We start from the raw sequence: 56,079 nt of genomic DNA, 5'->3' as shown, positions 1-56,079 counted from the left end.
AGCTCATAAGGTGTACTTACTGAGCTAGGCAATGTCGGACCTACTCATCTTCCTCATCTTCCTCATCTTCGTCATTGGAGCCTGAGGAGGGTGCCTCGTTATCTTCAACGTACTCTTCGCAGCCTGCATTGAAGGATGACGAAGGGGTGCTGCAGCTTGATGTGTCGTCGATTTCATTGTCTTCAGCCCATTGATACCCGGCATCATGGCCTTCCCCGGCTTGTGCTGTGTGCGGAAAAATGCTCAACAGCAGAGTTATTACAATTAGTTTTAGATTCATGCTAAGAGTCTCGGGGATACTCGTTGGTGATAAAGCTGTCAGTGGTTGAAATGTCAGGTTCTTTTAGGGGGGGAGGGGGGGATTTATGCATACGCTACACACTAAATGACATACAGATTTTTCCGGTAAAAATAGCTGTCGCGATAGTGTTTGGGAGCTTTAGCTATTTCCAATATTTAAAATTGCGCCCGCATTCACATTGGAAATGTATGAGGGCACAAATTTTATCTTAGTTCTTCAAGCTTTACAGTGTGCTGGGAGAGAAACTGTTCGGGGGAGATTTTGAACTCGTTCATTGTGATTGTCACGTTTTCTGGTGTGACAAAAACCGGACCTTGCTGGGAAAGTTTTACGCACGCTAAATGGAGGCCGTGAGCTAGTGCTATACAACCTGCCTCAAGCAACACTCGGGTCCCCTGTGGGTAGTGTGCGTCTCGGTCAGAAATGAAAACTTTTGCTGCTGTTATCGGAACTATTCTGTCTGCGTATATTGGGAAGCTTTCCTTTGCCCATTGGATGCTGTCGTGAAGTTGTCCACTATCCGATTTGTGCAAGGTTTTTTGATTCTCGTTTTTTACTTCGATAACGAAAAGATAATTTCCCCAAAACCATATGACGTCGGGGCCTATAGAGAAGTCTATTTCTGGCCTGGACGAGTCTGCACCTAATGCCTGTCCAAGTTCCATTATTGATTTCTCAACTGCGCGGAACTTCTGATTGAAACCTAGTGAACCCTCTATTTTGGATGCCTGTATTACAGCTGCATTGGCAGGCGAGAACTCTCTAAACCATGCGCAGAGTTTTTCTGCTGCGGTCTTCGCGCCTGGGGATATGGGTTTTTTAGGCGCGAGTGGCGGGAGCGCTACGGACCTGCAGTAACTACGAGCTGCTTGCTGAATCTGCATCGACTCAGAGGGGTCTATGTAATAGGTGATTCGCGATAGTCTTTGGAGATATATTCCAAGTTCCTCGCCTTCAACTTTTGCAAGGTTCAATGCTGCCCGAAAGTTTGGTATCGCTTCAGCGGCTCTGTTGGCAGCCGCCTGTAAATGAGCTTCACGCTCACTAGTTGCTAACTGTATTTTCTTGCTAGATGGGGTGTGTGGGTTTTTAGGAGCGCTACGTATGCGAGAATTGTAGAATTTCTTCCACCCGGGATCACGTGTCAAACACTGATTTATAACCTGCTCAAAAGAAGATTTGTAATCCGCCGTCGAAGATTTAACCAGCTCGGCCAGTTCTACAGATAGCTCTAGTTGTGCGCGAGTCTCGTCAGTCAGAGCTCCAAGTACTTCAGTGCGCCCGATATATGTGGCTAGGTCTTGTCCCACCAATAGCACCAATGCGTAGTCTGCATGCGATCTTACTGCTCTACCCATACCTTGCTCAATACGGTAGACAGTTTTATTGCGTATGCCTCCAGGACTGAAAACCATTTGCGCATCGTTTTTATCTATTAGGTTTTCCCCGTATGGAACGCTGTCAATCACTAGGACTCTACACGCGTCATCAGCTAGATCAACTCCGTCATATCTCTGTGCGAAGACAGCGAAACTTAAACCAGAGGTGGGGTCTTTAAGGTTTTTAACTGCGTCGGTAAAGTCGTCCCCTGAAAAAAATTTAGCTCCTACTTTTTGCCACTCTCTACCTACTGGCTCACTTGAGGTGAGAATAACTACATTATGTTTTTTTGAAAGGGCTCGACAGAGCTCCATTAAATAATCTCTGTCTAGGTCAGGACTTATAAGTGCTGGCGCTAAAATCATTCGCTCGCCCAGACCCTGGTCTGATGGCGGGCAAATTGGAGTTAGCGCTGCAGATTGTTCGACCCCAAGTTCCCTTACGAGCAGAGAGTCATCAGCGAGTGTTGCGGACATAAATAACTTATGGTCTGCGCCATGGTAGGGTCTCAGTAAGTGTGCAGGAATGATCTCTGGAGAGATTTCAGCATGAGTTCCAGATAGTACGCAGCGGCAAAGCTTCAAGTTGTCCTCAAGGAAAGGCCAGACAAATATAAAGTTTTTATCCTCGGAGTAGACGTGTAGGTTGGTTCGTATTTCCTCCGAAAGATCAGACCAAATCCAATGAGGGACTTCGAAGATGGCCAGAGGGTCGTTTGTTTCGACGTCTGTCCACTTTGTTGAGTGATGTGCTCTGCAGCGGGACTCTAGAAGTCTTTTTAGCGACTCAAATGCATCCCCATGTACTTGAAGGGTGAACTGCTTTCTGACGATTTCAGAGCCGGCATGTGCGTCGTCTAAGACTATGGCTGTTGGTAATAGATTAACGTCCTGACGCAAGAAAGTAGACTTGGAGTTGAAAAGTTTTTCGTATGTGCAAACTAATATGGCATCTCCCCGAACGCAGGCGGCATGAGGGTACTTTTCTCCTGAGGGATAGTGGTGGGCCTGAATGCCAAGCTTAGATGCCTCTTGAAGTACTTGTTCAACTAGCTGAATTGTAGGGCAGAGATAAACTCCAGGTCTCTTTTCTTTTCTCATGTGGCCGAGCAAATAAAGAAGCCCTACGCCGGTTTTTCCCGCCCCTGTGCTTATTTTTAAAACTGTGTCTTTTTCCTCGTGACGAGATGTAAGCTCTTGCATTGCTTCTCGTTGAGACGTGCGGGGCTCAGTGTGAGTGCTTTTCACGTCTAGAGATGAATACAGCTTCAGGAGATCGTAATCAGTTGTCTCCTTTGCTTTTCCAGCCAAACTGCCAAAGTCAATCATAGAATCCATTCCTCATATCAGTTAGCTCATATACAGACGCCTTCATGCTGGATACAGGCGTTTGCATGGATAAAGCTAAACTAGCTGAGGGTCGCTTTCAGCACAATGTCAAAATGACATACGTGGTACAAAAGGGAGTCAAACCGGTGGTACAAATCGCTTGCCATGCCTCCCCACCTTCACCATACAATGCCGCCAAATTCACATCCGCCAGCGTGACGTGAAGAACCGAATTTGAGAGTCCTTTTGATTTGAATGGCGCGGCTTGCCGAGAGGCAGGCGTCGTTATGGTGACCCCATCGGTCCCCCCGCAACGATTACCCGTGAACCTGGTCAGAGCCGGAAGGCAGCAGCCACAGCGGGAACATTGTGTGCCGGGGTGTGGCTGGTGGGGTTGCCTCCATAACGCTCTTCCTGCAACACCCACCAAAATCCCATTTCTTAAAGATGCTTTGCCGGCAATCATTGCCTGCGAATCGATTATTGCTGTGCGCTTAACGGTATTACGGCCGGTAGAGCGGAAAAGCTTCGATCAGTGGCGGTATCTCCTGGCCTATCTCTATGGCGGCGTCAGCGGGGTTTTTCGGTTTTGGAATATTCCTGGCGAAGTGAAAGATGATGGTCTGGCCAGTGGCGCCGTCCTTGTAATACTTGAAATAGCTGATCTCCGAGAATTGCCCGTCTGTGCGCAGTGAGTTGGGATAAAACATCATCGCGTAATCGACCCCGGTCTTGTTGTCTGTCAGTAACATCGCCGGCAGGTTCGGGTTTTCCTTCTGATGAAGCGCGATCGCGCGTTTGCCGATGTCGAGGGGCTTGAGATGGTTCATTTCGCGCGGGACGACGGTGAAGTCGACCATTTCAGTCCAGGCATCAACGCTTTCTTCGGCGGGGAAGTACTCCCAGAGGCCCGGTTTCTGGAATTTCAGGACGTAGGTCTTGCCGCCGAAGTCCACCGATTTGGTCTCGGCAATCGAAGGGCTTGACGGGGTGGAGACGTTGGCAAGCTGCGTGGCGCAGCCGCAGAGAAGGAACAGGGCAGACAAAACGAGCAGTGGGGCTTTCATTTCAATCCTTGAAAGTGGGGGACCGGGAAAATTGCGCGACTGACAGTAGCGCAACGCGTCCTCCAATACTGCGTTTAAATCAAAATGCTGGCTTTTTCGAAGAGGTGCGTGAGGGTTCTTTCACAACTTTCAACCTCGCCACTTTACAAGAAAAAACCACCTTGTTAGTTTGCGCCCGCCACTTGTTTCTGAATGTGACGGTGGCGCAGGATTGATATTGAAGTGCTATCACTTCTTTAACTAACAAGGATGTCTGTGATGAAAAGCCTGCAAGGGTTGCCCAGTCTTATCCGCGCTTCGGTAGGCGCTCCCGGTAAAGCCCGTAACTTGCCTGCCGATGTTCAGTGCATCCAGTATTTGTTCAACCTGATCATTCCCAAGCTGGGTTTTCCACTGGTCGAAAACGGCAAGTGCGACGGCCAGTTGGTGCAGTGCATCAGCCAATACCAGTTCCGCCATCTCAAGTACGCACACCCCGATGGCGTGATCGACCCCACCGGTCGCACCTTCAACAGCCTGATCGAAGAGGCGGTGAAAGTGCCGGTGAAGGCCTTTCCGGGCATGCGTATTCCCAGTTTTCTGAATGTGTTCGCGACCCACCAGGGTGATGCGGTGCAGGCCACGGTCAATGTGTATCTGGACCGCATGCGCGCGATGATCGAGGCCGAGCGGCGTAACCGGCAGTTGATGTTGCAGCCCATGTGTGACGGCGGCACGAGCCTCAGTGAGACCGACTTCCAGAGCGCCGCCACGCAGTTGGGCAGTGGTATTTCGGTGAATATCATCAAGGCCTTCGCCACCGTGGAATCCGGCGGGCGTTCGGGGTTCGGGCCGGCCAAGTTGCCGGTGATCGCGTTTGAAGGGCACTTGTTCCGCAAGTACACCAAACACATTTACGACCAGGCACACCCGCTGCTGTCGTACCCCTACAAGAAAAAGGCCGGGCCGCAGTGGCAAACCAATAACAAGGACCAGACCAAGGCTTGGGAAACCATGGCAACCGCATTTGCCCTGGACCAGGAAGCGGCATTGAAGTCGGCGTCCTGGGGCATGTTCCAGATCATGGGCTTTAACTTTGCGTCCTGTGGTTACAAGACCGTCTTTGAGTTCTCGGCGGCGTTAAAAGTGAATGCGGGCAACCAACTAAAGGCGTTTCTCGGCTTTTGCAGCAAGAGCCCCGCGTTGATGAAAGCCATGAAGGCTAAAGACTTTACCGGCATGGCCCGTAACTATAACGGCGAGGACTACGGCAACTACGACGTCCTTATGCAAAAAGCCTACGAAAAACTGGAAGGGAAAAAATAAGATGATGCGTTTTCTAGCAGTGGGTGTGTTGTCGTTGTGTGCCGCTGTACCGGCGATGGCGGGTTCGACCGCGTTGCATTCGGGCAAGTACGAGGGGCTGATGCTGGCCGTCACGCCGGACCGTCAGGTGGAGGGTTTCTACTCGGAAGAAATGGGCGAGGGCGTCACCCGCAGTTGCGCGTTCTACCTGCAAGGCAAACCGGGCGCGCTGACCACTTGGCTCGATGACGCCTACCCTGGCAGCGTGACGCCTTCCTCTGACGGCGTGACCCTGACCGTGGCGCAAGGCCGCCAGCATCCCGGCTGCATCAACGTATTGATGCCGGAGATCGCGACGGGCATGGACCTCAGCCAGACCGCCAACACGAAATGGATCGGCCTGGTCACGGTGTCCGCCGACAAGGCTTACCTGCTGAAAAAACCTGGCGTCAAAGCCACCAAGCGCCCGTATATCGTCAAGGATGATGTGGTCGGCGTGCTGGCCTTCAAGGATGGCTGGGCCCAGGTCGAGTTCATCAATGCCGACGAGCGTTCGTTCACCGGCTGGATCAGCCAGGATCAGTTCCGCCGGTTGGTTGCACCTAAAAGCTGATTCCTATGGCATTGGGTCAGCCGAAGGTTTCGCGCAGTAACCCCGCAAACGCGTCCCGCGCCAGATGCCGTTGGGTGTCCTTGTTCCAGAACAGCAGGTTGTCCACGGCCTGCAACTCTTCGAACCGGTACGACGCCAACTGGTTGGCCTGTTCATAACGCGCCAGGATGCCCTCCGGCGCCAATGCCACGCCGATGCCCGCGCTCACGCAGCCGATGATCGTGCCCCAACTGGCATAGCTGGCGATGCTGGGTTTGAAATCGTGGGGCTTGACCCAGTTTTCCAGCGCCGCCCGGTACGGGCAGCCCGGCGGCCATACCAACAGCGTGCGGCCGGCCAGGTCGGCGGCGTTGTGGATCGGTTCGCTGGACGCGCTGGCGATCAGCACCAGGCGTTCGCGGTAGACCACGCTGTGTTCGAGCTTGGCGCGTTTGCCGCCGGACGCCACCAGCGCCACATCCAGGCGGTGGTGTTGCAGGTCATCGAGCAATTGGCTCCAGGCGCCGGTCACCAACTCCAGGGATACGTCCGGGTAGCGCCGGTGATATTCCGCCAACAGCGGCGGCAGACGGCCGCTGGCGCTGGACTCCACCGCGCCGATGCGCAGGGTGCCACGGGGAATGGCGGTGGCGTCCACGGCGCGCTTGGACTCGTCCACCAGCGCCAGGATGCGCTCGCAATACTCCAGAAAGATCTCCCCGGCGGCACTGATGGCCAGCCCACGCCCGGCGCGGATAAACAGCGGCGTGCCCAATTCGCTTTCCAGTTGCTTGATGCGCGTGGTGATGTTGGACGGTACGCAATGCAGCTGCACGGCGGCCTGGGCCACGCTGCCGGTTTGCGCCACGGCTCGCACCATTTTCAGTTGGGCCAGTTCCATTGCTCAGTTCCAATGATTTCAGAAGTCAGAAACGGTTAATTGTCCTACGCCTTGCCCGGCCCAAGACTGACGGCATTCCTTCTCTGTTTCTGGATACCGTCAATGAATACCCCGTCACCCGTGAAGCTTACGCTAGTCACCGCCAGCGTGATCCTCTGCTGGGCTTATTCGCCGATTGGCGTGCATATGGGCCTGCATAGCTACAGTCCCGGCCAGTTGGCGCTGCTGCGGTTTCTGATTGCATCGGTGTTTATGGGCGGCGTGGCGTGGGTGATGGGCATAGGGCGACCGCGCTTGCGGGATTTGCTGTGGTTGCTGGTATTGGGTTTTTTCGGCGTGTTTCTGCACCACAGCAGCCTTAATTACGGGCAGCAATTCGTCACGGCGGCCGCGTCCAGCGTATTGGCGCAATCGGCGCCGTTGTTCAGTGTGTTGATCGCATTTTTTGCCTTGAAAGAACGGGTCAGCGCCTGGCGTTGGGGCTGTGTGCTGTTGGGGTTGCTGGGCGTATTGGTGGTGATCTGGGGCGATCAGGGCGTGGGTGATATCGACCCGCGCGGCCTGCTGATCCTGCTGGCGGCGGTATCGTGGAGCGTGTATTTCGCCCTCCAGAAACACTATGCCCATCGCTACAGCCCGCTGACCATGACGTGTTACATGGTGTGGGCCGGCACCTTGATGCTGCTGGTCAACCTGCCAGGCTTGTCCGCCGCCGTGATGCAGGCACCGTTGCCGGAGAACCTGGCGGTGTTGGTGCTGGGTATTTTCCCGAGTGCCTTGGCGTACCTGGCGTGGGGCTATGTGTTGAAGCATGTCGAGGTCAGTCGAGCAGCGGTGGCGATGTATGTGATCCCGCCAGTGGCGATGGTGATGGCGGCGACCTTGCTCGGCGAACATATCGCCTTGCAAGTGGTGATGGGCGCGATGATCGTGTTGGCCAGTGTGGCGGCGATCAGTCTGGAGGGGCGCTGGGGGCGGTCTCCCCGGTGTACAACCGGATAATGTCATCGATCTCGCCGGACATCTTCATGCGCAGCAGGGTACGCAAAATGCGCTGCACCGGCACATTCGGGTCGTTACGTACGGTGCAGCCCAGGCTTTGTTCCTCAATCACCGCGACTTTATGCAGGCGCCGACCGGTTGGCAGGCTTTGGTTGAAGCGGTCGAGAGTCCATTCGTTGGTGACCGCGTACTGGAAGCGCCCGGCGACCAGCTTGTGCAGCACTTGTTCTTCGCTGCGCGCGTCGTCGCGGATGAGCTGGCCTTTGGCAAACAGCGGGTCGAGGGTGGTGTAGCGGTAGTTGAGCACTGTGCCGATCAGCTGCGGCGCCAGCTTATCTACCTGCACCGTTTGCGCCGGGACATGGGCGGCGACCAGCAGGTTGCGCTGTACCAGCAGCGGTACGCTCCAGGTGTAGTCGCCGGACATGTTCTCAATCCACGACTGGGCCACATAACAACGCACATCAATGTCGCCGTGCTCCATGGCCGAAGAGATACGCGCTCGGGCCAGTACATGGAATTCGGCTGGGTGCCCGACCTGAGTGGCCAGGCTCGACATCAGGTCGTACAGGATGCCCTGGGTGGGCTGGCCGTTGTCCAACTGCACCATGGGCATCGCCCAGCTGTCGGAAACCGAGAAGCGCAGCGGTGCGGGGGCTGCGAGGCTCGCCGTGGTGATCATCCATAAAGCGCCCAGGACTACGCGCATACACTCTCCGGGTTCAGGCCTTTTCGGGGCCAGCCCACAGAGCTTAGTCAGATTAGGCGAGCGTGCCGGATGCAATTTCCCCCTTGCTCCGCTAGCATTACCGGCTTCTGTTTCCCAGTTGCGACGGTTTTCGATGAGTTATCAGGTTCTTGCACGTAAATGGCGTCCGCGCTCGTTCCGCGAAATGGTCGGCCAGACCCATGTGCTCAAGGCTCTGATCAATGCCTTGGACAGCCAGCGGCTGCACCACGCCTACCTGTTCACCGGCACCCGTGGGGTGGGCAAGACCACCATTGCGCGCATCATCGCCAAATGCCTGAACTGTGAAACCGGTATCACTTCCACGCCGTGCGGCACCTGTTCAGTGTGCAAGGAAATCGACGAAGGGCGCTTTGTCGACCTGATCGAGATCGACGCCGCGAGCCGTACCAAGGTCGAGGACACCCGTGAACTGCTCGACAACGTGCAGTACGCGCCCAGCCGTGGCCGCTTCAAGGTCTACCTGATCGACGAAGTGCACATGCTCTCCAGCCATTCCTTCAACGCCTTGTTGAAAACCCTGGAAGAGCCGCCGCCCTACGTGAAGTTCATCCTGGCCACCACCGACCCGCAGAAACTTCCTGCAACTATTCTGTCGCGGTGCCTGCAGTTCTCCCTGAAAAACATGACCCCTGAGCGGGTGGTCGAGCATTTGACCCACGTGCTCGGCGTCGAGAACGTACCCTTCGAAGACGACGCGCTGTGGCTGCTTGGCCGCGCCGCCGATGGTTCGATGCGCGATGCCATGAGCCTTACCGACCAGGCCATCGCCTTTGGTGAGGGCAAGGTCATGGCCGCCGACGTGCGCGCCATGCTCGGCACCCTCGACCATGGCCAGGTGTTTGACGTGTTGCACGCGCTGATCGAAGGCGATGCCAAGGCGTTGCTCGAAGCCGTGCGCCACCTCTCGGAGCAAGGTCCGGACTGGAACGGCGTACTGTCGGAAATCCTCAATGTGTTGCACCGCGTTGCCATCGCCCAGGCCCTGCCGGAAGGTGTCGACAACGGCCATGGCGACCGTGACCGCGTGCTGGCCCTGGCCCAGGCGCTGCCGGCCGAAGATGTGCAGTTTTACTACCAGATGGGCCTGATCGGTCGCCGGGACTTGCCCCTGGCGCCGGAGCCGCGCGGTGGCTTTGAAATGGTCATGCTGCGGATGCTGGCCTTCCGGCCCGCCGACTCGGCAGACGCGCCGAGACAGCCGCTAAAGCCAGTGGGGATCAGCCAGGCCACAGTTGATTCCGCCAAACCAGTGGCTGGCGCGGCGGTGGTTGCGCCAGTGGTTGCTGCGCCTGTGCCAGAGCCCGTGCCCGTTGTGGCGGCGCCTGTGGTTGAGCCGGAACCGGTTGTCGTGCCCGAGCCAGAACCCGTGGTCGATTTGCCCTGGAACGACCCGGTAGACGCCGAGGTCGAGCCTGAGGTCGAGCAACAGCCTGCGGTGGAGCCCGTGCTGGAGACCACCGGCGAGCAGCCCGAACTCACGCCGATGCCCACGCCGACCCCGGACAGCGTGGTGCCGGACGCGCCGGAGTGGGTGTCTGCGCCGGTGCCCGAGCCGACCGTTGCCCAAGTGGAGGCAGCGGTTCCCGGCATCGATGACGACGAGCCGCCGCTGGACGAAGACTACATCGAGCCGGACATGGATTCGGCCTACAGCTACCTGGACGACCTGGCCAGCGAACACACCGCCGAGCCGGCCCCGGAGCCTGAACCCGAGCCCGCTGCGGCGCCGGCCACCGGCCTGGCCCTGCAATGGCTGGAGCTGTTCCCGAAACTGCCGATCTCCGGCATGACCGGCAGCATCGCCGCCAACTGCACGCTGATCTCCATCGAAGGCGACCACTGGCTGTTGCACCTGGACCCGGCCCATAGCGCCCTGTTCAACGCCACCCAGCAACGTCGCCTCAACGATGCCCTGAACCAGTACCATGAGCGCACGCTGACCATCGCCATCGAGTTGATCAAGCCTGAGCAGGAAACCCCGGCCCAGGCCGCGACACGCCGACGTATCAACCGCCAGCGCGAAGCCGAAGACTCGATCCACGCTGATCCGCTCATCCAACAAATGATGCAACAGTTCGGTGCGGTGGTCCGCCACGATACTATTGAACCTGTCGAAGCCCCGGTGCCCCAGGCATCCTGACACCGGGCGACTAACTTGATCCACGTACTTTGAGGTGATTCCCATGATGAAAGGTGGCATGGCCGGCCTGATGAAGCAGGCGCAGCAGATGCAGGAAAAGATGGCCAAGATGCAGGAAGAACTGGCCAACGCCGAAGTCACCGGTAAAGCCGGTGGCGATATGGTCAGCGTGGTGATGACCGGTCGTCACGACATCAAGCGCGTCAGCATCGACCCAAGCGTATTGCCGGGTGTAGGCGAAGATGACCTGGAAATGCTCGAAGCGCTGTTTGCCGCGGCCGTCAACGACGCCGTGCGCAAGATCGAAGCCAACAGCCAGGAAAAAATGGGCGGCGTGACCGCTGGCATGCAACTGCCACCGGGCATGAAGCTGCCGTTCTGATCGGCGAGCGTTAGCTACAATCAAATGCCAGGCTCCGTGCCTGGCATTTTTGTTTGTGCCAATCTGATCGAACCCCGGCACCACAAGCACGGTCTGCACCCTATACCGATGGATTTGTAAAAGGAGCCCCTGATGCCTCAAGAACCGATTCTGAACCAGCGCATTGTCCTGGTCTCACGCCCACAGGGCGCGCCAACCCCGGAAAACTTCCGTCTGGAACGTGTAAACCTCCCAGAGTTGGCAGACGGTCAGGTACTGCTCAAAACCCTGTATCTGTCCCTCGATCCTTACATGCGTGGCCGCATGAGTGACGCGCCGTCCTACGCTGCACCAGTAGAAATCGACGAGGTCATGACCGGTGGCGCTGTCAGCCGTATCGAACAGTCACGTAATCCGAAGTTTGAGGTAGGCGACCTGGTGGTCGGCTCCACCGGCTGGCAAAGCCACAGCATTTCCGATGGCAGCAACCTGATCCCGGTGCCCAAGGGCCTGGCCAGCCCCTCCATGGCCTTGGGCGTGTTGGGCATGCCGGGCATGACCGCCTACATGGGCTTGATGGATATCGGCCAGCCGAAAGCCGGGGAAACCCTGGTGGTGGCGGCCGCATCCGGAGCAGTGGGCTCGGTGGTGGGGCAGGTGGCCAAGCTCAAGGGCTTGCGTGTGGTAGGTATCGCCGGCGGTGCGGACAAGTGCCGCTATGTGGTGGACGAACTGGGCTTTGATGCCTGCATCGACCACAAGAGCGCGACCTTCGCCAATGATCTGGCCCTGGCCTGCTTCAAGGGCGTGGACATCTATTTTGAAAACGTCGGCGGCAAGGTGTTTGACGCGGTGGTGCCGCTGCTCAACCCCAAGGCGCGCATTCCCCTGTGCGGCCTGATCGCAGGCTACAACGCCCATGAAGCGCCCAGCGGTCCCGATCGCTTGCCGGCGCTGCAACGCGTGCTGCTGACCAAGCGCGTGCGCATCCAGGGCTTTATCGTGTTTGACGACTACGGTGATCGTCAGCCGGAATTCATCAGCGCCATGGTGCCGTGGGTGCGCGACGGCAAGGTCAAATTCCGCGAAGACGTGGTGGAGGGCCTGGAGCAAGCCCCCGAAGCCTTTATCGGTTTGCTCGAAGGGCGCAACTTCGGCAAGTTGGTCGTACGCATTTGACGCTAATCCGGGGCGCGGGTATAAACCGCGTCTCGTTGTTTTGTCGGACCCTTCCCCCATGAGCTTCAGCCCCCTGATTCGCCAACTGATCGACGCCCTGCGCACGTTGCCGGGCGTCGGCCAGAAAACCGCCCAGCGCATGGCGCTGCAACTGCTGGAGCGTGACCGCAGCGGCGGCACCCGGTTGGCCCAGGCCCTGAGCCAGGCCATGGAGGGCGTAGGCCATTGCCGCCAGTGCCGCACCCTGACCGAAGAAGAACTGTGTCCGCAGTGCGCCGACCCGCGCCGCGATGACACGCTGCTGTGTGTCGTTGAGGGGCCGATGGATGTGTACGCCGTGGAGCAGACCGGTTATCGCGGGCGCTACTTCGTACTCAAGGGCCACTTGTCGCCGCTCGATGGCCTGGGGCCGGAAGCCATCGGCATTCCGCAACTGGTGGCGCGCATTGAAGAGCAGGGCACGTTCACCGAAGTGATCCTCGCCACCAACCCGACCGTGGAAGGTGAGGCGACGGCGCATTACATCGCCCAACTGCTGACCAACAAAGGCTTGATCACCTCGCGGATTGCCCACGGTGTGCCGTTGGGCGGCGAGCTGGAATTGGTGGATGGCGGCACCCTGGCGCATTCGTTTGCAGGTCGTAAACCCATCGCGCTCTAAAGCACACTGCAGGACAAAATGTGGGAGGGGGCTTGCCCCCGATGGCAGTGTGTCAGTCACAGCATTTGTAGCTGACCCACCGCTATCGGGGGCAAGCCCCCTCCCACATTAGCTTTGTGTTGTAGGTGAAATTTGTGATCGCTTGAAAACCAAGCAAGCGCTTGGTAATTTCCCTCCACCTCTGCGTGGAGTTTGCCGATGTCTGCCTATCAGGATTACTTCGACCCCAGCCACCAATTGGTCCGCGACAGCGTGCGCCGTTTTGTCGAGCGTGAGCTGCTGCCGGGTATCGAGCAGTGGGAGGAGGCCGAGAGCTTTCCCCGTGAGCTGTACCTCAAGGCTGGCACGGCGGGGATCCTGGGGATCGGCTATCCCGAAGGCCTGGGCGGTAGCCATGAAGGCGACCTGTTCGCCAAGGTTGCCGCCAGCGAAGAACTGATGCGTTGTGGTTCTGGCGGGGTGGTGGCGGGCCTCGGCTCACTGGATATCGGCCTGCCGCCCGTCATCAAATGGGCTCGACCCGACGTGCGCGACCGCGTGGTCCCGCAGGTGCTGGCAGGCGAAAAGATCATCGCCCTGGCCGTCACCGAACCCGGCGGCGGCTCCGATGTGGCCAACCTGCAAACCCGCGCCCTACGCGAGGGCGATCATTACCGCGTCAGCGGCAGCAAGACCTTTATCACCAGCGGCATCCAGGCCGACTACTACACCGTCGCCGTGCGTACGGGTGGGCCAGGCTTCGGCGGTATCAGCCTGCTGCTGATCGAAAAAGACACCCCTGGATTCAGCACCGGCCAGCCTTTAAAAAAAATGGGTTGGTGGGCGTCAGACACGGCTGAATTGTTTTTCGACGACTGCCGGGTGCCGGTGGGCAACCTGATCGGCGCCGAGAACATGGGCTTTGCCTGCATCATGGGCAACTTCCAAAGTGAACGCCTGGCCCTGGCATTGATGGCCAACATGACGGCGCAGCTGGCGCTGGAGGAAAGCCTCAAGTGGGCGGCCCAGCGCGAAGCGTTCGGCAAACCCATCGGCAAGTTCCAGGTGCTCAAGCACCGGCTGGCGGAAATGGCCACGGCGGTGGAAGTGTCGCGGGAGTTCACCTACCGCCAGGCGGCGAAGATGGCGGCGGGCAACAGTGTGATCAAGGAAATTTCCATGGCCAAGAACCTGGCGACCGACACGGCCGACCGGGTCACGTACGACGCGGTGCAGATCCTGGGCGGGCAGGGCTATATGCGCGGCAGCCTGGTGGAGCGGCTGTATCGGGATAACCGCATCCTGTCGATTGGCGGGGGGACGCGGGAGGTGATGAACGAGATCATCAGCAAGCAGATGGGGCTTTAGCCTTGTGGTGATTTTTAGGGTCCTATCGGGGGCAAGTCGAATCGTCGCACCGCCCCTCCCACATTGACTGCATTCACACATTTTGAATTGTGAACACAGTCAGTGTGGGAGGGGGCTTGCCCCCGATAGGGCCGGTACAGGCAACAAAAATTACTGTTCAGTCAACCCAAACTGAGTCAAACAAAACGTCGGAATCCCCATATCTTCCAGGCGCTGCGACCCACCCAGCTCCGGCAAATCAATAATCGCCGCCGCTTCAAAGATCCTCGCCCCCATGCGTCGCACCAGGTTCGCCGCTGCGATCAAGGTGCCGCCCGTGGCGATCAAGTCATCGAACATCAGCACCGAATCACCCTCGCACAGGCTGTCGGCATGCACTTCCAGGAACGCCTCGCCGTATTCGGTCTGGTAACCCTCGGCCAGCACATCAGCCGGCAGTTTGCCTTGCTTGCGGAACAGGATCAGCGGTTTGTTCAGCTGGTAGGCGATGATCGAGCCGATCAGGAACCCACGCGCATCCATCGCGCCAATATGGGTGAAATCGGCCTCGACATAGCGATGGGCAAAGCTGTCTGCCACCAGGCGCAGGGCTCGGGGCGATTGGAACAGCGGCGTGATGTCACGAAAGATCACCCCAGGCTTGGGGAAGTCGATGACGGGGCGGATCAGGGATTTGATGTCGAACGAATCGAAAGTCATCGTCGAAGAGTCCTGGGGCTGGAAACGGACTCGAAGTATACCTGCGGCCTCGCCGATTGGCGCGGCCGCAAGCCGCTGTCTCAACCTTCCAGGGAACCACCGGCCAGCGCGCACAGCTGGATCGGGTCGAGAATGTGCACTTCCTTGCCTTCGGCAGCGATCAACTCATTCTGCTGAAAGCGAGTGAACACGCGGGACACGGTTTCCACCGCCAGGCCCAGGTAGTTGCCGATTTCGTTGCGCGACATGCTCAGGCGGAACTGATTGGCCGAGAACCCACGGGCGCGGAAACGGGCCGACAGGTTGACCAGGAACGTGGCGATGCGCTCGTCCGCGGTTTTCTTCGACAACAGCAGCATCATTTGCTGGTCGTCGCGGATTTCGCGGCTCATCACCCGCATCAACTGACGGCGCAATTGCGGCAGTTGCAGGGCCAGTTCGTCGAGGCGCTCGAAGGGGATTTCGCACACCGACGTGGTTTCCAGCGCCTGGGCCGACACCGGGTGAATCTCGGTGTCCATGCCCGACAAGCCCACCAACTCGCTGGGCAAGTGGAAACCGGTGATCTGCTCTTCGCCGCTGTCGCTCAGGCTGAACGTCTTCAACGCACCCGAACGTACTGCATAAACGGAATCGAACTTGTCGCCCTGGCGAAACAGAAACTCGCCTTTTTTCAGCGGGCGGCCGCGTTTAACGATGTCGTCCAGCGCATCCATGTCTTCCAAATTCAGCGAAAGTGGCAAGCAGAGGGGCGCCAGGCTGCAATCCTTGCAATGAGCCTGGCTGTGAGCGCGCAGTTTGACTGGCTCGGACATTTCTTAAATCCTTGTGGGAAAACACACATAAGACGTAAGGGTAACGCACTGGGGGGCGAGGAGGCCAGCCTGTACAAAAAACAGGCAGGGGTATAAAGATTTTTCAGGGTGTGCCGATTGCCTGTTAATACCCCTCGAACCCGGATGTTCACAAGATGCCTTCCTTGACGCTTGATCTGGCGCTACGCACGCAGATTGCGACAGCACCTGAAACCAAAAAGACTGCCAGCGCAGGCGCGGTTGTCGATGCTCCGACGACTGCTGAGGCCAAGCCTGCGGTGTCGGTGGTGATTTCCGGTGCTGCGATGAAAGCGGCAGCCGCCGAGAAAACCTCCAACAGTGATATCGAAGACAGCGGCCTGTCGGATACCGTCCAGCAATTGCTGAAGATGATCCGTGAAATCAAAAAGCAAATCGCCGAGAAGCAGGCCGAGCTGGCAGCGGTGATGGCTGACAAGTCACTGAGCCCCGAGCAGGCCCAGGCCAAGGTTGCTGCTCTGCAGTCGGCGCTAGGCGCACTGCAGGCCAGTTTGACCACGGCCCAGGCATCCTTGACCAAGGCGATGAAAGACATGGGCGCCGAGGAAGCGATGAAGGTGACCAGTCTGCTGATGAAGTAGCCGCACTCAAATCACCCGCGAAAACCGCTGCCGGTTCTGATGCTCAAGGTAAGCGTCGAACACCATGCACACCGACCGCACCAGCAACCGCCCAGCCGGCAACACCTGAATGCCCTGTGCATCCAGCGCGATCAAGCCGTCGGCGGCCATGGCCTCAAGCTGTGGCCAGATTTCGTCGAAATACCCGCGAAAATCAATGTTGAACGCCTGTTCGATCAGGTCGAAGGCCAGGCTGAAATTGCAGATCAGCTGCTGGATCACTTCCCGACGCAACCGATCATCCGTGGTGCACACCAGGCCACGGCTGGTGGCCAGTTGCGCGCTGGCCAAGGTGTTCTGATACGCGGCGAGGTCGCTGCTGTTCTGGCAATACAAATCGCCAATCTGGCTGATGGCCGACACCCCGAGGCCGATCAGGTCGCAGTGACCGTGGGTGGTGTAGCCCTGGAAGTTGCGTTGCAGGGTGCCTTCTTCCTGGGCAATGGCCAGTTCGTCATCCGGCAGGGCGAAGTGGTCCATGCCGATGTAGCGGTAACCGGCCTGGGTCAATTGCTCGATGGTGGTTTGCAGCATCAACAGCTTTTCCGCCGGGGAGGGCAGCTCTTCGGTGTTGATACGCCGCTGGGGCATGAAGCGCTCCGGCAGGTGTGCGTAGTTGAACACTGACAGGCGATCCGGTTGCAGGCGGATCACTTCCTCAACGGTGCGCGCAAAGTTCAGCGGGGTCTGCTTGGGCAGGCCGTAGATCAGGTCGATGTTGATCGAGCGAAATTGCAGGGTGCGCGCCGCGTCGATCACGGCGCGGGTTTCTTCCAGGCTTTGCAGGCGATTGACCGCGCGCTGCACCTCGGGGTCGAGGTCTTGCAGGCCGATGCTCACACGGTTGAAACCCAGCTCGCGCAGCAGGCCCATGGTGGCCCAGTCGGCTTCGCGAGGGTCGATCTCGATGCCGTAGTCGCCGGAGTCGTCGTCGAGCAAATTGAAATGTTGGCGCAGGCAGCCCATGACCTGGCGCAGTTCATCGTGGCTGAGAAAGGTCGGGGTGCCGCCGCCAAAGTGCAACTGTTCCACCGGCTGTTTCGGGTCGAGGTGGCAGGCCATCAGCTGGATTTCCTGCTCCAGGCGTTGCAGGTACGCCTGGGCGCGGCCACGGTCCTTGGTGATCACTTTGTTACAGGCGCAGTAGTAGCAAATGTTCGCGCAGAACGGCACATGCACATACAGCGACAGCGGTCGCACCGCCTTGCGGCTGTCGCGCAGGGCGTGGAGCAGGTCGAACGTGCCGACCTGGCTGTCGAATTGTACGGCGGTGGGGTAGGACGTATAGCGCGGCCCCGCCAGGTCATAGCGGTGAATCAGATCGGTGTCCCAACGAATGGCGTCGAGCATGCGGGCGGTCCCCGGGATAGGCTAGTGAGCCGAGTCTAGGGGCGTGGCGGCGGGTGCATGTTGATTTGCATCAACGGGGAGCGGCGCTATGCCACATCGCCTTTTAGTGGCCCATTAGCCAGTGCTGGTGTGGGCCCGGCAAGGTCCAGATGCCGAACAGCATCACCAGCAGGCCACCGGCCATGCGCACGCTGCGTTTGCGCAGCACGGCGGTGATTCGCTCAGCCGCCAGGCCCGTAGCCAATAGTACCGGCCAGGTGCCCAGCCCGAATGCCAGCATCAGCAGGCCACTGTCGAAGGCGTTGCCCTGGCTCGCCGCCCACAGCAGGGTGCTGTAGACCAACCCGCACGGCAACCAGCCCCACAGCGCGCCCAACAGCAAGGCTCGGGGCAGGCTGGACACCGGCAGCAAACGGCCCGCAACCGGCTGGATATGCCGCCACAGGCCGCGACCGAGTGCTTCGATACGGGTGAGGCCGCTCCACCAACCGGCCAGATACAAGCCCATGCTGATCAGCAGCAACCCGGCCAGCACGCGCATAAACATTGCCGCCGGGCTATTTGCCACCGCCCAGCCGGCAAGGCCGATCAATACGCCAGCGGTGGCATAGCTGAGGATGCGCCCCAGGTTGTACGCCAGCAGCAAACGCAAGCGACGGCTGCGTTGTTCCGGGGGAATCGCCAGGGTCAGCGCGCCCATCAAGCCGCCGCACATGCCCAGGCAATGGCCGCCACCGAGCAGGCCGAGGATCAGCGCGGAGATCAGCAGCGGCGCCAGTTCAAGCATGGGGCGGGTCTTTGGGCGGTTGTTCGGGGTGGTTGGCTTCTTCGATACCGGCCAGGTGATTGGGGTCCTGGTCGTCGAACAGCACGCTGTGGGCCGGGCCGTCGAGGTCGTCGTACTGGCCGCTGTCCACGGCCCAGAAGAAGATGTAGATGGCGACACCCACCAATAACAGCGCCGCTGGGATCATCACGTAGAGAGCTGGCATCTGTACTCCAGGCCCACGCGGCTCAGGCCGGCAGCGGGCGGGTTACGGTGGGGGCGCTTGCGGCCGGCGCGCTCGGCAAGCGAGTCAGGCGCAGGGCGTTGAGCACCACGGTCAACGAACTGAGGGACATACCGATCGCTGCCCAGATCGGCGTGATCCAACCCAGGGCGGCAAACGGCAACATCAGGCCATTGTACAGCCCGGCCCACAACAGGTTTTCAATGATGACCCGGCGGGTGCGGCGCGCCAGGGTAAAGGCTTGCACCAGCGCGTCCAGGCGGTTGGACAGCAGTACCGCATCGGCGCTGGTCTTGGCCAGGTCGGTGGCCGAGCCCATGGCCACGCTGATATCGGCGGCGGCCAGCACCGGCACATCGTTGACCCCATCGCCGAGCATCAGCACTTTGCGGCCTTGCTGGTGCAGTTGTTGCAGCACTTGCAGCTTGTCGTCGGGACGCAGGCCGCCACGGGCTTCGTCGATTCCCAGTTCGGCAGCGACGCTGGCCACCATCGGCGAACTGTCCCCCGACAGCAGCAATGTCCGCCAGCCACGCGCCTTGCAGGCCGCCAGCAGGGCCGGGGCATCGCTGCGCAGGCGGTCGTCCAGCACAAACCAGGCCAGCGCACCGTCGCGGTCGCCCAGCAGCAGCCACTGCCCGGCTTCATTCGGCGAAGGCGGGACAGGGCAGCCACTCAGTTCGCACACAAACCCCGGTTGGCCGATGCGCAGCTGTCGCTCGCCGACCCGGCCTTCCAGGCCGAGGCCGGGGGTGTTGAGTACTTCATCGGCGGCCAACGGTGCGCGGCCAAAGGCGCGGGCAATCGGGTGTTCGGAGCGGTTTTCCAGGGCGGCGGCCAGACTCAGGCAGAGGTCGCTGTTCAGCGTGCCCAGAGGGCGGATCGCCCGCAGGGCCAGGCGCCCTTCGGTGAGGGTGCCGGTCTTGTCGAAGATCACCGTGTCGATCTGGTTCAAGCCTTCCAGTACATGGCCACGGGTCAGCAGCAAACCGAGTTTGTGCAAGGTGCCGGTGGCGGCGGTGAGGGCGGTGGGTGTGGCCAGGGACAGTGCGCACGGGCAGGTCGCCACCAGCATTGCCAGCACGATCCAGAATGCTCGCGATGGATCCAGCTCCCACCACACCAGGCCGATCACCGCAGCGGCGATCAGAGAGCACAACAGGAACCATTGCGCGGCGCGGTCGGCGATTTCGGCCAGGCGCGGCTTCTCGGCCTGGGCCCGTTCCAGCAGGCGCACGATGGCCGACAGGCGTGTGTCGTGGCCGAGGGCGCGCACTTCGACAGTCAGGGCGCCGTCCACATTCAGGGTGCCTGCGGTCACGGCATCGCCCGCTCGACGCGGTTGCGGCAGGTACTCGCCGGTGAGCAGGGACTCATCGATGCTGGATTGGCCGTCGAGAATCACCCCGTCCGCCGGCAATACCGCGCCGGGATGCACCAGCACGCGGTCGCCCAGGGCCAGTTCGCTAAGCAGAATGCGCTCGCTTTGCCCATCGCGCTTCAAGCGCAGGCACGACGCGGGCAGCAAATTGACCAACTGCGCCGTGGCCGCCGCTGTGCGTTCCCGTGCGCGGCGCTCCAGGTAGCGGCCAGCCAGCAGGAACAGCGCGAACATGCCCACCGCGTCGAAATACAGCTCGCCGACGCCGGTGATTGCAGTCCAGATGCCTGCCAGATAGGCCCCGCCGATGGCCAGGGACACCGACACGTCCATGGTCAGGTGGCGTGTACGCAGGTCACGCAGGGCGCCTTTGAAAAACGGCGCGCAGCTGTAGAACACGATGGGGGTGGTGAGAAACATCGCGACCCAGCGCAGGATCACATGCAGCTCCGGGCTCAGGTCGATATTGAATTCCGGCCAGGTGGCCATGGTTGCCATCATCGCCTGGAACCACAGCAGGCCCGCTACGCCGAGCTGGCGCAAGGCCCGGCGGTTTTCGTTGGCCAGTTGTTCGGCGGCGCGGTCGGCTTGATAGGGGTGGGCGGCGTAGCCGATGTGGCGCAACTCGCTGAGCAGTTGGCTCAAGGGCAACTGCCCGTCGGCCCAACTTACGTGCAGGCGATGGTTGGACAGGTTCAGGCGCGCCTCGGCCACGGCGGGCAGGCTGCGCAGGTGTTTTTCGATCAGCCAGCCACAGGCGGCGCAGCTGATGCCTTCCATTAACAGGGTGGTTTCGGCGAGGTCGCCTGCGTGGCGTACGAAAGGTTTTTGCACGTCGGCGCGGTCGTACAACGCCAGTTCGTCCACCAATTGCACCGGCAGGGCCTCGGGGTTGGCGGAGGCTTCGCTGCGGTGCTGGTAATAGCTTTCCAGGCCACCGGCCACGATGGCTTCGGCCACGGCCTGGCAACCGGGGCAGCAGAGTTCACGGCGCTCACCGAGGATCACCGTGGTGAAACGGCTGCCGGAGGGGACGGGGAGGGCGCAGTGGTAGCAGGGGGTGGGCATGGGTTGGGATCTTTAGTGGCTGTTAGGGCCTCATCGGGGGCAAGCCCCCTCCCACACTGGAATGGGTTTACACATATCTATTGGTGAAACCTGTCAAATGTGGGAGGGGGCTTGCCCCCGATGCGCGAAGCGCAGGCTTTTCTATTTTTTCAGGTCCTCGGCACCTTGCAACGGCTCATCCCCCAGCAGCAAGTCCTTGGCATGGCTGACCTGTTCTTCTTCAAACATACGCCAGGTCCGGTCGCCTTCCACGCCAAGCAATTCCACGAAACGGCGGCCTTCGACCTTGTCGGTGACCTGGCCGATGTAGCGGCCGGGTTCGCTGTCGCTACGGGTCAGGGCGATCCTGCGGTCTTTTTCCGGCTGGGTCGGGGAGATCAGGTTCAGTTCCAGCGTGTTCGGGTTGCTGTAGCCCGTGAGGTGCAGCTCGACTTCACCGGTCAGTTCATCCAGGTGCACCTTGGCGCGCAGTTGCAGGGTTTGGGCCAGCAGTTCGCGGTCCAGGGAGCGGTTGATGCCTTTGCCGGCCTCGTAATAGTTGTCGTTGACCAGGTTGTCCGGGTTCTTTACCGCGATGGTCACCATGGACAAGGTCAACGTCACCGAGCAGGCCAGGATGCCAATGATGATCCAGGGCCAGAGGTGCTTGTACCAAGGGCTTGCGGCAGTTGCTACGGACATGGTTCGGCTCTCTGTATTCAACGAACTTGGGGGCCGATAAATCGGCTCTTGGCTTCAATATGGACGCTGGCGTCATCGGCGTCGGTGAGGATGAATTTCACCTCGTTGGTGCTCGACGGCAATTGTTCCGGTGCGCTCGACAGCTCCACCGGCATGCTGACGATATCGCCGGCAGCGACTTTGATTTCACGTCGGCCTTGCAGCTTGAGGTCCGGCAGGCCGGCGGCGTCGAGCACGTAGGTGTGGTCGCGCTGATCCTTGTTCATGATCTTCAGGCTGTAGACGTTTTCGATGCGGCCTTCGGCGTTTTCGCGGTACAGCACACGGTCCTTGCTCACGTCGAACCCCACCAGCGGACGCATGAAGAACGCCGCCACCAACAGGCTGATCATCGCCAGCAACACCAGCGCGTAACCGATCAGGCGTGGGCGCAGCTTATGGGTTTTCTGCCCGGACAGGTTGTGCTCGGTGGTGTAGCTGATCAGGCCGCGTGGGTACTCCATCTTATCCATGATGTTGTCGCAGGCGTCGATACAGGCGGCGCAGCCGATGCATTCGATTTGCAGGCCGTCGCGAATGTCGATACCGGTGGGGCACACCTGCACGCACATTGTGCAATCGATGCAATCGCCCAGGCCCTGGGCCTTGTAGTCGGTGCCTTTTTTCCGTGGGCCGCGCAGTTCGCCGCGGCGTGGGTCGTAGGAGACGATCAGGGTGTCCTTATCGAACATCACACTCTGGAACCGCGCATACGGGCACATGTAGATGCACACCTGTTCGCGCAGCCAGCCGGCGTTGCCGTAGGTGGCGAGGGTGAAGAAACCGACCCAGAAATACGACCAGCCATCGGCCTGGCCGGTGAAAAAGTCGATCACCAATTGGCGGATCGGCGAGAAGTAGCCGACAAAGGTCAGGCCGGTGACCAGGCCAATCAGCAGCCACAGGGTGTGTTTGCTGAATTTGCGCAGGAACTTGTTGGCGTCCATGGGTGCTTTATCGAGCTTGATGCGCTGGTTGCGGTCGCCTTCGGTGACTTTTTCGCACCACATGAAGATCCATGTCCACACGCTTTGCGGGCAGGTATAGCCGCACCACACGCGCCCGGCGTACACGGTGATAAAGAACAGGCCAAACGCCGCAACAATCAGAATGCCCGAGAGCAGGATGAAGTCCTGGGGCCAGAAGGTTGCGCCAAAGATAAAGAATTTACGCTCCGGCAGGTTCCACCACACCGCCTGGTGGCCACCCCAGTTCAGCCATACGGTGCCGAAGTAGAGGAGGAACAAACAGGCACCGCCGAGCATACGCAAATTGCGGAACAGGCCGGTGAAGGCGCGGGTGTAGATTTTCTCGCGCGAGGCGTAGAGGTCGACGGTTTTGTTCGGTGGGGTAACGTCATGTACCGGTATCTGCTTGCTCATCATTGCATCCCACGGCGGTGGAGATTTGCCTCGGCCAGTACGTGCCAGTCGGGGTCAAAAATAGACTGTTGCAGTGGCGTAATGATACGCCTGCGGTGGCGTTGAAAGGCGGCGACCTTCGTGACCTGGATCAATTGACCTGGCAAGTATGGTCGGTTTTGGCTGACCCGGTCTTCAAACCACTGGAGATTCAATGTGGGAGGGGGCTTGCCCCCGATAGCAGTGTGTCAGTCAGTGCATTTGTAACTGACCCACCGCCATCGGGGGCAAGCCCCCTCCCACATTGTTTGGCGGTGTGTTTACTGTTCCTCAGCCTTCTTATCCCCATGGGACAAGCTGTAAACATACGCCGCCAGCAAGTGCACCTTGTCATTGCCCTGCAACAGCTCCTGCGCCGGCATCTGGCCCTGGCGGCCGTAACGAATGGTCTGCTGCAACTGGGCAAAGCTCGAACCGTAGATGAACGCACCCGGATGCGTCAGGTCAGGCGCGCCCATCGCCGGAGTGCCTTTACCTTGTGGACCGTGGCAGGCGACGCAGTTGGCGGCGAACAGTTTCTCGCCGTTGGCCACGTCGGCCTTGGCGCCTTCCGGCAGTTTGCGCCCATCGAGGTTGGTCAGCACAAAGCCCGCCACGTCAGCCACGCCTTGTTCGCCGATGACTTCAGCCCAGGCCGGCATCACCGCATGACGGCCCTTCATGATGGTTTCCTTGATCGTTGCCGGTTCACCGCCCCAGCGCCAGTCGGCGTCGGTCAGGTTGGGGAAGCCGTAGGCGCCCTTGGCGTCGGAGCCGTGGCACACCGAGCAGTTGGAGGCGAACAGGCGGCCACCCATCTTCAAGGCTTGCGGGTCCTTGGCCACGTCTTCAATCGGCATCGCGGCGAATTTGGCGAAGATCGGCCCGAACTTGGCGTCCGACCTGGCCATTTCCTTTTCCCATTCGTGCACGCCGGTCCAGCCGGTCTGGCCGTTGGCGAAGGGGGTTTGCTTGTCGTTGTCGAGGTAGTTGTAGCCCGGCAGCACACCTTTCCAGTTGCCCAGCCCTGGGTAAAGCACCAGGTAGCCAAGGGCGAAGACGATGGTGCCGACAAACAGCATGAACCACCACTTGGGCAGCGGGTTGTCGTATTCCTCGATGCCGTCGAACGAATGGCCGACGGTTTCGTCGGTTTGCTCGGTGCGCTGGCCCTTGCGGGTCGACAGCAGCAGCCAGGTCAGGGCGAAGATGGTACCCAGACTGAGGACTGTGACGTACAGACTCCAGAACGTAGTCATTCTTTGTTACTCCTAGAAGCTTGCTCGACGTGCTTGATGGCTTCGGGATCATCCGCAAAGGGCAGCATGGTCGCGTCGTCAAACTCCGACTTGCGCCGTGGGCTGAACACCCACAGCGCCAGGCCGACAAAGGCCACCATCACCACAACGGTGCCCAGGCCTCGAATCATCCCGATATCCATGAAGGTCACCGTTTGCTTTTGATGATGGTGCCCAGGCCTTGCAGGTAGGCCACCAATGCGTCCATTTCGGTCTTGCCCTTCACGGCGGCGGCTGCACCGGCGATGTCTTCGTCGGTGTAGGGCACGCCCAGGGTGCGCAAGACTTCCATCTTCTTCGCGGTGTCCTTGCCGTCGAGCTTGTTTTCCACGAGGAACGGGTACGCCGGCATTTTCGACTCAGGCACCACGTTGCGCGGGTTGTACAAATGCGCACGTTGCCAGTCATCGGAGTAACGCCCGCCGACACGGGCCAGGTCCGGCCCGGTGCGCTTGGAACCCCACAGGAACGGGTGGTCCCACACGCTTTCGCCGGCCACCGAGTAGTGGCCGTAGCGTTCGGTTTCGGCGCGGAACGGGCGGATCATCTGCGAGTGGCAGCCCACGCAACCGTTGGCGATGTAGACGTCGCGGCCTTCCAGTTCAAGGGCGGTGCGCGGCTTCATGCCTTCCACCGGCTTGTTGGTCACGTCCTGGAAGAACAGCGGGACGATTTGGGTCAGGCCGCCGATGCTCACGGCGATGACCATGAAGAAGGCCAGCAGGCCGATATTCTTCTCGACTACTTCATGCTTCATCAGTGGGCTCCCACAACGGCGATCTTGGCGGCGGCTTCGGCTTCCACAGGGTCGGCGGCGTGCACGGTGCGCCAGACGTTGTAGGCCATCAGGAACATGCCGGAGGCAAAGAATGCACCGCCCAGGGCGCGCACGATGTAACCCGGGTGGCTGGCTTGCAGCGCTTCGACGAAGGAGTAGGTGAGGGTGCCGTCATCGTTGATCGCACGCCACATCAGGCCTTGGGTGATGCCGTTGACCCACATCGAGGCGATGTAGAGCACGGTGCCGATGGTGGCCAGCCAGAAGTGCGCGTTGATCAGGCCGACGCTGTGCATCTGCGGGCGGCCGTACAGTTTGGGGATCATGTGGTACAGCGCGCCGATGGAAATCATCGCCACCCAGCCGAGGGCGCCGGCGTGTACGTGGCCGATGGTCCAGTCGGTGTAGTGGGACAGCGAGTTGACGGTCTTGATCGCCATCATCGGCCCTTCGAAGGTCGACATGCCGTAGAACGCCAGGGACACCACGAGGAAGCGCAGGATCGGGTCGGTGCGCAATTTATGCCAGGCGCCCGACAGGGTCATCATGCCGTTGATCATGCCGCCCCAGCTCGGAGCCAGCAGGATGATCGACATCGCCATGCCCAGCGACTGCGCCCAGTCCGGCAGCGCGGTGTAGTGCAAGTGGTGTGGGCCCGCCCAGATATACAGGGTGATCAGCGCCCAGAAGTGCACGATGGACAAGCGGTACGAGTAAATAGGACGTTCGGCCTGTTTCGGCACGAAGTAGTACATCATCCCCAGGAAACCGGTGGTCAGGAAAAACCCCACCGCGTTGTGCCCGTACCACCACTGGATCATCGCATCCGTCGCCCCGGCGTAGGCCGAATAGGACTTGAACAGGCTGACCGGCAGGGAGGCGTGGTTGACGATGTGCAGCATCGCCGTCACCAGGATAAAGGCACCGTAGAACCAGTTGCCGACGTAGATATGCTTGGTCTTGCGCTTGACGATGGTGCCGAAGAACACCACGGCATAGGTCACCCACACGATGGCGAGCAAAATGGCGATGGGCCATTCCAGCTCGGCGTATTCCTTGGTGGTGGTGTAGCCCAGTGGCAGGGTGACCACTGCGCCGACGATGACTGCTTGCCAGCCCCAGAAGGTGAAGGCGGCGAGGCCGTCGGAGATCAGTCGCGTCTGGCAGGTTCGCTGCACGACATAGTAGGAGGTGGCAAACAAGGCACATCCACCGAAGGCGAAGATCACCAGGTTGGTGTGCAGCGGGCGCAGGCGACCGAAGGTCGTCCATGGCAAACCGAAATTCAATTCCGGCCAAACCAGTTGCGAGGCGATGAACACCCCGAGCCCCATGCCAAGGATCCCCCAGACCACCGTCATGATGGCGAACTGGCGGACTACCTTATAGTTATAAGCAGTCGGACTGATTGCTGTGCTCATTCTAAGGTTCCACGGTTTAGGTATTTTTATAGGTAGAAATCGGCCGCAAGTATGGAGAAAGCGAGAGGCCAATGCAACGCAACGCTGACCTGCGTCAAGGCGTTCCACGCCAGATTCTGCGCCCTTTCCCTGTTTGGCGTAAGGACAAAATCCTAAATCAAAAGCTGATCGAGTGGACAAGAATTTTTTAGGGTCGCAACGAATGCTGTTGCGTACGCTAAAAACGGTCCGCTGTGGGGCAAGCGTAGACCCGAATGTCAGGAGGGGAAAGTTGTGCTTTGGAAGGGTGCGACGCTTGGTCGCATAGAGGACACGACTTAGTCGAGAGTGAACAATGTACATGTGGCGAGGGAGCTTGCTCCCGTTGGAGTGCGAAGCGCTCCCAGGATTTTGGGGCCGCTTCGCAGCCCAGCGGGAGCAAGCTCCCTCGCCACAGTACAGCGGCCGCCCCTCAATTGGGGCGGCGGTCGAAGGTTACTCGGGCTGGCTTTCTGGCGTTGCGCCATCAGCGTTATGGGACAGGCTGTAAACATACGCCGCCAACAAGTGCACCTTGTCGTTCCCCTGCATCACATCCTGCGCCGGCATCTGGCCTTGGCGGCCATGGCGAATGGTCTGCTGCAACTGCGCCAGGCTGGTGCCGTAGATAAATCCGGCGGGTTCGGTCAGGTTTGGCGCGCCCATGGCTTCCATGCCGTGGCCTTGCGGGCCGTGGCAGGCGACGCAGGTGGTGTTGAACGCAGCTTGGCCGGCCGCCAGGTCGGCGGTGCTGTCTGCGGGCAGTGGCAACTTGGCCAGGTCGTGACGCACATAGGCGGCGACGTTTTTAACTCCGTCTTCGCCGAGTATTTCACCCCAGGCCGGCATTGCCGCGTGGCGACCGTTCAAGATGGTGGTCTTGATCGCCTCGGCCGAACCGCCCCAGCGCCAGATGTTATCCGCCAGGTTCGGGAAGCCATATGCGCCCTTGGCATCCGAGCCATGGCACACCGCGCAGTTGGAGGCGAACAGGCGTCCTCCCATTTTCAGCGCTTGCGGGTCTTTGGCGACTTCTTCCACTGGCATCGCCGCGAATTTGGCGAAGATCGGCCCGAACTTGGTGTCGGCACGGGTCATCTCCTTGTCCCACTCCTTGGCCGAGGTCCAGCCGTCTTCATAACCCGGCAACACGCCTTTCCAGTTGCCCAGGCCCGGATAGAGGATCAGGTAGCCGACGGCAAACACCAAGGTGCCGGCGAACAGCATGAACCACCACTGGGGCAGCGGGTTGTCGTATTCCTCGATCCCGTCGAAGGCGTGGCCCATGGTCTGGTCCACGCTGCCCTTGGTCTCGCCCTTGCGGGTGCCGATCAACAGCCAGGTCAGGCCGATCAGGCTGCCGAGGGTCAGTACGCAGATCCATGTACTCCAGAATAGGGTCATGGCCGATTGCTCCTTGTTGCAGGCTCTTCTTGAGCGTCGGATGGGGAAGGTTCATCGGCGAAAGGCAGCAGGCGCGCCTGCTCGAACTCCGAATTGCGTCGGTTGTTGAACACCCACAGCGACAGGCCGATAAAGGCGATGGCCACCACCAGTGTGCCGAGGCCGCGGATGGTGCCTGCATCGAATTCAAATCCCATGGCTCACCTCTTGCTCTTGATGGCAGTGCCGAGCACTTGCAGGTACGCAACCAGCGCGTCCATTTCGGTCTTGCCCTTGAGGCTGGCCACGGCACCACTGATGTCGTCGTCGGTGTACGGCACGCCGAGGGTGCGCATCACTTGCAACTTTTTCTCGGTGTGGCTGCTGTCGACCTGGGCCGTGACCAACCACGGGTAGGCCGGCATTTTCGACTCGGGCACCACGTTGCGCGGGTTGTACAGGTGCGCGCGGTGCCAGTCGTCAGAGTAGCGCGCGCCGACGCGGGCCAGGTCCGGGCCGGTGCGCTTGGAGCCCCACAGGAACGGGTGGTCCCACACGCTTTCGCCCGCCACCGAGTAGTGGCCGTAGCGTTCGGTCTCGGCGCGGAACGGGCGGATCATCTGCGAGTGGCACTGCACACAGCCTTCGCGGATGTAGATGTCGCGGCCTTCCAGTTGCAGCGCGGTGTAGGGCTTCATGCCTTCGACCGGCTTGTTGGTCACGTCCTGGAAGAACAGCGGGACGATCTGGGTCAGGCCGCCGATACTCACGGCCAGCACCATCAGCAGCATCAGCAGGCCGACGTTTTTTTCAATCGTTTCGTGTTTCATCACAGACTCCTCAGGCCAACTGCGCAGTGGTGGTGGCTTCGACAGGCTGCGCGGAACGCACGGTGCGCCAGGTGTTGTACGCCATCAGGAACATGCCGCTGAGGAACACCGCACCGCCCACCAACCGCACGATGAAGCCAGGGTGGCTGGCCACCAGGGTTTCGACGAAGGAGTAGGTCAAGGTGCCGTCTTCGTTGACCGCACGCCACATCAGGCCCTGGGCGATGCCGTTGACCCACATCGAAGCGATGTAGAGCACGGTGCCGATGGTGGCCAGCCAGAAGTGCGCGTTGATCAGGCCGAGGCTGTACATCTGCTCGCGACCGAAGATTTTCGGGATCATGTGGTACAGCGCGCCGATGGAGATCATCGCCACCCAACCCAGGGCGCCGGCGTGTACGTGGCCGATGGTCCAGTCGGTGTAGTGGGAGAGGGCGTTGACGGTCTTGATCGCCATCATCGGGCCTTCGAACGTCGACATGCCGTAGAACGCCAGGGAAACCACGAGGAAGCGCAGGATCGGGTCGCTGCGCAACTTATGCCAGGCGCCCGAGAGGGTCATCATGCCGTTGATCATGCCGCCCCAACTTGGCGCCAGCAGCACCAGCGACATCACCATGCCCAGCGACTGCGCCCAGTCCGGCAGCGCGGTGTAGTGCAAGTGGTGCGGGCCCGCCCAGATGTACAGGGTGATCAGTGCCCAGAAGTGCACGATGGACAAGCGATAGGAATACACCGGACGCTCAGCCTGTTTCGGCACGAAGTAGTACATCATCCCCAAAAAGCCTGCGGTGAGGAAAAAGCCTACCGCGTTGTGCCCATACCACCACTGCACCATGGCATCCGTCGCACCACCGTAGAGGGAGTAGGACTTGGTCAGGCTGACCGGGATTTCCAGGTTGTTGACGATATGCAGGATTGCCACGGTGATGATGAACGCCCCGAAGAACCAGTTACCGACGTAGATGTGCTTGGTGTTGCGCTTCATCACCGTGCCGAAGAACACGATGGCGTAGGCCACCCAGACGATGGTGATGAGGATGTCGATCGGCCATTCCAGCTCGGCGTATTCCTTGGAGCTGGTGTAGCCCAGCGGCAAGGAGATCGCGGCCAACAGGATGACCAACTGCCAGCCCCAGAAGCAGAACGCGGCGATTTTCGGCGCGAACAGCTGGGTTTGGCAGGTGCGTTGCACCGAGTAGAAGGAGCTGGCAAACAGCGCGCAGCCACCGAACGCGAAGATCACCGCGTTGGTGTGCAACGGGCGCAGGCGGCCGAAGCTGGTCCAGGGTAAATCGAAGTTGAGCGCAGGCCAGACCAATTGGGCAGCGAGAAAAACCCCGAGCCCCATGCCGACGATGCCCCACACCACCGTCATAATGGCGAATTGGCGGACCACCTTGTAGTTATAGGCGGTACTTAAAGTAGTGTTCATGGTTCCCCATCCACGGTTCAACCCAAGCAAATGCGGCACTTGGGCTGGAGTTATAGGCAGACTAAATAGCGAGGCAAGCATGGGCAAAGAGCACAAGGCCAGTATTGACGGGGATCAATGGGCGCAGTGTGTGCGGGAACGCGGGTGGTTGTGGGATGTCGCGTCGAACACTGAAGGGCCTACGCCTGTGACATTGATCCTGGCCCACGGCGCCGGTGCGCCGATGGATTCAGCCTTTATGAACGACATGGCTGCACGCCTTGCCGGGCGTGGCGTCAACGTGCTGCGCTTCGAGTTTCCCTACATGGCCCAACGTCGTGTCGACGGGGGCAAACGCCCGCCGAATCCGGCGCCAAAACTATTGGAAGCCTGGCGCGATGTGCATGCCGAGGTGCGACGTCATGTCGCTGGGAAACTGGCGATTGGCGGCAAGTCCATGGGCGGGCGTATGGCCAGTTTGTTGGCTGATGAGTTAGGCGCGGATGGGCTGGTGTGCCTGGGGTATCCGTTCTATGCGGTGGGCAAGCCGGAAAAACCACGGGTCGAGCATTTGGCGGGATTGAAAACGCCGACGTTGATTGTGCAGGGCGAGCGCGATGCGCTGGGGAATCGGGCGGCGGTGGAGGCGTATGATTTGTCGCCGAGCATCGAGGTGATGTGGCTGGTGGCGGGGGATCATGATTTGAAGCCGTTGAAGGCGTCGGGGTTTAGTCATGAGCAGCATTTGGCAGCTGCGGCGGTCCACGTTGCTGATTTTTTGAAGGCGAAAGCGACACTGTAAGCCTGAGCACGGATCTATTTGCCAGAAAGGTCCGTGCCCACACTATCAAATGACATTGATGGTGCCGTCGGTCATTTCAACGATGGTGGGGATTATGTGGCTGAAGGTGGCGGTGCAGCTCAGAGTCTTTGGTATAAGCGTCAGCGTGATTGAGTAATTGCCCTCGTGATCACCAAGATTGGGATCGAAGTAGCTGAACACGGATTTGTCATCCCCGGTCTCAAAGGTTTCTCCTATGATGGGCCGCTGTTCATCGTTGGAAAAAATATACACCGTCAAGTAGCGCTCGCCAGCAACGCCGTGAAGCACCCACCCCTCGCCCCATGGGCTATCAGACCAAATCATAGCGCCGTCATCGGATTTAAAGGTTTGAGCGCCTTCTTTCCAGCGGAACTCGAGCGGTGTATCCCGGTGACCGGGTTTGCGTTGATACGGTTTGGGAAGTGAGAGTGTCATGAGGAGCGCTCGCTCAAAGGTTGAGGCATAAGCGTAATGGCGCCCAGTTCAGTGGGGGAACTGTCAGATCTCACAGGTTTTTAGACGGATCCGCACTGCTTGGCAGACCTCTTATGACGCAGTGGCTGCTCGAACCTCATCGCAGGCAAGCCAACTCCCACATTTGAATGCATTCACACAACAAAATCTGTGAATACATTCAAGTGTGGGAGGGGGCTTGCCCCCGATAGCGGTTTACCGGTTAAACCGCTCCACCAGCGAATACTGGGTATTCGCGGTATGCGTCAGCTCCTCACTCAACTGCGCCGAATTCAACGCCTGCTCCGACGTCTGGTCCGCCAACAATGCAATCGTGCTGATATTGCGGCTGATCTCCTCGGCCACTGAGCTTTGCTCTTCGGTCGCCGCAGCAATCTGCGTGGTCATGTCGGTGATATGTGCCACCGCTTCACTGATCCCCACCAACGCCTGATCCGCCTCCATCACCCGAGCCACGCCTTCTTCGGCCTGGCGATGCCCGGCGTCCATGGTTTGCACGGCGGCGCTGGCGGTCTGTTGCAGCTTGGCGATCAGGGTGTGGATCTGCCCGGTCGACTCGGCGGTGCGCTGTGCCAGTTGGCGCACTTCATCGGCCACCACCGCAAAGCCACGGCCCATCTCACCGGCGCGGGCCGCTTCGATGGCGGCGTTGAGGGCCAGCAGGTTGGTCTGGTCGGCAATGCCTTTGATCACATCGACCACGCCGCCGATCTCGTCGCTGTCCTTGGCTAACTGAGTGACGGTCACACCGGTCTCACCCACGGCTACCGACAGGCGCTGGATCGCCTCGCGGGTTTCCCCGGCAATGTCACGACCGCGACCGGTCAGGCGATTGGCTTCCTGGGTGGCATCCGCGGTGCGCTGTACGTGGCTGGCGACTTCCTGGGTGGTCGCCGCCATCTGGTTGACCGCGGTGGCCACTTGCTCGGTTTCCACGCGCTGGCGTTCCAGGCCGCTGGAGCTGTTGTGCGCCAGGGTGTTGGACTGTGCGGCCTGGTCGTTCAGATGCTCGGCGGTGTCCTCCAAGCGCGTAAGACATGTCTTCAGACGCGCTTCCTGGCTGAGGATCGACATCTCCAACCGCGCCTGTGCGCCCCGGCTGTCGGTGTACATCTGCGCGATCAGCGGGTCGGAGGTGGTCTGCTCGGCCAGGCGCAGCAAGCGCTTGAGGCCACGCTGTTGCCAGCTCAGGCCCAGCAGACCCAACGGCACCGACAACGCCGCGGCCAGGGCAAAGCCCCACTGGGACGTGAGCGTGGCGCCAATCATGAAGCTCAGTTGGCTGACCAGGATAAACGGCACCCAGTCCTGCAACACCGGCAGCCACTTGTCGCGCTGGGGAACCGCCGACTTGCCCTGGTTGATGCGTTGGTAGAGCGCTTCGGCGCGGCGGATCTGCTCGGCGGTGGGCTTGATGCGCACCGACTCGTAGCCGACCACCTGGTTGCCTTCGAAGACCGGCGTGACATAGGCGTTAACCCAGTAGTGATCACCGGTCTTGCAGCGGTTCTTGACGATGCCCATCCATGGCAAGCCTTGTTTGAGCGTGGACCACATATGCGCGAACACGGCCGGCGGCACGTCCGGGTGACGCACCAGGTTGTGCGGCGCGCGCAGCAACTCTTCGCGGGTGAACCCACTGATCTCGACAAACGCGTCGTTGCAGTAAGTGATCACACCCTTGGCATCTGTGGTGGAAATCAACCGTTGCTGAGCGGGGAAGGTACGTTCGCGCTGGGTAACGGGCTGGTTATTACGCATGATTGTTCAATCCGCAAGGCTTTCGATAGGTATCGGCAGGAACAGACGTTTATTTAACTTATTTTTGCAACAATCAACCGGCCAGCATTGGGTAGGTAAACAAACCGAAATGCAGCAGGTTCAAGCCAAAGTGCGTGGCCACAGCTGCACCGAGGCCGCCGAAGCGATAGGCCAAGCCGTAGCCGACGCCGGCGATGCTTGCCAGCAGCACCCAATGCCAACCCGCGCCGATGTGCACCAGGCCGAACAGCAGCGAGGCCAGTAGCAGCGCGAGGTTGTCGCCGTAGGGCAAATGCTTGAAGCGCTGGCTCAAGCCGCCTTGCACATAGCCACGAAACAGCGCTTCCTCCACCAGCGTCACCAGCAGCAGGTTATTGAGCACCCACAACCAGGCTTGCTCGGGCCACTTCGGTGCCCAACTGATCACCCCCAGCAAGGTCGCACCGCCCAGGGCGGCAATGGCGGTGAGGGTCAGCGCCAGCGCCGTGACGCAAATCGTCAACCGCAGCGAGCGGCGCGCCACGATCCACGGGCAGGCCAGCAGCAGCCAGAAGCCAATCAGCGGCTTGTCCTGGTTGAGGTACATCGAAAAGGGCACGGCGTCAGGGGTGAAATGCTGCGAAGCAATGCCACGCCCATTGTAGAAACCCGGCAGCCAATGCATCGCCAGGCTCAGCGCCAGCACGATAAACAGCCCGTGACCCAGGTAACGCGCCCAAGGCGTGCGCTGCTGGCGCACGGCGTAACCGGCGATCAGCAGCAGCGCGACGGACACCGCCGCCAGTGCGCCCAGTTGCCCGTAGGTCAAGGCCATTACATAACCAATGGAAAGAAGCGCCAGGTACAGCCAGGGCAAAGCGATCATGGGGAATCCTTGGAAAAAACTCGGCGGCATTATAGCGACCAGTCCCACGTTGCTCAGATGAAACCTCCTCCACAACAAGTCCTGCTTATTACAAAACCTTCGCCAGCCTTCTAGGCCGCAACACCAACCACAACGCCCCCGCAATCAACACCCCGCCATACAGATGGGCCATCGACAGCGGCTCATCCAACAGCAACGCGCCCCATAACACGCCGAACGGCGGGATCAGGAAGGTGGTGGTCATCGAACGCACCGGCCCGATGGCCGAGAGCAAACGGAAATACAGCACATAGGCAAACGCCGTGCACACCAGCCCCAACCCCAGCAACGACATCCACACCGGCCACCCACCCCAACTGGCCGGCGGGTGGCTGATGGCGCTCCAGGCAAATAACGGCAGCAAAAACAGGGTGGCGCCGAGCATGCTGCCCAGTGCCGAGAGACGGCTGTCCAGCCCACCCTGTTGATCCAGCCAGCGCCTGGCGAGGAAACCGGCAAAGCCATAGCACGTGGTGGCCAACAGGCAGGCCAGCGCGCCCATCAACAATTCCAGGTCAAACGCCACCGGCCCGGCACGGGTCAACACGCCGACACCCAGCAAGCCCAGGAACACCCCGGCAACCTTTGACGGCGTGAGCCGCTCGCTGAAAAACAGCCCGCCAATCAGCACGCCCATCAACGGTGTGGTGGCGTTGAAGATCGCCGAGTAACCCGCTGGCAATACCTGGGCCGCCACCGAGTACATAGTCGCCGGGATCCCGGAGTTGATCACCCCCAACAGCAATACCGTCTTGAACTTGCCCTGGAAATCCCACTTCACCCGCATCAACGCCAGGATCACCAGCAGCCCCGCAGCGGCAATCGACACGCGGAAAAACGCGGTCGGCACCGTGCCGATTTCCGGTGCGATGATGCGCATGAACAGGAAACTTGCGCCCCAGATGGCGGCCAATCCCAACAGGTAAAGGGTGTCGACGGGTCTCACGGAAGGCTCCTACCTCAATCAGGCCGCGAGTGTTGCACGCCGCTCTGATGGATTACAGGACAAACCGCGTCACCAACCCATTCAAGTCCACCGCCAGGCGTGACAGCTCCTGGCTCGCCGCCGAGGTCTGGGTGGCACCGGCGGCGGTCTGGGTCGACAGGTCGCGAATGTTCACCAGGCTGCGGTCCACTTCCCGCGCCACCAGTGCCTGTTGCTCGGCGGCGCTGGCGATCACCAGGTTGCGCTGGCTGATCTGCGAAATGGCGGCGGTGATTTTTTCCAGGGCGCTGCCGGCGCTGTTGGCCCGCTGCAACGTCTGGCCGGCGCTGTTGGCCCGCTGCAACGTCTGGCCGGCGTGTTCGGCGCTGCTGTTCAAGGCGTCGACGGTGCCTTGGGTGCCTTGCTGGATACCGGTGATCATCTGTTCGATTTCTTCGGTGGAATCCTGGGTACGTTGCGCCAGGGAGCGCACCTCGTCGGCCACCACGGCAAAGCCACGCCCGGCTTCACCTGCGCGCGCCGCTTCGATCGCCGCGTTGAGGGCCAGCAAGTTGGTTTGCCCGGCAATGCCACGGATCACTTCCAGCACCTTGCTGATGTCCTGGGCCTGGACGGACAGGTGTTCGGCTTTGTTCGAGGCGCCGAGCACTTCGTCCACCAGATTCTGGATCGAGCTGATGGTTTCGCTGATCTGGTAGTGGCCGTGCTTGCTGTCCTCGTCAGACGCCTTGGAGGCTTCGGCGCTCGACACTGCATTGCCCGCCACTTCGTCCACGGCCGCACTCATCTCGGTGACGGCGGTGGCGGCCTGTTCGATTTCATCGTTCTGCGCCTGAAGGCCACGGGTGCTTTGTTCCATCACCGAACTCATCTCTTCGGCGGCGGATGCCAACTGTTGCGCCGACTCGCTGATACCGCGGAGGGTGGATTGCAATTGCGTCTGCATGGTGGCCAGGGCGGTGAGCAACTGGGCCGGTTCGTCTGTGCCGCTGACGGCAATCGACTGGCTCAAGTCGCCGTTGGCGATGGTGCGCGCCACGCTCAACGCCTGGCCAAGCGGTGCGGTGATACTGCGGGTCAGCAGCCAGGCCAGCAGCAAAGTGGCAATCAGTGCAGTGATGATGATCAAGGCGACGACCCACTGCGCGCTTGAATAGGTCTGCGCGGCATCATCTGCGGCGGCTTGGGCACCGTTCTGGTTGAAGACAATCAGGTTTTCCAGGCTCTGGGTGAGGATCACACCTTGTGGGGCCAAGCGGTTGGCCAGCAGGTCCAGGGCGTCTTGCTGTTGGTCCTTGTCCACCAACGCGACCATCTGGCCGACGATGGCAAGGTAACTGGCCACATTGGTTTTCACCTGCTTGAGCAGTTCGCGTTCTGCATCATCGCTCAGCAGGGTTTCGTGGCTGTCCAGCAAGGTTTGCAGTTCGCCGCGTTGGCGCTTGATCAGGTCGTTGCTGTTATCCCGCACCCGCGACTCATCAGTGGTCACCAGGCGCAACGCTTCCAGGCGAATGCTCGCCACCAGGGCAGCACTGTCGTGGGCGCTTTCGATGCTGGGCATCCAGGTCTCTTCAATGACCAGGGCACTTTCCCGCAACTTGGCCATCTGCCCCAAGCCAAACATGCCCACGATCACCAGCAAGCCGGCCAACACGCCAAAACTCAGGCTGGCGCGCAGACCGATCCTTATATTCCTCAATGACATCTTTATGCTCCTTAGGCGATTAAAACCTGTTCCCGGATCGGTCTTTTCTGACCTTGTCAGGGTGGGAAAGGGCGCGCTGTATATCAAAGTGCCATCACTGTTGTAATAAGGGTTTCCCTTAGTTGGATCCAAAGCCCTACGCGCTCATTGATTTCGGCGCTAACGTCGGCCTTCTCCTCATTAGACGGGCAAGCCACGCGGTTGTAGGCGCGTAGAAAAAACGGCGAGTGACTTCAGGGTGCTTTTGTTGACTGGTCGGTCGAAATAAATAAATTGAAAATAAATGTACGAAATGAACGAAGTTGTACAAGACGGCGCAAGAAATGACCCTTCTCCTGCCTCTGCACACTGGCTAAGCTCAGGGCATTCCAGATACCCGTAGAGGTTTCCCGCATGTCGCAGCCCGCCCTCGCAATCGCCCGGATGATCCTCGATGGCTTTGACGATTACCGTGAGCACTTCCGCCAGATCACCGATGGCGCCCGCGAGCGCTTCGAAAAGGCCCAGTGGCAACAGGGTCAGGCGGCGTCGGCGGCGCGGATCAACCTGTATGAAGAGAAGGTCGGCGAAGTCACCGCGCGCCTGCGCGCCAGTTTCGATGGCGTGGCGTTACGGGATATCGACCTGTGGCCCCTGGTAAAAAGCGCCTATATCGACCTGATCGACCTGCGCTTCGACGATGAGCTGTCCGAGACCTGGTACAACTCGATCTTCTGCGGCCTGTTCAGCCACGACCTGATCAGCGACGGCTGCATGTTCATCCACACCACCCGGCCCAGCCTGCGCCGTGCACGTGCCGCGCAGACCCGAACCTACACGCCCGCAGGAAAGATCCCGCAGATGCTCGCGCAGATCTTTGCCGATTACCGTTTCAGCGAGCCCTACGCCAACCTCGACGCCGACTTGATTCGCCTCGAAACCCAACTGCGCGAGAACCTGCCGGATTGGATCTGCAAGGACCCGGACCTCACCGTCGAGCTGTTTTCCTCGGTGCTTTACCGCAACAAAGGCGCGTACCTCGTCGGCCGTCTCTACACCCATGACGAGCAATGGCCGCTGGTGATTCCGCTGCTGCACCGCGAAGGCCAGGGCATCCAGATCGACGCGTTGATCACCGACGAAGCCGAAGTGTCGATCATCTTCTCCTTCACCCGTTCCTACTTCATGGTCGATGTGCCGGTGCCGGCGGAATTTATCGGCTTTCTCAAGCGCATCCTTCCAGGCAAGCACATCGCCGAGCTGTACACCTCCATCGGTTTCTACAAGCACGGCAAGTCAGAGTTCTACCGTGCGCTGATCAATCACCTGGCCACCACGGATGATCAGTTCATCATGGCCCCTGGCGTGCGCGGCATGGTCATGAGCGTGTTCACGCTGCCGGGCTTCAACACGGTGTTCAAGATCATCAAGGACCGCTTCTCGCCGTCGAAAAACGTCAACCGCGCCACCGTGATCGAGAAGTACCGCCTTGTAAAAAGTGTCGATCGGGTAGGGCGCATGGCCGATACCCAGGAGTTCGCCGACTTCCGTTTTCCCTTGAGCAAGTTCGAGCCCGAGTGCCTGGCCGAACTGCTGGAAGTGGCCGCCGGCACCGTCGAAGTGGAAGGCGACACCGTGCTGATCCGCCACTGCTGGACCGAACGGCGCATGACCCCGCTCAACCTCTACCTGGACAACGCCAACGACGCCCAGGTGCGCGAAGCGCTGGAAGACTACGGCCTGGCCATCAAGCAGTTGGCGGCGGCGAATATCTTCCCCGGCGACATGCTGCTGAAAAACTTCGGCGTCACCCGCCACGGTCGCGTGGTGTTCTACGACTACGACGAAATCTGCTTTCTGACCGAGGCCAACTTCCGTCATATCCCGGCGCCACGTACCCCCGAGGACGAAATGGCCTCCGAGCCCTGGTACTCCATTGGCCCACTGGATGTGTTCCCCGAAGAGTTTCCGCCGTTCCTGTTTGCCGATGCCAGTCAGCGCAAGCTGTTCGATGCGTTGCACGGCGAGTTGTACAACGCCGACTACTGGAAAGGCCTGCAGGACGCGATTCGCGCAGGCAAGGTCATCGACGTATTCCCCTACCGGCGCAAGGACCGCGATAACGAATGAGGGGCGCGCGGGTGGGCGGTTTTCTGCGACAATCCGCCCCCTGCCTACATAGACGACCCTTGCGTACCCGATGACCGACCAAGCGCCCACGATCGACCAACTGCTCAAAACCCTCGACCACGCCATGCTCGCCGACCGCCACCGCTTGCGCCGGCAATTGCTGGAGCTGCGCAAGAAGCCCGATGAGGACAAGTTGGCGCAGTGGGTGGCGCGCATGCAGGCGTCCTGCGCCCAGGTCACGGCGCGGCGCGCCAGCCTGCCGGTGATCCGCTACGACGACAGTCTGCCGATTGCCGCCAAGCGCGATGAAATCAAAGCGGCGCTGAACAAGCATCAGGTGTTGATCATTGCCGGTGAGACCGGGTCGGGTAAGACCACCCAGTTGCCGAAGATCTGCCTGGAGATCGGTCGCGGCCAGTTCGGCCTGATCGGCCACACCCAGCCGCGCCGGATCGCTGCACGCAGCGTGGCCAGCCGGGTCGCCGAAGAGCTGGCCACACCCTTGGGCGCGTTGGTCGGTTATCAAGTACGGTTTGAAGACCAAAGCGATTCCAACACCCTGATCAAGCTGATGACCGACGGCATCCTGCTGGCGGAAACCCAGAACGACCGCTACCTGGAACGCTACGACACGATCATCGTCGACGAAGCCCACGAACGCAGCCTCAACATCGACTTCCTGCTGGGCTACCTGAAAACCCTGCTGCCGCGTCGCCCGGACCTGAAAGTCATCATTACCTCGGCGACCATCGACCTGGAGCGTTTCTCCAAGCATTTTGACGATGCGCCGATTGTCGAAGTCTCGGGTCGTACCTTCCCGGTGGACACCTGGTATCGCCCGCTCACGCTTGAGCAGGACGAGGAGGGCAATCGCGTCGAGGACGACCTCACCGTCGACCAGGCGATCCTCGCCACCCTCGATGAAATCGCTGCTTACGAGCGCAGCGAGCGGCGCAGCCCCGGCGATGTGCTGGTGTTCTTGCCCGGCGAGCGCGAGATTCGAGACGCCGCCGACATGCTGCGCAAAGCCCAACTCAAGCACACCGAGATTCTGCCGTTGTATGCGCGCCTGTCACCGGCCGAGCAGCAGCGGATTTTCCAGTCTCACCCAGGCCGCCGCGTAGTGCTGGCGACCAACGTCGCGGAAACCTCGCTGACGGTGCCGGGCATTCGCTATGTGATCGACAGCGGCACCGCCCGCATCAGCCGCTACAGCTACCGCGCCAAGGTGCAGCGCTTGCCCATCGAGGCGATTTCCCAGGCCAGCGCCAACCAGCGTAAAGGCCGTTGCGGCCGTGTGGAACCGGGCATCTGTGTGCGCCTGTACAGCGAAGAGGATTTTATCGGCCGTCCGGAATTCACCGACCCGGAGATCCTGCGTACCAACCTCGCGGCCGTGATCTTGCAGATGCTGCACCTGCGCCTCGGCGAGATCACCGACTTCCCGTTTATCGAACCGCCGGATGGCAAGGCCATCAGCGACGGTTTCAACCTGCTGCAAGAACTCTCGGCGGTGGACCGTAACAGCCAGCTCACACCGTTGGGCCGTCAGCTGGCGCGCCTGCCGGTGGACCCGCGCATGGGCCGCATGCTGCTGGAAGCGGCCAAGCTTGGCAGCTTGCAGGAAGTGCTGATCGTGGCCAGCGCCATGTCGATCCAAGACCCCCGCGAGCGTCCGCCGGAGCGTCAGCAGGCCGCCGACCAGGCCCACGCGCAATGGAAAGACCCGGACTCGGACTTCGCCGGGTTGGTCAACCTGTGGCGCGGCTTTGAAGAACAGCGTCAGGAACTGACCGCCAGCCCGTTGCGCAACTGGTGCCGCAAGAATTTCCTCAACTACCTGCGCCTGCGCGAGTGGCGTGATTCCCATCGCCAACTGAGCCTGATCTGTCGCGACATGCAGTTGACGATCAACAAGGACCCGGCGGACTACCCGAAACTGCACAAGGCGGTGCTGTCCGGCCTGCTGAGCCAGATCGGCCAGAAAACCGAAGACGGCGACTACCTCGGCGCGCGTCAGCGGCGGTTCTGGATTCACCCGTCGTCGGGCATCGGCAAGAAGCGCCCGCAATGGCTGATGACCGCCGAGCTGGTGGAAACCACCAAGCTGTATGCGCGCATGGTCGCCAAGATCGATGCCGACTGGATCGAGCCGCTGGCCGGGCACCTGATCAAGAAAAACCACTTCGAACCGCATTGGGAGAAAAAGCGCGGGCAAGTGGTGGCCTATGAGCAAATCACGTTGTTCGGGCTGATCGTGGTCGGGCGCCGTCCGGTGCACTACGGGCCGATTGACCCGGTGGTGTCCCGCGAGCTGTTTATCCGCGAGGGCCTGGTGCGTGGCGAGATTCAATCGCGGGCCAAGTGCCTCACGGCCAACCAGCAGTTGCTGGAACAGCTCGACGAACTGGAGGCCAAGGCCCGTCGCCGCGACATTCTGGCCGATGAGGAAACCCTGTACGCCTTCTACGATGCGCGGCTGCCGGCGGAGATCCACCAGACGGCTACGTTCGACAGCTGGTACAAGATCAACAGCCAGAAAGACCCACAACTGCTGATCATGCGCGAAGAAGACGTACTGGCCCGCGAGGCCAGTGAAGTCACCGCCGCGCATTACCCGGACACCCTGCACCTGGGCGACCTGGCCCTGGCCTTGAGTTACCACTTCGAACCCAACCATCCCCGCGATGGCGTGACCCTGCGCGTGCCGGCACCGCTGTTGCCGGCCTTGCCGCCAGAGCGACTGGAATGGCTGGTGCCGGGCGTGATCGAAGCCAAGTGCATTGCCCTGGTGCGCAACTTGCCCAAGGCACTGCGCAAAAACTTCGTGCCGGTGCCGGATTTCGTCAAGGCCGCCCTGCAACGCATCGAATTTGGCCAGGGCTCGCTGCCCCAGGCCCTGGGCCGCGAACTGCTGCGCATGACCGGTGCGCGGGTCAGCGATGAAGCCTGGGCCGAAGCCGCGCAGCAGGTGGAAAACCACTTGAAGATGAACCTGGAAGTGGTCGACGCCCAGGGCAAGTTCCTCGGCGAAGGCCGCGACCTGGCCGAGCTGACCGCACGGTTTGCCGAAGCCAGCCAGGCAGCTTTGGCCGTGCCGCAAACCGCCAAAAGCCAGCAGCCGGTGGAAGCCAAGGTATTCGCGGCGGTGGCTGAAAAGACTCAACAGAAGATTGCTGGCCTGTCGATGACGGTGTATCCGGCGTTGGTGGAAGAAAACGGCACGGTCAAGGAAGGGCGTTTTTCCACTGCTGCCGAGGCTGAATTCCAGCACCGCCGCGCCTTGCAACGCCTGCTGATGCAGCAACTGGCGGAACCGGCAAAATTCCTGCGCGGCAAATTGCCGGGCCTGACCGAGCTGGGGCTGATGTACCGCGAGTTGGGGCGCATCGACGCACTGGTGGAAGACATCCTGCTGGCCAGCCTCGACACCTGCGTGCTCGAAGGTGAAGCCAACCTGCCGCGTGATGGTGCCGGTCTGGCCGCCTTGGCCGAGCGCAAGCGCGGCAGTTGGACCGAGCATGCCGAGCGTTTGGCGCGTTTGACCCTGGAAATCCTCAAGCTCTGGCACGGTTTGCAAAAGCGCTTCAAGGGCAAGATCGACCTGGCCCAAGCGGTAGCGCTTAACGATATCAAGCAACAGCTGAGCAACCTGGTGTACCCAGGTTTCGTGCGGGAAACCCCGTCGCAGTGGTTCAAGGAGTTGCCGCGTTACCTCAAGGCGATTGAATTGCGTCTGGAAAAACTGCCAAGCCAAGTACAAAAAGATCGGGTGTGGAGTGGTGAGCTGGCAGGCCTGTGGACGCAGTACGAAAACCGTCTGAAAAAGCATGCTCAGGAAGGCAAGCGCGACCCTCAGCTGGAGCTGTATCGCTGGTGGCTGGAAGAATATCGCGTGTCGTTGTTTGCCCAGCAGTTGGGCACCAAGGTGCCGATTTCCGATAAGCGCCTGAGCAAGCAATGGGGCCAGGTAGAGGCCTGAATCACCTCGATTTTGTGATCAATGCAGTTCCAATGTGGGAGGGGGTTTGCCCCCGATGGCAGTGTGTCAGTCACAGTATTGGCTGGCTGGCCCACCCCAATCGGGGGCAAGCCCCCTCCCACATTTTGCTCCCAGTGTTTGCGAGAACAGTGCACTTATCCGGGATATAGCGCCAAACTCCCAGGGTTGTGGCAAACTTCGCGCCTATAAATGCCGGGATCGTCGTTTCAGGCTGGCTGCTTCAGCCACGGCGCGATGGAATAAAGCGATGCCAGTTTGATGTCCGCCGGGCGGAATCGGACTACTTACAGTTTGGTACGAAGGTGCCAATATCCCTGCCTGACAGATTTAGAGGAACGACCGTGCATAACGTCGTCATCAGCGGCACCGGCCTGTATACCCCGGCCAACAGCATCTCCAACGAAGAGCTGGTGCAGTCTTTCAATACCTACGTCCAGCAGTTCAATACCGACAACGCCGCCGCCATCGAGCGCGGTGAGGTCGAGGCGCTGACTGAATCCAGCGCAGCCTTTATCGAAAAAGCCTCGGGCATCAAGAGCCGTTTCGTGATGGACAAGGACGGCATTCTCGACCCGCAGCGCATGGCCCCGCGCCTGCCGGAGCGCAGCAACGACGAATGGTCGGTGCTTTGCCAGATGGCGGTCGGCGCCGCTGAACAAGCCCTGCAACGCGCTGGCAAGACCGCTGCTGACATCGACGGCGTGATCGTCGCCTGTTCCAACCTGCAACGTGCCTACCCGGCCATCGCCATCGAAGTCCAGGAAGCCTTGGGTATCCAGGGTTTTGGTTTTGACATGAACGTGGCGTGTTCCTCGGCCACCTTCGGCATCCAGAATGCTGCCAACAGCATCGCGCTGGGCCAGGCGCGGGCGATCCTGATGGTCAACCCGGAAGTCTGCACCGGCCACCTGAATTTCCGTGACCGCGACAGCCACTTCATCTTTGGCGATGCGGCCACTGCGGTGATCCTGGAGCGCGCTGAATTGGCGACCTCCGAGCATCAGTTCGACGTGGTGAGCACCAAGCTGCTGACCAAGTTCTCCAATAACATTCGCAACAACTTCGGCTTCCTCAACCGCGCAGCGGAAGAGGGCATCGGCGCGCCGGACAAACTGTTCGTGCAGGAAGGCCGCAAAGTCTTCCGCGATGTGTGCCCGATGGTGGCCGAGCTGATCGGCGTGCACCTGGCGGAAAACCAGCTGGACGTGGCCGATGTGAAGCGTTTCTGGCTGCACCAGGCCAACCTGAGCATGAACCACCTGATCGTGAAGAAACTGCTGGGCCGCGAAGCTTCGGTGGAAGAGGCTCCGGTGATTCTCGATACCTACGCCAACACCAGCTCGGCGGGGTCGGTGATTGCGTTCCACAAGTACCAGGACGATCTGCCCAAGGGCACCCTGGCCGTACTCAGCTCGTTCGGTGCGGGCTATTCGATTGGCAGCGTGATCCTGCGTAAACGCTGATATCCAGGCAGAGTGCGGTCAATGTGGGAGCTGGCTTGCCTGCGATAGCGGTGGGTCAGTCACCACCGTCATCGCAGGCAAGCCAGCTCCCACAACGATCGTATTTCCAAAGTGAAATCGAGGTAGACAATGGCAGCAGCGGACGACGCGCACCTGCTTGATCGCCTGCTCAAGGGTGAGCAACGGGCCTACAAGGAATTGGTCACCACCTACCAGAGCGCCATGCGCGCCGTGGCCTATGCGATTGTCGGCCAGCGCCACGCCGATGAAATTGTCCAGGACGCATGGCTGTCGGTGGTGCGCAACCTGGCCAAGTTCGAAGGGCGTTCCAGCCTCAAGACCTGGCTGCTGACCATCACTGCCAATGCCGCCAAGGGCCGCTACAAGCAGAACCGCCGCGAAGTGCTGCTCGATGACCTGCCTTCACCCCATGGCACCCTCGGTGACGATCGCTTCACCCCCGACGATGGTCACTGGGCTGTCGCGCCGTATGCCTGGCACCAGGACACCCCGGAAGCCTTGCTCACCGAAGATGAACTGCGCGACTGCCTGGAGCATACGTTGCTGAGCCTGTCGGAATTGCAAAGCAGTGTTCTGGTGCTGCGCGAGCGCCAGGGCTTGGAGCTGGAAGAAATCTGTAATCTTCTAACCCTCTCGCTCTCCAATGTGCGTGTGCTGTTGCATCGGGCACGGCTTAAAGTCTTCGCCACGGTGGAGCATTTCGAGGAAACGGGTGAATGTTGACCTGTAAAGAACAAGTGGCACGTTCCAGTGACTATCTCGATGGGCAACTGACCTTTCGAGAGCGCCTGCTGGTGCGTCATCACTTGATGTTTTGCCCGAACTGCCGACGCTTTATCCGCCAGATGCGCCTGATGCAGGCCACGCTGAAGATAATGCCGGAGGAGCCGGTGGAGGGTGTGGATGCCTTGGCCCAGCGGTTGGCTGACGAGCGGCGCAAGGATCAGAAAGGCGGGGAGTAGGCAGGCTCGCGTGGCGGAATCGAACGGATGATGGGGATCGATCCAACCACGCAAGACTGTTGCAGCCACCCCGGGCCGTCCTGGCCCAAGGCTTGAACACTTACGGTTAGAACTTGGCTTCTGCGTCCAACTGCAGGGTATTGGTGTTGGCGTCACGCTGGGTGCGGCTGGCGTAGTCGGCCTTGGTCAGGAAGTATGTGGCACCGAGGGCGAAGTTCTTGTCGATGTCGTAGCTGACCTTCAACTTGTGGCCGCGCGAACCGGTGGTGCCGTTGGCGAAGTCGGAGTCGGTGAAGGCGCCAACCACGGCGTTACGTTGGATATCGCGGTAGTTGTAGTCCAGGTTGAAACCGAACACCTTGGACTTGGCACCGAGCAACCAGGCGGTGTCCTGATCGGTCACGGCGTCGTTGTTTTTCACGTATTGGCCGTAGAACGCCAGCGGTACTGCCAGGCCGCCGATGTCGGCTTGGGCAAAACCTTCATACAGACGGAATTGGTTGTCGGCGGAGTTGCCGTTGACTGCCAGTGCGCAAGGCGTGGTGGTGGTCGTGCAGCGGCTGTCCTTGTCATTCTGGTAGGCGTAGACGCTGCCGCCCAGGGTCATTTTCAGGTTGTCAGTGACCGAGAAGCGCGTCCCCAATTGGCCGGAGGTCAGGCGCAGGTCGTGGCGGAACTGCACGCCGTCGCCGTCGACGTTGTCCTTGAGGTTGTAGTTACCGAGGCTACCGAACAGTTCGGCGCTGCTACCCAATGGGTATTTGTAGGTGACGGCCAGGCCTTCCGGGTTGATGTCGCTATCCCAGATCACATCACCCATGTTCACCCACGGTTGCAGCATCTTGCCGCCAATCACGTGCAGGTTCTTGATCTGGTCCGGGTGGTAGTCGATGTAGCCGAGGTCAAGCCAGATCGACTTCTTGTCGAAGTAGTTGTCCTGATCCTGGTTGGTCGAACGGGCGTCATCGCTGCTGCCGGTGGCGATGCGGATACCTGTGTCGACTTGCGAGTTGATCTCGGTGTAGGCACCCAGGCGGGCACGGATGCGCTGACGGTCCTTGTCGCGGCCGCCGTTGTTGGATTCGCCCTGGATTTTCACGGTTTCCTGACGGAAGCGTACGTCACCCTTGAACTGAGTCTTGGCCGCCCAGGCCAATTTCTGGTCGAAGCTGCTCAGCGCATCGGTTTTCTTCGCGGTGGCCGCGATCTGCTCATTGGTCTCTTGCTGAGCCTGCTGGGCGATCTGCTTTTCTTTCTGATCCTTGGCCAGTTCGGTTTGCAACTCGGTGTACTGCGCGGCAGTGATCTGGCCGTTGGCCTTGAGCATGTCGAGCAATTTAGCGTCGACTGCAGCGCTGGCCGGAACGCTCACGGCCAATAGCAGGCCGCCGCACAGAATCGCCGCAGTTTTAGTGGAAGCAAGACGCATATCAATCTCCGAAGGTGAGGAGGGATGGCAAACCATCCAGGGCACAACCGACCGATGACGGACGGAAAAATAGCCGCTTGGTAGAACCAGGCGCTCTAAAAACAGGCGTCATTATCACGATGGTTTATGACGGCGCAGTGGCGAAGTGATGTCATTCGGATGACAAAATATTTAAGGTTGGAACTATCGGGCTAGAGCCTTGTCGCGCGATTTGAGGGTGTGCGAAACCGGCTGATCGGCGATACTCGCCAGGCTTTCACACCCCGAACCCGTGAGGATGCCGATGCCGCTGCAACGCCTGGACAGCCTGTCCGAAATCGCCCCGCAGACTTGGGATGCACTGGTGCCGCAGGCCCAGCCGTTTGTACGGCACGCGTTCCTCAGTGCGCTGGAAGACAGCGCCAGCCTGGGCCCGCAGTCAGGCTGGCAGCCGGAGCATTTGTTGCACTGGGAGGGTGAGCGGCTGGTGGCGGCGCTGCCCAGCTATCGCAAATGGCATTCCTACGGCGAGTACGTGTTTGATCATGGCTGGGCCGATGCCTGTGAGCGGGCGGGTATCAATTACTACCCCAAGTTACTCACGGCGGTGCCGTTCAGCCCGGTGAGCGGTCCGCGGGTGCTGGCAGCGAGTGCCGAGGACGGTTTCGAACTGCTGAAAAGCCTGCCGGGCTACCTGGAGATCGAAGGGCTTTCCAGCGCCCATATCAACTTCACCGACCCGTTGGCCGACACGGCCCTTGCCGAACAGCCGGGTTGGTTGCAGCGCCTGGGCTGCCAATTTCACTGGCAGAACCGGGGCTATCGCGACTTCCAGGATTTTCTCGACGCACTTAGCTCACGCAAGCGCAAACAGATGCGCAAAGAGCGCGAACAAGTGGCGGGGCAGGGCATCGACTTCGAATGGCTGCAAGGCCATGAACTGAGCGAAGCGCAGTGGGATTTTGTCTACGCCTGCTACGCCAACACCTACGCGGTGCGCCGCCAGGCGCCCTACCTGACCCGCGCGTTTTTCAGCCTGCTGGCCGAGCGCATGCCCGAGGCCATTCGCGTGGTGCTGGCCAAACAAGGCACCCGCCCGGTGGCCATGGCGTTCAGCTTGATCGGGGGTGACAGCTTCTATGGCCGCTACTGGGGTTGCCTGGCGGAATTCGACCGTTTGCATTTCGAAACCTGTTTCTACCAGGGCATGGACTATGCCATTGCCCACGGGCTGCAACGTTTCGACGCCGGGGCACAGGGCGAGCACAAGCTGATTCGCGGGTTCGAACCGGTGATTACGCGGTCCTGGCACTACTTGCGCCATCCGGGATTGAAGAGTGCCGTGGAGGATTTCCTGGCGCGTGAGCGGCTGGGGATTGAGGCGTATGCGCAGGAGGCGAGGGCGGCGCTGCCGTATCGACAAGACTGAACCTCCGGTCTGGCGGGACTTTCAATCAAGAATTAAATCACTATCCTGTATGTACAAAAGTAAATACAGGATGTGCGATGCTTTTTGAATGGGATGAGTCCAAGAATGAAGCCAATATTGCTAAGCACGGCATCGATTTCAATGACGTCCCCGATATCTTCCGGCATCCAATGCTGGCCTTACGCGATGATCGAGTGGATTATGGCGAAGAACGGTGGATCGGCATTGGCTGGATCAAATTGTTAATAGGTGTGGTCGTATACACCGAACGGCGTGGTGATGTGATTCGTATCATCTCCGCCCGGAAAGCAACCAAGAAGGAGGCCAAATACTATGACGCAAACATCGAAGACTGATTGGGAGCGCTTGGCCAAGATGAATGATCAAGACATCGATACCGGTGATATTCCTGAGCTGGACGCCGAGTTTTTCCGACGTGCCGAATTGCGTGTTCCGGTGAAGCAGGCGGTGACGATTCGGCTGGATGCTGATGTACTGGAATGGTTCAAGGGGCAGGGAACGGGTTACCAGACGCGGATTAATCAGTTGCTACGCCAGTACATGAAGGCTCATCAAGGCTGAACCGCTATTTATTGAGCGCAGCCCTGCCGAGTGTTCGGTAGGGCTGGCTCGGCATTGCCTCAGGCCGGCTCCTCCTTGCCCAGCCATCGATAGACAAATCCACCCACCACCGCACCCAGAATCGGCGCGAGCCAGAACATCCACAATTGCTGGATCGCCCAACCGCCGACGATCAAGGCCGGGCCGGTACTGCGAGCGGGGTTGACCGAGGTGTTGGTGACGGGGATGGAGATCAGGTGGATCAACGTTAACGCCAGGCCAATGGCGATGGGCGCGAGGCCCTTCGGGGCGCGATGGTCGGTGGCGCCGAGGATGATCAGCACGAACATCGCCGTCATCACCAGTTCGCACACAAACCCTGCCGCCATCGAATAACCGCCGGGCGAATGCTCGCCATAGCCGTTGGACGCCAGGCCTGACGCCAGTTCAAACCCTGGTTTGCCGCTGGCAATGAAATACAACAACGCAGCGGCGATGGTGCCACCGATGACTTGGGAGACGATGTACGCCGGTAACTCCCTGGCCGGAAATCTTCCGCCCACGACCAGCCCCACCGATACCGCCGGGTTGAGGTGACACCCGCTGATATGCCCGATGGCAAAGGCCATGGTCAGCACCGTCAGCCCGAATGCCAGGGCCACCCCCAACAACCCGATCCCGACTGCGGGGAACGCTGCGGCCAACACCGCACTCCCGCAACCGCCCAACACCAGCCAAAACGTACCCAACCCCTCCGTGACTGAACGCTTGAACAAAGACATGGAACACGTCCTTGATAGATCGCTCTACCGAAACAGTAAATCAGTGATGCTCCCTGCAGATTTACTTCAGCGCCCGTCTGGGCACTGCTGTGAGTACAGCATGGTTGTGGCACAAATCCAGGCCTCCACAAAAACCTGAATTGATGCGGGTAAATGTGGGAGGGGGCTTGCCCCCGATTGCGGGGTGTCAGCCAATACATCATTGACTGATCTACCGCTATCGGGGGCAAGCCCCCTCCCACAGTTTGAATTGCATAGGGTTTGGAATCGTCAGTCGATACCGACAAATCCCCCGGTCTGGTGCTGCCACAACCGCGCATACAACCCACCATGGGCCAGCAACTCGGCATGGCTGCCACTCTCGGCAATCTGGCCTTTCTCCAGCACCACCAACCGATCCATCCGGGCAATGGTCGACAGCCGGTGCGCAATCGCGATCACCGTCTTGCCTTGCATCAGGGTTTCCAGGCTTTCCTGGATCGCCGCTTCCACTTCCGAGTCCAGCGCCGAGGTGGCTTCGTCCATGATCAGGATCGGTGCGTCCTTGAGCAGCACGCGGGCGATGGCGATACGTTGGCGCTGCCCGCCGGATAGTTTCACCCCGCGCTCACCGACGTGCGCGTCGAGCCCGGTACGGCCTTCGGAGTCCGACAGCAGCGGAATGAACTCATCGGCCCGGGCTTTGCGCACGGCGGCCCAGAGTTCTTCATCGGTGGCGTCCGGCTTGCCGTACAGCAGGTTGTCGCGGATCGAGCGGTGCAGCAGGGAAGTGTCCTGGGTGATCATGCCGATCTGTTCGCGCAGGGTTTCCTGGGCGACGTCGGCGATGTTCTGGCCGTCGATGAGGATGCGCCCGCCTTGCAGGTCGTACAGGCGCAGCAGCAGGTTGACCAGCGTGGACTTGCCCGCACCGGACGGCCCGATCAGGCCGATCTTTTCCCCGGCGTTGATCGTAAGGTTCAGCCCGCCAATGATCCCGCTCTTTTTGCCGTAGTGAAAATCCACCTGCTCGAAACGTACTTCACCCCGGGGCACATTCAGGCGCGGGGCGTTCTCGCGGTCGACGACGGCCAAGGGTTGGGCGATGGTTTTCAGGCCGTCCTGCACCATGCCGATGTTCTCGAAAATGCCGTTGACCACCCACATGATCCAGCCGGACATGTTGACGATACGGATCACCAAGCCAGTCGCCAGGGCAATCGCACCCACCGAGATCATCGACTGCGTCCACAGCCACAACGCCAGGCCAGTGGTGGTGACAATCAGCAGGCCGTTCATGGTGGTGATCACGATGTCCATGCTGGTCACCACACGGCTGGCCAGCTGGGTTTTTTCGGTCTGCTCGATGATCGCTTCCTTGGCGTACTGCTGCTCGTATTGGGTATGAGCGAACAGTTTCAAGGTGGTGATGTTGGTGTAGCCGTCGACGATACGGCCCATCAATTTGGAGCGCGCTTCGGAGGAGATCACCGAGCGCTCCTTCACCCGTGGCACGAAGTAGCGCAGGGCGAGGCTGTAGCAGATGATCCAGGTCACCAGCGGGATCATCAGGCGCCAGTCGGCCTCGGCAAACAACACCAGGGAACTGATGGCGTAGATCGCCACGTGCCAGATCGCATCCACGGCGGCCACGGCGGAGTCGCGCAGGGAGTTGCCGGTTTGCATGATGCGCTGGGCGATGCGCCCGGCGAAGTCGTTCTGGAAGAAGTTCAGGCTCTGCTTGAGCACGTAGCTATGGTTCTGCCAGCGAATCAGGCTGGTCATGCCGGGGCTGATGGTCTGGTGCACCAGCAGGTCATGCAGCGCGCCGAAAATCGGGCGCAACAGCAGCGCGACCACGGCCATCCAGATCAGCTCGGCGCTGTGCATTTGGAAGAAGTTCGCCGGCGGCGTGCCCTGGGCCAGGTCGATGATGCGGCTCAGGTAGCTGAACAGTGCCACTTCGATGAGCGCGCCGATCAGGCCGACTACCAGCAAGGCGGCGAAGTGCGGCCATACCTGGCGCAGGTAGTAGAGGTAGAAGGGCAGGACTTTGTCGGGCGGGGCGGCGCTGGGCGCGTCGCGGAAAATATCGATCAGTTGTTCAAAGCGACGATAGAGCATTAAGTCTGACGCCCGCGGTGCGGGCTCTCCTTTCAAATACGCGCGGTGCCTTGTGAGCGCCGCGCGGGGCTACCTGAGTAAAGCCCTGTTGACCTCAGTCGATGCGCTTGGCCGACTTGATCACAACAGGATCGATTGGCACGTTCTGCATGCCCTGTTTGGTGGTGGTCTGGGAGTTGACGATGATGTCGACCACGTCCATGCCCTTGACCACTTTGGCGAACACCGCGTAACCGGCATCGCGACCTGGGTCGAGGAAGGCATTGTCGGCAACGTTGATGAAGAATTGGCTGGTGGCCGAATTCGGGTCGTTGGTGCGGGCCATGGACAGGGTGCCGCGTACGTTATGCAGGCCGTTGCTGGCCTCGTTCTTGATCGGCGCTTCGGTCGGCTTTTGCGACATCTGCGCGGTGAACCCGCCGCCCTGGACCATAAAGCCCGGGATCACACGGTGGAAAATCGTGTTGGTGTAGAAGCCTTTGTCGACATAGGCCAGGAAGTTCTTGGTGCTGATGGGCGCCTTGACCGGGTCCAGTTCGATTTCAATCTCGCCGTTGGTGGTGGTGATCAGCACGTGCGGTGCCTTTGCCGGCTGGGCCGCCATCAGGTTGGCTGCGAACAGAACAGAACCGGCAAAGAAGGCGATTTTTTTCAACATGGGTCAGTGATCCTGGGTAGTGGTTTCGACTGTCTTTAGAAATTCGAGCAGGGTTGCGTTAAAGACTTCGGGTTGGTCCAAGGGCGTGGCGTGGCGGGAATCTTCGATCACCACCAGCCGCGCATCGGGCAGCAGTTTTACATAGTTTTCTTTGTGCGCCACGGGGGTGTAGTCGTGGTCGGCGCTGATGACCAGGGTTGGACAGGCAATCCTCGAAAGTCGTTCCTGCACACCCCAGCCCACAATCGCATCGAAGCTGGCGAGATAAGCACGTTTGTCGTTTTTTGCCCAGCGTTCGACCATCTTGCGGCGCAGGTCGGCCTGTTCAGGTTTGGGAAATAATCGGTCGCCCAACGCCTTGCCGATGGTGGCCAGGCTGAGCATGCGCGCCAGGCTCCAGCGCTTGGTCCACTGCCAATAATCATCGGCACTGCGCACCTTGACCTCGGGCGCGCTGTTGACGATACACAGGCTCTTGACCTGCGCCGGTTCGTCCACCGCCAACTGGAACGCGATCATGCCGCCCATGGATAAGCCCACCACATGGGCGGGCGGCAGGTCCAGGTGTTCGATCAACGCAAGCAGGTCGAACGTGAAGCCCTGGATGCTGTAGCGCTCGCGAGGTTTGTCGGAGCGTCCATGCCCGCGCACGTCCACCACGATCAGACGGTAATGCCTGGCCAATACCGGGATTTGCAATTCCCAATCCTGGCTGCTGGAGCCCAGGCCGTGGATCAGGATCAGCGGCGTGCCGCGTCCGTATTCCTCATAGTGCAGGCTGCATCCTTCGTGGTCGAACCAGGCCATGCATGAACTCCGTTTCAGGCTTGCTGGGGGGCGGCGAACGGCGCGTCCAGGGGGGCGGTGTCAAAGGTGCGCAGCAGTTCGACGAGGATCTGCGTCGCCGGCCCCAAGGGTTTGTCTTTGTTCGAGTACAGGTAGAACGTGGGGTGGCGGCTGCCGCCCTGTTCCAAGGGTAGCTGCTTGAGCACGCCCTCGGCGAGTTCGCGCTCGATCATGTGGCGGGGCAGCCAGGCGAAGCCCAGGCCGCTGCCCACGAAGGAGGCGGCGGTGGCCAGGCTGCCGACGGTCCAGCGTTGCTCGGCGCCGAGCCAGCCCACATCACGGGGTTGCTGGCGACCGGAGTCGCGGATCACCACCTGCATCTGGCTTTCCAGGTCCTGGAAACTCAGTTCGCGGTTCATGCGGTGCAGGGCGTGTTCGGGGTGGGCCACGGCGACAAATTCCACGTCGCTCATTTCCGTGCCCAGGTAACCGGGGATGCTGAAACCGCAAATGGCCAGGTCGGCCACGCCTTCTATCAGCAGCTCTTCTACGCCGGACAACACTTCTTCGCGCAGGCGCACGCGGCAACCACGACTCTGGGGCATAAAGGCGGAGAGGGCACGCACAAGACGCGCATTGGGGTACGCCGCGTCCACTACCAGGCGTACTTCGGCTTCCCAGCCCTGTTCCATATGGTGGGCGAGGTCTTCCAGTTGGCTGGCGTTCTTCACCAGTTGCCGGGAGCGGCGCAACAGCACTTCACCAGCGTCGGTGAGCACGGCTTTGCGCCCGTCGATGCGCAGCAGTGGCACGCCGAGCTGGTCTTGCATGCGGGCCACGGTGTAGCTCACCGAAGACTGCGAACGGTGCAGCGCTTCGGCCGCCTGGGCGAAGCCGCCATGGTCGACCACGGCCTGCAACGTGCGCCATTGATCGAGGGTAACGCGGGGCGCTTTCAAGATGGGTTCCTCTTGTCCTAAGCTGGCGGTCCTTATTGGAGACCACCGAATGAGAAAATTCTGTTGTGTGTTGCTGGCGTTGCTGCCGATGAGTGCATTTGCCTACCCGATCGACGTCACCAAAAAGATCGATGGCGTGAGCATCGACTACACCGCCTCCGATGTGGACGGCGATATCAGTTCGATCCAGCTCAATAACTACGGCATCCACGATGCCGTGTGCTCGGTAGTCTTCACCAACGGCCCGGAGTCGCCGCGTCGGCGTACGGTCACCGTACCCGCCGGTAAAAGCACCAACACCACCGTCAAGTTCAACCGCGCCATTATCAAGATGCGCATTGCCTTGGCCTGCACGCCGAAATAACCAATAGCGGAGCATGACTCCGCTTATAAACAAATTTATAGATCGGTTATAGCAGTTTTTTGCGCTTTTTAATCGAATTGGCTCTGTTTAATCTTCACTCCATCGACTTACAGCAATTACAGATGGAGCCTACAACGCCATGTCAAAAGTTCTGATCATCGAAAGCAGCGCCCGCCAGCAGGATTCGATCTCCCGCCAACTGACCCAGCAGTTCATCAGCCAATGGCAGGCCGCCCACCCGGCGGATCAGATCACCGTACGTGACGTGGCGCTCAACCCGGTTCCTCACTTGGACGCCAACCTGCTCGGCGGCTGGATGAAGCCTGCGGATCAGCGCAGCGGCGACGAACAGGCTTCACTGGATCGCTCCAACGAATTGACCGACGAACTGCTGGCCGCCGACGTACTGGTCATGGCCGCGCCGATGTACAACTTCGCCATCCCCAGCACTCTCAAAGCCTGGCTGGATCACGTATTGCGTGCCGGTGTGACCTTTAAATACACCGCCACCGGCCCTCAAGGTTTGCTGACCGGCAAGCGCGCCATCGTGCTGACCGCTCGCGGCGGCATCCACACCGGCGCTACTTCGGATCACCAGGAACCGTACCTGCGTCAGGTCATGGGCTTTATCGGCATCCACGATGTCACCTTCATTCACGCCGAAGGGGTGAACCTGAGCGGTGATTTCCAGGAAAAAGGCATCAACCACGCCAAGGCGCTGCTCGCCCAGGTCGCATGAGGATTCTTTAATCGTCAGATAATCCCGCGATGTTTATATCGCTCCACGCAAACCCTTCAAGTACGCGTAACGAACCTCCCTTTGCACTTTTGCTCCTGAGTGCTCCTGCCCGACTGCCGCTATAGCGAGGTCGGGTTTTTTTTGCCCCGAGTTTCTTCAACCGCCGAAAACCTTTAATGTCCCGCCCATTCGAAACGAGGCGCGCATGGGCTATCTACTGGTTGTCACCCTGATTCAGGCATTTTCCTTCAGCTTGATCGGCGAATACCTCGCCGGTCACGTCGACAGCTACTTCGCGGTGCTGGTGCGCGTGGTGCTGGCCGGTCTGGTCTTCATCCCGCTGACGCGCTGGCGTTCGGTGGAACCGGCGTTCATGCGCGGCATGCTGATGATCGGCGCATTGCAGTTTGGCGTGACGTACGTGTGCCTGTACTTGAGCTTCCGTGTGCTTACGGTGCCGGAGGTGCTGCTGTTCACCATCCTCACGCCGCTGCACGTGACCTTGATCGAAGACGCGCTCAACCGTCGTTTCAACCCGTGGGCGCTGATTGCGGCATTGGTAGCCGTGGCCGGCGCGG

53 protein-coding genes and 1 other RNA gene (1 of these 54 only partly in view) are annotated in these 56,079 nt (G+C 60.1%); 22 read left to right on the top strand and 32 right to left on the bottom strand.

Annotated elements, in window-relative coordinates:
* Window positions 1–40 precede the first annotated feature (40 nt).
* Both DYL61_RS08740 and DYL61_RS08735 read right to left on the bottom strand, forming a co-directional pair.
* Entirely contained in the window at window positions 41–280 is a 240-nt protein-coding gene (locus DYL61_RS08740; protein WP_135307994.1) for a hypothetical protein, read from the bottom strand.
* Window positions 281–504: 224 nt separating this feature from the next.
* Window positions 505–3,009, bottom strand: coding sequence for a DEAD/DEAH box helicase (locus DYL61_RS08735; RefSeq protein ID WP_167497946.1), 2,505 nt, complete (start codon window positions 3,007–3,009; stop codon window positions 505–507).
* A 297-nt stretch (window positions 3,010–3,306) separates the two neighbouring features.
* Between DYL61_RS08735 and ffs the strand changes: the two genes are divergently transcribed.
* Window positions 3,307–3,403: signal recognition particle sRNA small type (gene ffs, locus DYL61_RS08730), an RNA gene on the top strand.
* A gap of 109 nt (window positions 3,404–3,512) precedes the next feature.
* On the opposite strand, the gene DYL61_RS08725 is transcribed toward ffs, so the two are convergent.
* Complete coding sequence (locus DYL61_RS08725) at window positions 3,513–4,076, bottom strand: hypothetical protein (RefSeq protein ID WP_135307992.1); 564 nt, start codon at window positions 4,074–4,076, stop codon at window positions 3,513–3,515.
* A 258-nt stretch (window positions 4,077–4,334) separates the two neighbouring features.
* Between DYL61_RS08725 and DYL61_RS08720 the strand changes: the two genes are divergently transcribed.
* Both DYL61_RS08720 and DYL61_RS08715 read left to right on the top strand, forming a co-directional pair.
* Window positions 4,335–5,381, top strand: a complete 1,047-nt coding sequence (locus DYL61_RS08720; RefSeq protein WP_135307991.1) for an N-acetylmuramidase family protein — start codon at window positions 4,335–4,337, stop codon at window positions 5,379–5,381.
* Between the two features lies 1 nt (window position 5,382).
* The gene (locus DYL61_RS08715; RefSeq protein WP_135307990.1) at window positions 5,383–5,973 is read left to right on the top strand and encodes a hypothetical protein; all 591 of its coding nucleotides are present in this window, start codon (window positions 5,383–5,385) and stop codon (window positions 5,971–5,973) included.
* A gap of 16 nt (window positions 5,974–5,989) precedes the next feature.
* Here the strand turns inward: DYL61_RS08715 and DYL61_RS08710 are convergent, their stop codons facing one another.
* On the bottom strand, window positions 5,990–6,853 hold the full coding sequence (locus DYL61_RS08710) for a LysR family transcriptional regulator (protein ID WP_135307989.1): 864 nt from the start codon (window positions 6,851–6,853) through the stop codon (window positions 5,990–5,992).
* Between the two features lie 102 nt (window positions 6,854–6,955).
* Between DYL61_RS08710 and DYL61_RS08705 the strand changes: the two genes are divergently transcribed.
* Window positions 6,956–7,855: a DMT family transporter gene (locus DYL61_RS08705; protein ID WP_135307988.1), complete on the top strand. Its 900-nt coding sequence runs from the start codon at window positions 6,956–6,958 to the stop codon at window positions 7,853–7,855.
* On the opposite strand, the gene DYL61_RS08700 is transcribed toward DYL61_RS08705, so the two are convergent.
* Window positions 7,806–8,564, bottom strand: coding sequence for a substrate-binding periplasmic protein (locus DYL61_RS08700; RefSeq protein WP_135307987.1), 759 nt, complete (start codon window positions 8,562–8,564; stop codon window positions 7,806–7,808). The two genes, DYL61_RS08705 and DYL61_RS08700, sit on opposite strands and share 50 nt — an antisense overlap.
* Before the next feature lie 133 nt (window positions 8,565–8,697).
* Here DYL61_RS08700 and dnaX point away from each other — a divergent pair, with 133 nt between their 5' ends.
* The 5 genes from dnaX (at window position 8,698) to DYL61_RS08675 (ending at window position 14,294) form a co-directional block, all read left to right on the top strand.
* Entirely contained in the window at window positions 8,698–10,746 is a 2,049-nt protein-coding gene (dnaX, locus tag DYL61_RS08695; RefSeq protein ID WP_135307986.1) for a DNA polymerase III subunit gamma/tau, read from the top strand.
* 43 nt (window positions 10,747–10,789) lie between these two features.
* Entirely contained in the window at window positions 10,790–11,128 is a 339-nt protein-coding gene (locus DYL61_RS08690; RefSeq protein ID WP_003175481.1) for a YbaB/EbfC family nucleoid-associated protein, read from the top strand.
* 132 nt (window positions 11,129–11,260) lie between these two features.
* A complete protein-coding gene (locus tag DYL61_RS08685; protein ID WP_135307985.1) occupies window positions 11,261–12,286 on the top strand; it encodes an NADP-dependent oxidoreductase in 1,026 nt (341 codons plus the stop codon).
* 58 nt (window positions 12,287–12,344) lie between these two features.
* Window positions 12,345–12,947: a recombination mediator RecR gene (gene recR / locus DYL61_RS08680; RefSeq protein WP_014719453.1), complete on the top strand. Its 603-nt coding sequence runs from the start codon at window positions 12,345–12,347 to the stop codon at window positions 12,945–12,947.
* Window positions 12,948–13,145: 198 nt separating this feature from the next.
* Window positions 13,146–14,294, top strand: a complete 1,149-nt coding sequence (locus DYL61_RS08675; RefSeq protein ID WP_135307984.1) for an acyl-CoA dehydrogenase family protein — start codon at window positions 13,146–13,148, stop codon at window positions 14,292–14,294.
* Between the two features lie 150 nt (window positions 14,295–14,444).
* Here the strand turns inward: DYL61_RS08675 and DYL61_RS08670 are convergent, their stop codons facing one another.
* Window positions 14,445–14,993, bottom strand: a complete 549-nt coding sequence (locus DYL61_RS08670) for an adenine phosphoribosyltransferase (protein ID WP_105697546.1) — start codon at window positions 14,991–14,993, stop codon at window positions 14,445–14,447.
* Window positions 14,994–15,073: 80 nt separating this feature from the next.
* A complete protein-coding gene (gene fnr / locus DYL61_RS08665) occupies window positions 15,074–15,808 on the bottom strand; it encodes a fumarate/nitrate reduction transcriptional regulator Fnr (protein WP_016979302.1) in 735 nt (244 codons plus the stop codon).
* Window positions 15,809–15,963: 155 nt separating this feature from the next.
* Between fnr and DYL61_RS08660 the strand changes: the two genes are divergently transcribed.
* Complete coding sequence (locus DYL61_RS08660) at window positions 15,964–16,428, top strand: hypothetical protein (protein WP_135307983.1); 465 nt, start codon at window positions 15,964–15,966, stop codon at window positions 16,426–16,428.
* A gap of 6 nt (window positions 16,429–16,434) precedes the next feature.
* Here the strand turns inward: DYL61_RS08660 and hemN are convergent, their stop codons facing one another.
* The 14 genes from hemN to ccoN (DYL61_RS08590) all read right to left on the bottom strand — a co-directional run bounded on the left by hemN (window position 16,435) and on the right by ccoN (DYL61_RS08590) (window position 30,559).
* Entirely contained in the window at window positions 16,435–17,817 is a 1,383-nt protein-coding gene (gene hemN / locus DYL61_RS08655) for an oxygen-independent coproporphyrinogen III oxidase (protein ID WP_135307982.1), read from the bottom strand.
* A gap of 103 nt (window positions 17,818–17,920) precedes the next feature.
* A complete protein-coding gene (locus tag DYL61_RS08650; RefSeq protein ID WP_135307981.1) occupies window positions 17,921–18,604 on the bottom strand; it encodes a sulfite exporter TauE/SafE family protein in 684 nt (227 codons plus the stop codon).
* Window positions 18,597–18,809: a cbb3-type cytochrome oxidase assembly protein CcoS gene (ccoS, locus tag DYL61_RS08645; RefSeq protein ID WP_033900568.1), complete on the bottom strand. Its 213-nt coding sequence runs from the start codon at window positions 18,807–18,809 to the stop codon at window positions 18,597–18,599. Before ccoS ends, DYL61_RS08650 begins: the two co-directional genes overlap by 8 nt.
* Before the next feature lie 22 nt (window positions 18,810–18,831).
* The gene (locus tag DYL61_RS08640) at window positions 18,832–21,276 is read right to left on the bottom strand and encodes a heavy metal translocating P-type ATPase (RefSeq protein ID WP_135307980.1); all 2,445 of its coding nucleotides are present in this window, start codon (window positions 21,274–21,276) and stop codon (window positions 18,832–18,834) included.
* A 141-nt stretch (window positions 21,277–21,417) separates the two neighbouring features.
* Complete coding sequence (locus tag DYL61_RS08635) at window positions 21,418–21,957, bottom strand: FixH family protein (RefSeq protein ID WP_105694755.1); 540 nt, start codon at window positions 21,955–21,957, stop codon at window positions 21,418–21,420.
* Between the two features lie 17 nt (window positions 21,958–21,974).
* Window positions 21,975–23,378 (bottom strand): cytochrome c oxidase accessory protein CcoG, encoded by a 1,404-nt coding sequence (gene ccoG, locus DYL61_RS08630; RefSeq protein WP_135307979.1) that lies wholly within the window; start codon window positions 23,376–23,378, stop codon window positions 21,975–21,977.
* A 299-nt stretch (window positions 23,379–23,677) separates the two neighbouring features.
* Window positions 23,678–24,655, bottom strand: a complete 978-nt coding sequence (gene ccoP, locus DYL61_RS08625) for a cytochrome-c oxidase, cbb3-type subunit III (protein ID WP_135307978.1) — start codon at window positions 24,653–24,655, stop codon at window positions 23,678–23,680.
* The gene (locus DYL61_RS08620; RefSeq protein ID WP_005790274.1) at window positions 24,652–24,837 is read right to left on the bottom strand and encodes a CcoQ/FixQ family Cbb3-type cytochrome c oxidase assembly chaperone; all 186 of its coding nucleotides are present in this window, start codon (window positions 24,835–24,837) and stop codon (window positions 24,652–24,654) included. The genes ccoP (DYL61_RS08625) and DYL61_RS08620 overlap by 4 nt, the downstream gene beginning before the upstream one ends.
* A gap of 5 nt (window positions 24,838–24,842) precedes the next feature.
* Window positions 24,843–25,451 (bottom strand): cytochrome-c oxidase, cbb3-type subunit II, encoded by a 609-nt coding sequence (ccoO, locus tag DYL61_RS08615; RefSeq protein ID WP_003193167.1) that lies wholly within the window; start codon window positions 25,449–25,451, stop codon window positions 24,843–24,845.
* Window positions 25,451–26,893, bottom strand: coding sequence for a cytochrome-c oxidase, cbb3-type subunit I (gene ccoN, locus DYL61_RS08610; protein WP_105694758.1), 1,443 nt, complete (start codon window positions 26,891–26,893; stop codon window positions 25,451–25,453). Before ccoN (DYL61_RS08610) ends, ccoO (DYL61_RS08615) begins: the two co-directional genes overlap by 1 nt.
* A 474-nt stretch (window positions 26,894–27,367) precedes the next feature.
* Window positions 27,368–28,315, bottom strand: coding sequence for a cytochrome-c oxidase, cbb3-type subunit III (gene ccoP / locus DYL61_RS08605; protein ID WP_135307977.1), 948 nt, complete (start codon window positions 28,313–28,315; stop codon window positions 27,368–27,370).
* Window positions 28,312–28,512: a cbb3-type cytochrome oxidase subunit 3 gene (locus tag DYL61_RS08600; RefSeq protein ID WP_135307976.1), complete on the bottom strand. Its 201-nt coding sequence runs from the start codon at window positions 28,510–28,512 to the stop codon at window positions 28,312–28,314. Before DYL61_RS08600 ends, ccoP (DYL61_RS08605) begins: the two co-directional genes overlap by 4 nt.
* A 3-nt stretch (window positions 28,513–28,515) precedes the next feature.
* Window positions 28,516–29,124, bottom strand: coding sequence for a cytochrome-c oxidase, cbb3-type subunit II (ccoO, locus tag DYL61_RS08595; RefSeq protein WP_105694762.1), 609 nt, complete (start codon window positions 29,122–29,124; stop codon window positions 28,516–28,518).
* Window positions 29,125–29,134: 10 nt separating this feature from the next.
* Entirely contained in the window at window positions 29,135–30,559 is a 1,425-nt protein-coding gene (ccoN, locus tag DYL61_RS08590; RefSeq protein WP_105694763.1) for a cytochrome-c oxidase, cbb3-type subunit I, read from the bottom strand.
* A gap of 79 nt (window positions 30,560–30,638) precedes the next feature.
* On the opposite strand from ccoN (DYL61_RS08590), the gene DYL61_RS08585 reads away from it, so the two are divergent.
* Window positions 30,639–31,340 (top strand): alpha/beta family hydrolase, encoded by a 702-nt coding sequence (locus DYL61_RS08585; protein ID WP_135307975.1) that lies wholly within the window; start codon window positions 30,639–30,641, stop codon window positions 31,338–31,340.
* A 45-nt stretch (window positions 31,341–31,385) separates the two neighbouring features.
* Here DYL61_RS08585 and DYL61_RS08580 read toward each other — a convergent pair whose 3' ends face one another.
* The 5 genes from DYL61_RS08580 to DYL61_RS08560 form a co-directional block, all read right to left on the bottom strand.
* Window positions 31,386–31,796: a hypothetical protein gene (locus tag DYL61_RS08580; protein WP_135307974.1), complete on the bottom strand. Its 411-nt coding sequence runs from the start codon at window positions 31,794–31,796 to the stop codon at window positions 31,386–31,388.
* Between the two features lie 234 nt (window positions 31,797–32,030).
* Window positions 32,031–33,596 (bottom strand): methyl-accepting chemotaxis protein, encoded by a 1,566-nt coding sequence (locus DYL61_RS08575; protein ID WP_135307973.1) that lies wholly within the window; start codon window positions 33,594–33,596, stop codon window positions 32,031–32,033.
* Between the two features lie 73 nt (window positions 33,597–33,669).
* Window positions 33,670–34,461, bottom strand: a complete 792-nt coding sequence (locus DYL61_RS08570) for a CPBP family intramembrane glutamic endopeptidase (protein WP_135307972.1) — start codon at window positions 34,459–34,461, stop codon at window positions 33,670–33,672.
* Between the two features lie 88 nt (window positions 34,462–34,549).
* Window positions 34,550–35,446: a DMT family transporter gene (locus DYL61_RS08565; protein ID WP_135307971.1), complete on the bottom strand. Its 897-nt coding sequence runs from the start codon at window positions 35,444–35,446 to the stop codon at window positions 34,550–34,552.
* A gap of 52 nt (window positions 35,447–35,498) precedes the next feature.
* The gene (locus DYL61_RS08560) at window positions 35,499–37,154 is read right to left on the bottom strand and encodes a methyl-accepting chemotaxis protein (protein WP_135307970.1); all 1,656 of its coding nucleotides are present in this window, start codon (window positions 37,152–37,154) and stop codon (window positions 35,499–35,501) included.
* 393 nt (window positions 37,155–37,547) lie between these two features.
* Here DYL61_RS08560 and aceK point away from each other — a divergent pair, with 393 nt between their 5' ends.
* The 5 genes from aceK to DYL61_RS08535 all read left to right on the top strand — a co-directional run bounded on the left by aceK (window position 37,548) and on the right by DYL61_RS08535 (window position 45,712).
* The gene (gene aceK, locus DYL61_RS08555; protein WP_135307969.1) at window positions 37,548–39,263 is read left to right on the top strand and encodes a bifunctional isocitrate dehydrogenase kinase/phosphatase; all 1,716 of its coding nucleotides are present in this window, start codon (window positions 37,548–37,550) and stop codon (window positions 39,261–39,263) included.
* A 70-nt stretch (window positions 39,264–39,333) separates the two neighbouring features.
* The gene (hrpA, locus tag DYL61_RS08550; protein ID WP_135307968.1) at window positions 39,334–43,245 is read left to right on the top strand and encodes an ATP-dependent RNA helicase HrpA; all 3,912 of its coding nucleotides are present in this window, start codon (window positions 39,334–39,336) and stop codon (window positions 43,243–43,245) included.
* 362 nt (window positions 43,246–43,607) lie between these two features.
* The gene (locus tag DYL61_RS08545) at window positions 43,608–44,729 is read left to right on the top strand and encodes a beta-ketoacyl-ACP synthase III (RefSeq protein ID WP_135307967.1); all 1,122 of its coding nucleotides are present in this window, start codon (window positions 43,608–43,610) and stop codon (window positions 44,727–44,729) included.
* A gap of 129 nt (window positions 44,730–44,858) precedes the next feature.
* A complete protein-coding gene (locus tag DYL61_RS08540; protein ID WP_135307966.1) occupies window positions 44,859–45,473 on the top strand; it encodes an RNA polymerase sigma factor in 615 nt (204 codons plus the stop codon).
* Complete coding sequence (locus DYL61_RS08535; RefSeq protein ID WP_135307965.1) at window positions 45,467–45,712, top strand: anti-sigma factor family protein; 246 nt, start codon at window positions 45,467–45,469, stop codon at window positions 45,710–45,712. Before DYL61_RS08540 ends, DYL61_RS08535 begins: the two co-directional genes overlap by 7 nt.
* Window positions 45,713–45,818: 106 nt before the next feature.
* Here DYL61_RS08535 and DYL61_RS08530 read toward each other — a convergent pair whose 3' ends face one another.
* Window positions 45,819–47,141 carry a putative porin gene (locus tag DYL61_RS08530; protein ID WP_105694773.1) on the bottom strand — a complete coding sequence of 441 codons (1,323 nt, stop codon included), beginning with the start codon at window positions 47,139–47,141 and terminating at the stop codon, window positions 45,819–45,821.
* A gap of 283 nt (window positions 47,142–47,424) precedes the next feature.
* Here DYL61_RS08530 and DYL61_RS08525 point away from each other — a divergent pair, with 283 nt between their 5' ends.
* The 3 genes from DYL61_RS08525 (at window position 47,425) to DYL61_RS08515 (ending at window position 49,131) form a co-directional block, all read left to right on the top strand.
* The gene (locus tag DYL61_RS08525) at window positions 47,425–48,549 is read left to right on the top strand and encodes a GNAT family N-acetyltransferase (protein WP_135307964.1); all 1,125 of its coding nucleotides are present in this window, start codon (window positions 47,425–47,427) and stop codon (window positions 48,547–48,549) included.
* A 77-nt stretch (window positions 48,550–48,626) separates the two neighbouring features.
* Window positions 48,627–48,905 carry a BrnT family toxin gene (locus DYL61_RS08520; RefSeq protein ID WP_135307963.1) on the top strand — a complete coding sequence of 93 codons (279 nt, stop codon included), beginning with the start codon at window positions 48,627–48,629 and terminating at the stop codon, window positions 48,903–48,905.
* Window positions 48,883–49,131 (top strand): BrnA antitoxin family protein, encoded by a 249-nt coding sequence (locus DYL61_RS08515; protein WP_105694775.1) that lies wholly within the window; start codon window positions 48,883–48,885, stop codon window positions 49,129–49,131. Before DYL61_RS08520 ends, DYL61_RS08515 begins: the two co-directional genes overlap by 23 nt.
* Before the next feature lie 59 nt (window positions 49,132–49,190).
* On the opposite strand, the gene aqpZ is transcribed toward DYL61_RS08515, so the two are convergent.
* From aqpZ to DYL61_RS08490, 5 genes are all read right to left on the bottom strand, one after another.
* Window positions 49,191–49,892: an aquaporin Z gene (aqpZ, locus tag DYL61_RS08510; protein WP_135307962.1), complete on the bottom strand. Its 702-nt coding sequence runs from the start codon at window positions 49,890–49,892 to the stop codon at window positions 49,191–49,193.
* A 270-nt stretch (window positions 49,893–50,162) separates the two neighbouring features.
* Window positions 50,163–51,995, bottom strand: a complete 1,833-nt coding sequence (locus DYL61_RS08505) for an ABC transporter ATP-binding protein (RefSeq protein WP_135307961.1) — start codon at window positions 51,993–51,995, stop codon at window positions 50,163–50,165.
* A 94-nt stretch (window positions 51,996–52,089) separates the two neighbouring features.
* A complete protein-coding gene (locus tag DYL61_RS08500) occupies window positions 52,090–52,653 on the bottom strand; it encodes a peptidylprolyl isomerase (protein ID WP_105694778.1) in 564 nt (187 codons plus the stop codon).
* A 3-nt stretch (window positions 52,654–52,656) separates the two neighbouring features.
* The gene (locus DYL61_RS08495; protein ID WP_135307960.1) at window positions 52,657–53,460 is read right to left on the bottom strand and encodes an alpha/beta fold hydrolase; all 804 of its coding nucleotides are present in this window, start codon (window positions 53,458–53,460) and stop codon (window positions 52,657–52,659) included.
* 14 nt (window positions 53,461–53,474) lie between these two features.
* Window positions 53,475–54,398: a PA3225 family LysR-type transcriptional regulator gene (locus DYL61_RS08490; protein WP_135307959.1), complete on the bottom strand. Its 924-nt coding sequence runs from the start codon at window positions 54,396–54,398 to the stop codon at window positions 53,475–53,477.
* Between the two features lie 49 nt (window positions 54,399–54,447).
* On the opposite strand from DYL61_RS08490, the gene DYL61_RS08485 reads away from it, so the two are divergent.
* The 3 genes from DYL61_RS08485 to DYL61_RS08475 form a co-directional block, all read left to right on the top strand.
* Window positions 54,448–54,762, top strand: a complete 315-nt coding sequence (locus tag DYL61_RS08485; RefSeq protein ID WP_135307958.1) for a 3-phosphoglycerate kinase — start codon at window positions 54,448–54,450, stop codon at window positions 54,760–54,762.
* Between the two features lie 139 nt (window positions 54,763–54,901).
* The gene (locus DYL61_RS08480) at window positions 54,902–55,501 is read left to right on the top strand and encodes an FMN-dependent NADH-azoreductase (protein WP_135307957.1); all 600 of its coding nucleotides are present in this window, start codon (window positions 54,902–54,904) and stop codon (window positions 55,499–55,501) included.
* A 205-nt stretch (window positions 55,502–55,706) separates the two neighbouring features.
* Window positions 55,707–56,079: the 5' end (the start) of a carboxylate/amino acid/amine transporter gene (locus DYL61_RS08475; RefSeq protein WP_135307956.1), read on the top strand. 497 nt of this gene lie beyond the right edge of the window; the window shows 373 of its 870 coding nt (coding positions 1–373); its start codon is at window positions 55,707–55,709; the stop codon falls past the right edge of the window.

This window comes from Pseudomonas nabeulensis (genome assembly GCF_004682045.1).
Taxonomy (GTDB): Bacteria; Pseudomonadota; Gammaproteobacteria; order Pseudomonadales; family Pseudomonadaceae; genus Aquipseudomonas; species Aquipseudomonas nabeulensis.
Note: the sequence above shows the minus strand (reverse complement) of the source record. Positions and strands in the feature narration are given on the sequence as shown.

Bases quoted from the DNA above. Each gene is read 5' to 3' on its own strand.
- DYL61_RS08585 (WP_135307975.1), top strand. From the start codon at position 30,639: ATGGGCAAAGAGCACAAGGCCAGTATTGACGGGGATCAATGGGCGCAG.
- DYL61_RS08735 (WP_167497946.1), bottom strand. From the start codon at position 3,009: ATGATTGACTTTGGCAGTTTGGCTGGAAAAGCAAAGGAGACAACTGAT.
- DYL61_RS08725 (WP_135307992.1), bottom strand. From the start codon at position 4,076: ATGAAAGCCCCACTGCTCGTTTTGTCTGCCCTGTTCCTTCTCTGCGGC.
- DYL61_RS08485 (WP_135307958.1), top strand. From the start codon at position 54,448: ATGAGAAAATTCTGTTGTGTGTTGCTGGCGTTGCTGCCGATGAGTGCA.
- DYL61_RS08720 (WP_135307991.1), top strand. From the start codon at position 4,335: ATGAAAAGCCTGCAAGGGTTGCCCAGTCTTATCCGCGCTTCGGTAGGC.
- DYL61_RS08515 (WP_105694775.1), top strand. From the start codon at position 48,883: ATGACGCAAACATCGAAGACTGATTGGGAGCGCTTGGCCAAGATGAAT.
- DYL61_RS08600 (WP_135307976.1), bottom strand. From the start codon at position 28,512: ATGGGATTTGAATTCGATGCAGGCACCATCCGCGGCCTCGGCACACTG.
- DYL61_RS08580 (WP_135307974.1), bottom strand. From the start codon at position 31,796: ATGACACTCTCACTTCCCAAACCGTATCAACGCAAACCCGGTCACCGG.
- ccoN (WP_105694758.1), bottom strand. From the start codon at position 26,893: ATGAGCACAGCAATCAGTCCGACTGCTTATAACTATAAGGTAGTCCGC.
- ccoN (WP_105694763.1), bottom strand. From the start codon at position 30,559: ATGAACACTACTTTAAGTACCGCCTATAACTACAAGGTGGTCCGCCAA.
- DYL61_RS08505 (WP_135307961.1), bottom strand. From the start codon at position 51,995: ATGCTCTATCGTCGCTTTGAACAACTGATCGATATTTTCCGCGACGCG.
- hrpA (WP_135307968.1), top strand. From the start codon at position 39,334: ATGACCGACCAAGCGCCCACGATCGACCAACTGCTCAAAACCCTCGAC.
- DYL61_RS08560 (WP_135307970.1), bottom strand. From the start codon at position 37,154: ATGTCATTGAGGAATATAAGGATCGGTCTGCGCGCCAGCCTGAGTTTT.
- DYL61_RS08535 (WP_135307965.1), top strand. From the start codon at position 45,467: ATGTTGACCTGTAAAGAACAAGTGGCACGTTCCAGTGACTATCTCGAT.
- hemN (WP_135307982.1), bottom strand. From the start codon at position 17,817: ATGCTCGACGCCATTCGTTGGGACACCGATCTGATTCACCGCTATGAC.
- DYL61_RS08530 (WP_105694773.1), bottom strand. From the start codon at position 47,141: ATGCGTCTTGCTTCCACTAAAACTGCGGCGATTCTGTGCGGCGGCCTG.
- DYL61_RS08685 (WP_135307985.1), top strand. From the start codon at position 11,261: ATGCCTCAAGAACCGATTCTGAACCAGCGCATTGTCCTGGTCTCACGC.
- DYL61_RS08620 (WP_005790274.1), bottom strand. From the start codon at position 24,837: ATGGATATCGGGATGATTCGAGGCCTGGGCACCGTTGTGGTGATGGTG.
- DYL61_RS08710 (WP_135307989.1), bottom strand. From the start codon at position 6,853: ATGGAACTGGCCCAACTGAAAATGGTGCGAGCCGTGGCGCAAACCGGC.
- fnr (WP_016979302.1), bottom strand. From the start codon at position 15,808: ATGTCCGAGCCAGTCAAACTGCGCGCTCACAGCCAGGCTCATTGCAAG.
- DYL61_RS08495 (WP_135307960.1), bottom strand. From the start codon at position 53,460: ATGGCCTGGTTCGACCACGAAGGATGCAGCCTGCACTATGAGGAATAC.
- ccoP (WP_135307977.1), bottom strand. From the start codon at position 28,315: ATGACCCTATTCTGGAGTACATGGATCTGCGTACTGACCCTCGGCAGC.
- ccoO (WP_105694762.1), bottom strand. From the start codon at position 29,124: ATGAAACACGAAACGATTGAAAAAAACGTCGGCCTGCTGATGCTGCTG.
- DYL61_RS08715 (WP_135307990.1), top strand. From the start codon at position 5,383: ATGATGCGTTTTCTAGCAGTGGGTGTGTTGTCGTTGTGTGCCGCTGTA.
- DYL61_RS08540 (WP_135307966.1), top strand. From the start codon at position 44,859: ATGGCAGCAGCGGACGACGCGCACCTGCTTGATCGCCTGCTCAAGGGT.
- DYL61_RS08525 (WP_135307964.1), top strand. From the start codon at position 47,425: ATGCCGCTGCAACGCCTGGACAGCCTGTCCGAAATCGCCCCGCAGACT.
- DYL61_RS08640 (WP_135307980.1), bottom strand. From the start codon at position 21,276: ATGCCCACCCCCTGCTACCACTGCGCCCTCCCCGTCCCCTCCGGCAGC.
- DYL61_RS08520 (WP_135307963.1), top strand. From the start codon at position 48,627: ATGCTTTTTGAATGGGATGAGTCCAAGAATGAAGCCAATATTGCTAAG.
- DYL61_RS08480 (WP_135307957.1), top strand. From the start codon at position 54,902: ATGTCAAAAGTTCTGATCATCGAAAGCAGCGCCCGCCAGCAGGATTCG.
- aqpZ (WP_135307962.1), bottom strand. From the start codon at position 49,892: ATGTCTTTGTTCAAGCGTTCAGTCACGGAGGGGTTGGGTACGTTTTGG.
- DYL61_RS08575 (WP_135307973.1), bottom strand. From the start codon at position 33,596: ATGCGTAATAACCAGCCCGTTACCCAGCGCGAACGTACCTTCCCCGCT.
- ccoG (WP_135307979.1), bottom strand. From the start codon at position 23,378: ATGAGCAAGCAGATACCGGTACATGACGTTACCCCACCGAACAAAACC.
- DYL61_RS08500 (WP_105694778.1), bottom strand. From the start codon at position 52,653: ATGTTGAAAAAAATCGCCTTCTTTGCCGGTTCTGTTCTGTTCGCAGCC.
- DYL61_RS08660 (WP_135307983.1), top strand. From the start codon at position 15,964: ATGCCTTCCTTGACGCTTGATCTGGCGCTACGCACGCAGATTGCGACA.
- recR (WP_014719453.1), top strand. From the start codon at position 12,345: ATGAGCTTCAGCCCCCTGATTCGCCAACTGATCGACGCCCTGCGCACG.
- dnaX (WP_135307986.1), top strand. From the start codon at position 8,698: ATGAGTTATCAGGTTCTTGCACGTAAATGGCGTCCGCGCTCGTTCCGC.
- DYL61_RS08700 (WP_135307987.1), bottom strand. From the start codon at position 8,564: ATGCGCGTAGTCCTGGGCGCTTTATGGATGATCACCACGGCGAGCCTC.
- ccoP (WP_135307978.1), bottom strand. From the start codon at position 24,655: ATGACTACGTTCTGGAGTCTGTACGTCACAGTCCTCAGTCTGGGTACC.
- ccoS (WP_033900568.1), bottom strand. From the start codon at position 18,809: ATGCCAGCTCTCTACGTGATGATCCCAGCGGCGCTGTTATTGGTGGGT.
- DYL61_RS08740 (WP_135307994.1), bottom strand. From the start codon at position 280: ATGAATCTAAAACTAATTGTAATAACTCTGCTGTTGAGCATTTTTCCG.
- DYL61_RS08675 (WP_135307984.1), top strand. From the start codon at position 13,146: ATGTCTGCCTATCAGGATTACTTCGACCCCAGCCACCAATTGGTCCGC.
- DYL61_RS08635 (WP_105694755.1), bottom strand. From the start codon at position 21,957: ATGTCCGTAGCAACTGCCGCAAGCCCTTGGTACAAGCACCTCTGGCCC.
- DYL61_RS08705 (WP_135307988.1), top strand. From the start codon at position 6,956: ATGAATACCCCGTCACCCGTGAAGCTTACGCTAGTCACCGCCAGCGTG.
- ccoO (WP_003193167.1), bottom strand. From the start codon at position 25,451: ATGAAGCATGAAGTAGTCGAGAAGAATATCGGCCTGCTGGCCTTCTTC.
- DYL61_RS08650 (WP_135307981.1), bottom strand. From the start codon at position 18,604: ATGCTTGAACTGGCGCCGCTGCTGATCTCCGCGCTGATCCTCGGCCTG.
- DYL61_RS08670 (WP_105697546.1), bottom strand. From the start codon at position 14,993: ATGACTTTCGATTCGTTCGACATCAAATCCCTGATCCGCCCCGTCATC.
- DYL61_RS08690 (WP_003175481.1), top strand. From the start codon at position 10,790: ATGATGAAAGGTGGCATGGCCGGCCTGATGAAGCAGGCGCAGCAGATG.
- aceK (WP_135307969.1), top strand. From the start codon at position 37,548: ATGTCGCAGCCCGCCCTCGCAATCGCCCGGATGATCCTCGATGGCTTT.
- DYL61_RS08570 (WP_135307972.1), bottom strand. From the start codon at position 34,461: ATGATCGCTTTGCCCTGGCTGTACCTGGCGCTTCTTTCCATTGGTTAT.